Origin of the sequence: Sediminibacterium sp., from assembly GCF_051861365.1 — a bacterium.
Taxonomy (GTDB): Bacteria; Bacteroidota; Bacteroidia; order Chitinophagales; family Chitinophagaceae; genus Sediminibacterium.
On sequence record NZ_JBHYCW010000003.1, the window covers coordinates 1 to 57671 of the forward strand.

General features: G+C 38.1%; 53 protein-coding genes. 34 read left to right on the top strand and 19 right to left on the bottom strand.

Going from position 1 to position 57671, the window contains the following annotated elements:
- Nucleotides 1-70 precede the first annotated feature (70 nt).
- The gene (locus ACTIEV_RS01680) at nucleotides 71-337 is read right to left on the bottom strand and encodes a transposase (protein ID WP_439515944.1); all 267 of its coding nucleotides are present in this window, start codon (nucleotides 335-337) and stop codon (nucleotides 71-73) included.
- A gap of 114 nt (nucleotides 338-451) precedes the next feature.
- Here ACTIEV_RS01680 and ACTIEV_RS01685 point away from each other — a divergent pair, with 114 nt between their 5' ends.
- The 5 genes from ACTIEV_RS01685 to ACTIEV_RS01705 all read left to right on the top strand — a co-directional run bounded on the left by ACTIEV_RS01685 (nucleotide 452) and on the right by ACTIEV_RS01705 (nucleotide 5423).
- Nucleotides 452-862 carry a sensor histidine kinase gene (locus ACTIEV_RS01685; RefSeq protein ID WP_439515945.1) on the top strand — a complete coding sequence of 137 codons (411 nt, stop codon included), beginning with the start codon at nucleotides 452-454 and terminating at the stop codon, nucleotides 860-862.
- Nucleotides 863-864: 2 nt separating this feature from the next.
- The gene (locus ACTIEV_RS01690) at nucleotides 865-1536 is read left to right on the top strand and encodes a response regulator transcription factor (RefSeq protein WP_322197196.1); all 672 of its coding nucleotides are present in this window, start codon (nucleotides 865-867) and stop codon (nucleotides 1534-1536) included.
- Between the two features lie 50 nt (nucleotides 1537-1586).
- A complete protein-coding gene (locus tag ACTIEV_RS01695) occupies nucleotides 1587-2669 on the top strand; it encodes an Ldh family oxidoreductase (RefSeq protein ID WP_322197195.1) in 1083 nt (360 codons plus the stop codon).
- A 118-nt stretch (nucleotides 2670-2787) separates the two neighbouring features.
- On the top strand, nucleotides 2788-4098 hold the full coding sequence (locus ACTIEV_RS01700) for an aspartate kinase (RefSeq protein ID WP_439515946.1): 1311 nt from the start codon (nucleotides 2788-2790) through the stop codon (nucleotides 4096-4098).
- 83 nt (nucleotides 4099-4181) lie between these two features.
- Nucleotides 4182-5423, top strand: a complete 1242-nt coding sequence (locus tag ACTIEV_RS01705; RefSeq protein WP_322197193.1) for a carboxypeptidase-like regulatory domain-containing protein — start codon at nucleotides 4182-4184, stop codon at nucleotides 5421-5423.
- Nucleotides 5424-5535: 112 nt separating this feature from the next.
- Here ACTIEV_RS01705 and bioA read toward each other — a convergent pair whose 3' ends face one another.
- Nucleotides 5536-6804, bottom strand: a complete 1269-nt coding sequence (gene bioA / locus ACTIEV_RS01710; protein WP_322197192.1) for an adenosylmethionine--8-amino-7-oxononanoate transaminase — start codon at nucleotides 6802-6804, stop codon at nucleotides 5536-5538.
- Nucleotides 6805-6925: 121 nt separating this feature from the next.
- Between bioA and ACTIEV_RS01715 the strand changes: the two genes are divergently transcribed.
- The 4 genes from ACTIEV_RS01715 to ACTIEV_RS01730 are packed head-to-tail and all read left to right on the top strand — an operon-like array spanning nucleotide 6926 to nucleotide 10794.
- Complete coding sequence (locus ACTIEV_RS01715; protein ID WP_322197190.1) at nucleotides 6926-7486, top strand: RNA polymerase sigma factor; 561 nt, start codon at nucleotides 6926-6928, stop codon at nucleotides 7484-7486.
- Nucleotides 7476-8858, top strand: a complete 1383-nt coding sequence (locus tag ACTIEV_RS01720) for a hypothetical protein (RefSeq protein WP_322197189.1) — start codon at nucleotides 7476-7478, stop codon at nucleotides 8856-8858. Before ACTIEV_RS01715 ends, ACTIEV_RS01720 begins: the two co-directional genes overlap by 11 nt.
- A gap of 51 nt (nucleotides 8859-8909) precedes the next feature.
- Nucleotides 8910-10166: an LVIVD repeat-containing protein gene (locus tag ACTIEV_RS01725; RefSeq protein ID WP_322197188.1), complete on the top strand. Its 1257-nt coding sequence runs from the start codon at nucleotides 8910-8912 to the stop codon at nucleotides 10164-10166.
- Between the two features lie 19 nt (nucleotides 10167-10185).
- A complete protein-coding gene (locus ACTIEV_RS01730) occupies nucleotides 10186-10794 on the top strand; it encodes a hypothetical protein (protein ID WP_322197187.1) in 609 nt (202 codons plus the stop codon).
- A 184-nt stretch (nucleotides 10795-10978) separates the two neighbouring features.
- Here ACTIEV_RS01730 and queG read toward each other — a convergent pair whose 3' ends face one another.
- Nucleotides 10979-11902 (bottom strand): tRNA epoxyqueuosine(34) reductase QueG, encoded by a 924-nt coding sequence (queG, locus tag ACTIEV_RS01735; RefSeq protein WP_322197186.1) that lies wholly within the window; start codon nucleotides 11900-11902, stop codon nucleotides 10979-10981.
- Between the two features lie 192 nt (nucleotides 11903-12094).
- On the opposite strand from queG, the gene ACTIEV_RS01740 reads away from it, so the two are divergent.
- Nucleotides 12095-14494 carry a hypothetical protein gene (locus ACTIEV_RS01740; protein ID WP_322197185.1) on the top strand — a complete coding sequence of 800 codons (2400 nt, stop codon included), beginning with the start codon at nucleotides 12095-12097 and terminating at the stop codon, nucleotides 14492-14494.
- Between the two features lie 35 nt (nucleotides 14495-14529).
- Here the strand turns inward: ACTIEV_RS01740 and ACTIEV_RS01745 are convergent, their stop codons facing one another.
- Together ACTIEV_RS01745 and ACTIEV_RS01750 are read right to left on the bottom strand one after the other, a co-directional pair.
- On the bottom strand, nucleotides 14530-14874 hold the full coding sequence (locus ACTIEV_RS01745) for a hypothetical protein (RefSeq protein ID WP_322197184.1): 345 nt from the start codon (nucleotides 14872-14874) through the stop codon (nucleotides 14530-14532).
- Nucleotides 14875-14882: 8 nt separating this feature from the next.
- Complete coding sequence (locus ACTIEV_RS01750) at nucleotides 14883-15911, bottom strand: serine hydrolase domain-containing protein (protein ID WP_322197183.1); 1029 nt, start codon at nucleotides 15909-15911, stop codon at nucleotides 14883-14885.
- A 159-nt stretch (nucleotides 15912-16070) separates the two neighbouring features.
- Here ACTIEV_RS01750 and clpB point away from each other — a divergent pair, with 159 nt between their 5' ends.
- The 4 genes from clpB to ACTIEV_RS01770 all read left to right on the top strand — a co-directional run bounded on the left by clpB (nucleotide 16071) and on the right by ACTIEV_RS01770 (nucleotide 20568).
- Entirely contained in the window at nucleotides 16071-18674 is a 2604-nt protein-coding gene (gene clpB / locus ACTIEV_RS01755; protein WP_322197182.1) for an ATP-dependent chaperone ClpB, read from the top strand.
- A gap of 123 nt (nucleotides 18675-18797) precedes the next feature.
- A complete protein-coding gene (locus ACTIEV_RS01760) occupies nucleotides 18798-19310 on the top strand; it encodes a YdeI/OmpD-associated family protein (protein WP_322197181.1) in 513 nt (170 codons plus the stop codon).
- A gap of 68 nt (nucleotides 19311-19378) precedes the next feature.
- Nucleotides 19379-19951, top strand: a complete 573-nt coding sequence (locus ACTIEV_RS01765) for a TetR/AcrR family transcriptional regulator (protein WP_322197180.1) — start codon at nucleotides 19379-19381, stop codon at nucleotides 19949-19951.
- 59 nt (nucleotides 19952-20010) lie between these two features.
- The gene (locus tag ACTIEV_RS01770; RefSeq protein WP_322197179.1) at nucleotides 20011-20568 is read left to right on the top strand and encodes a hypothetical protein; all 558 of its coding nucleotides are present in this window, start codon (nucleotides 20011-20013) and stop codon (nucleotides 20566-20568) included.
- Nucleotides 20569-20696: 128 nt separating this feature from the next.
- Here ACTIEV_RS01770 and ACTIEV_RS01775 read toward each other — a convergent pair whose 3' ends face one another.
- Entirely contained in the window at nucleotides 20697-21467 is a 771-nt protein-coding gene (locus ACTIEV_RS01775; protein ID WP_322197178.1) for an NIPSNAP family protein, read from the bottom strand.
- Nucleotides 21468-21473: 6 nt separating this feature from the next.
- Entirely contained in the window at nucleotides 21474-22772 is a 1299-nt protein-coding gene (locus ACTIEV_RS01780; protein ID WP_322197177.1) for a M20/M25/M40 family metallo-hydrolase, read from the bottom strand.
- A 293-nt stretch (nucleotides 22773-23065) separates the two neighbouring features.
- Here ACTIEV_RS01780 and ACTIEV_RS01785 point away from each other — a divergent pair, with 293 nt between their 5' ends.
- Together ACTIEV_RS01785 and ACTIEV_RS01790 are read left to right on the top strand one after the other, a co-directional pair.
- A complete protein-coding gene (locus ACTIEV_RS01785; protein ID WP_322197176.1) occupies nucleotides 23066-23950 on the top strand; it encodes a DUF4382 domain-containing protein in 885 nt (294 codons plus the stop codon).
- A 126-nt stretch (nucleotides 23951-24076) separates the two neighbouring features.
- The gene (locus tag ACTIEV_RS01790; protein ID WP_322197175.1) at nucleotides 24077-25297 is read left to right on the top strand and encodes a TCR/Tet family MFS transporter; all 1221 of its coding nucleotides are present in this window, start codon (nucleotides 24077-24079) and stop codon (nucleotides 25295-25297) included.
- Here the strand turns inward: ACTIEV_RS01790 and ACTIEV_RS01795 are convergent.
- Nucleotides 25294-25812 carry a RidA family protein gene (locus ACTIEV_RS01795; protein ID WP_322197174.1) on the bottom strand — a complete coding sequence of 173 codons (519 nt, stop codon included), beginning with the start codon at nucleotides 25810-25812 and terminating at the stop codon, nucleotides 25294-25296. The genes ACTIEV_RS01790 and ACTIEV_RS01795 overlap by 4 nt on opposite strands.
- 31 nt (nucleotides 25813-25843) lie before the next feature.
- Nucleotides 25844-27673 (bottom strand): M61 family metallopeptidase, encoded by a 1830-nt coding sequence (locus ACTIEV_RS01800; RefSeq protein WP_439515947.1) that lies wholly within the window; start codon nucleotides 27671-27673, stop codon nucleotides 25844-25846.
- 232 nt (nucleotides 27674-27905) lie between these two features.
- Between ACTIEV_RS01800 and ACTIEV_RS01805 the strand changes: the two genes are divergently transcribed.
- The 10 genes from ACTIEV_RS01805 (at nucleotide 27906) to ACTIEV_RS01850 (ending at nucleotide 39663) form a co-directional block, all read left to right on the top strand.
- On the top strand, nucleotides 27906-28109 hold the full coding sequence (locus tag ACTIEV_RS01805) for a cold-shock protein (protein ID WP_178887176.1): 204 nt from the start codon (nucleotides 27906-27908) through the stop codon (nucleotides 28107-28109).
- Nucleotides 28110-28234: 125 nt separating this feature from the next.
- A complete protein-coding gene (locus ACTIEV_RS01810; protein ID WP_439515948.1) occupies nucleotides 28235-29056 on the top strand; it encodes a purine-nucleoside phosphorylase in 822 nt (273 codons plus the stop codon).
- Between the two features lie 70 nt (nucleotides 29057-29126).
- On the top strand, nucleotides 29127-31172 hold the full coding sequence (locus ACTIEV_RS01815; protein ID WP_439515949.1) for a putative porin: 2046 nt from the start codon (nucleotides 29127-29129) through the stop codon (nucleotides 31170-31172).
- A 56-nt stretch (nucleotides 31173-31228) separates the two neighbouring features.
- A complete protein-coding gene (locus ACTIEV_RS01820; RefSeq protein ID WP_439515950.1) occupies nucleotides 31229-31621 on the top strand; it encodes an HYC_CC_PP family protein in 393 nt (130 codons plus the stop codon).
- Nucleotides 31622-31720: 99 nt separating this feature from the next.
- Nucleotides 31721-32188, top strand: a complete 468-nt coding sequence (locus ACTIEV_RS01825; protein ID WP_439515951.1) for a heavy-metal-associated domain-containing protein — start codon at nucleotides 31721-31723, stop codon at nucleotides 32186-32188.
- Nucleotides 32189-32272: 84 nt separating this feature from the next.
- A complete protein-coding gene (locus tag ACTIEV_RS01830) occupies nucleotides 32273-32782 on the top strand; it encodes a heavy-metal-associated domain-containing protein (protein WP_439515952.1) in 510 nt (169 codons plus the stop codon).
- A 26-nt stretch (nucleotides 32783-32808) separates the two neighbouring features.
- Entirely contained in the window at nucleotides 32809-33621 is an 813-nt protein-coding gene (locus tag ACTIEV_RS01835; RefSeq protein ID WP_439515953.1) for a hypothetical protein, read from the top strand.
- 17 nt (nucleotides 33622-33638) lie between these two features.
- The gene (locus tag ACTIEV_RS01840; RefSeq protein ID WP_439515954.1) at nucleotides 33639-34052 is read left to right on the top strand and encodes a hypothetical protein; all 414 of its coding nucleotides are present in this window, start codon (nucleotides 33639-33641) and stop codon (nucleotides 34050-34052) included.
- Nucleotides 34053-34165: 113 nt separating this feature from the next.
- Nucleotides 34166-38512 carry a CusA/CzcA family heavy metal efflux RND transporter gene (locus ACTIEV_RS01845; RefSeq protein ID WP_439515955.1) on the top strand — a complete coding sequence of 1449 codons (4347 nt, stop codon included), beginning with the start codon at nucleotides 34166-34168 and terminating at the stop codon, nucleotides 38510-38512.
- A gap of 11 nt (nucleotides 38513-38523) precedes the next feature.
- Complete coding sequence (locus ACTIEV_RS01850; protein WP_439515956.1) at nucleotides 38524-39663, top strand: efflux RND transporter periplasmic adaptor subunit; 1140 nt, start codon at nucleotides 38524-38526, stop codon at nucleotides 39661-39663.
- Here the strand turns inward: ACTIEV_RS01850 and ACTIEV_RS01855 are convergent.
- The 4 genes from ACTIEV_RS01855 to ACTIEV_RS01870 form a co-directional block, all read right to left on the bottom strand.
- A complete protein-coding gene (locus ACTIEV_RS01855; RefSeq protein WP_439515957.1) occupies nucleotides 39660-40031 on the bottom strand; it encodes a hypothetical protein in 372 nt (123 codons plus the stop codon). The genes ACTIEV_RS01850 and ACTIEV_RS01855 overlap by 4 nt on opposite strands.
- 48 nt (nucleotides 40032-40079) lie before the next feature.
- A complete protein-coding gene (locus ACTIEV_RS01860) occupies nucleotides 40080-40712 on the bottom strand; it encodes a Pr6Pr family membrane protein (RefSeq protein WP_439515958.1) in 633 nt (210 codons plus the stop codon).
- 102 nt (nucleotides 40713-40814) lie between these two features.
- Nucleotides 40815-41135, bottom strand: coding sequence for a DMT family transporter (locus tag ACTIEV_RS01865; protein WP_439515959.1), 321 nt, complete (start codon nucleotides 41133-41135; stop codon nucleotides 40815-40817).
- Complete coding sequence (locus ACTIEV_RS01870; RefSeq protein WP_439515960.1) at nucleotides 41132-42355, bottom strand: 4-hydroxy-3-methylbut-2-enyl diphosphate reductase; 1224 nt, start codon at nucleotides 42353-42355, stop codon at nucleotides 41132-41134. Before ACTIEV_RS01870 ends, ACTIEV_RS01865 begins: the two co-directional genes overlap by 4 nt.
- A gap of 132 nt (nucleotides 42356-42487) precedes the next feature.
- Here ACTIEV_RS01870 and ACTIEV_RS01875 point away from each other — a divergent pair, with 132 nt between their 5' ends.
- From ACTIEV_RS01875 to ACTIEV_RS01885, 3 genes are all read left to right on the top strand, one after another.
- Nucleotides 42488-43216: a 3-keto-disaccharide hydrolase gene (locus ACTIEV_RS01875; protein WP_439515961.1), complete on the top strand. Its 729-nt coding sequence runs from the start codon at nucleotides 42488-42490 to the stop codon at nucleotides 43214-43216.
- A gap of 144 nt (nucleotides 43217-43360) precedes the next feature.
- Complete coding sequence (abc-f, locus tag ACTIEV_RS01880; protein WP_439515962.1) at nucleotides 43361-45250, top strand: ribosomal protection-like ABC-F family protein; 1890 nt, start codon at nucleotides 43361-43363, stop codon at nucleotides 45248-45250.
- Nucleotides 45251-45269: 19 nt separating this feature from the next.
- The gene (locus ACTIEV_RS01885) at nucleotides 45270-46343 is read left to right on the top strand and encodes a porin (protein WP_322197158.1); all 1074 of its coding nucleotides are present in this window, start codon (nucleotides 45270-45272) and stop codon (nucleotides 46341-46343) included.
- On the opposite strand, the gene ACTIEV_RS01890 is transcribed toward ACTIEV_RS01885, so the two are convergent.
- The 3 genes from ACTIEV_RS01890 to mqnB form a co-directional block, all read right to left on the bottom strand.
- Nucleotides 46338-47438 (bottom strand): DNA alkylation repair protein, encoded by a 1101-nt coding sequence (locus ACTIEV_RS01890; protein WP_322197157.1) that lies wholly within the window; start codon nucleotides 47436-47438, stop codon nucleotides 46338-46340. The genes ACTIEV_RS01885 and ACTIEV_RS01890 overlap by 6 nt on opposite strands.
- Before the next feature lie 56 nt (nucleotides 47439-47494).
- The gene (locus tag ACTIEV_RS01895) at nucleotides 47495-48331 is read right to left on the bottom strand and encodes a 1,4-dihydroxy-6-naphthoate synthase (protein WP_322197156.1); all 837 of its coding nucleotides are present in this window, start codon (nucleotides 48329-48331) and stop codon (nucleotides 47495-47497) included.
- Nucleotides 48332-48436: 105 nt separating this feature from the next.
- On the bottom strand, nucleotides 48437-49105 hold the full coding sequence (gene mqnB, locus ACTIEV_RS01900) for a futalosine hydrolase (RefSeq protein ID WP_322197155.1): 669 nt from the start codon (nucleotides 49103-49105) through the stop codon (nucleotides 48437-48439).
- 172 nt (nucleotides 49106-49277) lie between these two features.
- Here mqnB and ACTIEV_RS01905 point away from each other — a divergent pair, with 172 nt between their 5' ends.
- The 5 genes from ACTIEV_RS01905 (at nucleotide 49278) to fabD (ending at nucleotide 54001) form a co-directional block, all read left to right on the top strand.
- Nucleotides 49278-49685: a 6-pyruvoyl trahydropterin synthase family protein gene (locus tag ACTIEV_RS01905; RefSeq protein ID WP_322197154.1), complete on the top strand. Its 408-nt coding sequence runs from the start codon at nucleotides 49278-49280 to the stop codon at nucleotides 49683-49685.
- A 399-nt stretch (nucleotides 49686-50084) separates the two neighbouring features.
- Nucleotides 50085-50525, top strand: a complete 441-nt coding sequence (locus ACTIEV_RS01910) for a 6-pyruvoyl trahydropterin synthase family protein (RefSeq protein ID WP_439515963.1) — start codon at nucleotides 50085-50087, stop codon at nucleotides 50523-50525.
- Nucleotides 50488-51207, top strand: coding sequence for a GTP cyclohydrolase I FolE (folE, locus tag ACTIEV_RS01915; RefSeq protein ID WP_322197152.1), 720 nt, complete (start codon nucleotides 50488-50490; stop codon nucleotides 51205-51207). The genes ACTIEV_RS01910 and folE overlap by 38 nt, the downstream gene beginning before the upstream one ends.
- A 115-nt stretch (nucleotides 51208-51322) precedes the next feature.
- Nucleotides 51323-53032, top strand: a complete 1710-nt coding sequence (locus tag ACTIEV_RS01920; RefSeq protein WP_322197151.1) for a TPR end-of-group domain-containing protein — start codon at nucleotides 51323-51325, stop codon at nucleotides 53030-53032.
- Between the two features lie 75 nt (nucleotides 53033-53107).
- Nucleotides 53108-54001, top strand: a complete 894-nt coding sequence (gene fabD / locus ACTIEV_RS01925; protein ID WP_322197150.1) for an ACP S-malonyltransferase — start codon at nucleotides 53108-53110, stop codon at nucleotides 53999-54001.
- A gap of 69 nt (nucleotides 54002-54070) precedes the next feature.
- On the opposite strand, the gene ACTIEV_RS01930 is transcribed toward fabD, so the two are convergent.
- The 3 genes from ACTIEV_RS01930 to ACTIEV_RS01940 are packed head-to-tail and all read right to left on the bottom strand — an operon-like array spanning nucleotide 54071 to nucleotide 57637.
- On the bottom strand, nucleotides 54071-54520 hold the full coding sequence (locus ACTIEV_RS01930) for a GNAT family N-acetyltransferase (protein WP_322197149.1): 450 nt from the start codon (nucleotides 54518-54520) through the stop codon (nucleotides 54071-54073).
- 18 nt (nucleotides 54521-54538) lie between these two features.
- Complete coding sequence (locus ACTIEV_RS01935) at nucleotides 54539-56359, bottom strand: serine hydrolase (RefSeq protein WP_322197148.1); 1821 nt, start codon at nucleotides 56357-56359, stop codon at nucleotides 54539-54541.
- 54 nt (nucleotides 56360-56413) lie between these two features.
- The gene (locus ACTIEV_RS01940) at nucleotides 56414-57637 is read right to left on the bottom strand and encodes a trans-sulfuration enzyme family protein (RefSeq protein WP_322197147.1); all 1224 of its coding nucleotides are present in this window, start codon (nucleotides 57635-57637) and stop codon (nucleotides 56414-56416) included.
- Between the last annotated feature and the right edge of the window lie 34 nt (nucleotides 57638-57671).

The following is a 57671-nucleotide window of genomic DNA, read 5'->3' on the forward strand; positions in this document are numbered from 1 at the left end:
CACGCCTTACGGTTACTTAACTGCTCTTCTTCTACCAGATGATGCGCAGTTTCCCGTTTCGCTTCAGGCGTTAAAACTTTTTTGCAATCAGGTTTTTCATGGCTCGGTTCTCAAGGCTCAATTCAGCTACAATCTTTTTGTATTCACTGATCTCGGCTTCCATCTGCTTCATCTTTACAACATCGCTCACTTCCATACCTCCATACTTTGCTTTCCAGTTGTAAAATGTTGCTTCGCTGATTCCCATCTCTCGGGCAATGTCTTTAACAGCAATTCCTGATTCCTGTTTTTTCATGGCAGATACTATCTGCGATTCGGTAAATCTTCCTTTTTTCATGTCTTTCAAAGTTTAAAATTAACAAGCTTTTTCCCGTTAACTCTAACCAAGAATGGACAACTTTTTGGGGGAGCCTACACAGCCAAGAGACTCAGAGAGATATCCAACAATATCATGCCTTATACTTTGCAGAAGAAAGGTTTAGTTACGGCTATTACTGAAATAACTGAGTTGTTGGCCGAGGGCAATGAATTATCTATAGAGTTCAATAATTCACTCAAAGATTTAGCGATCACCAAAGAGAAAGAAATCCATATTTTCCGATTATTCCAGGAAGTGCTGAATAATACAATAAAACACGCGAATGCTTCTGAAATTAGGATTCATTTGTATGAGGAGAAAAATGAATTGAATATCCTGATAAAGGATAATGGCTGTGGATTTGACAAAGAAAAAGTGATGGATCAGGGAAAAGGTTTAGGATTACAAAATATCCTTCGCCGAGCTGGAATATTAAAAGGGAAAGTATATCTTGAAACAATTCCCGGAAGTGGAACAGAATATCATTTCAGAATACCTTTATAGATATGGAACAACTGCCTCGTATTCGTGTTTTGATAGCAGACGATCATGATATTTTCAGAGATGGGCTCTCATTATTACTGTTGAAGGAGCCTGCGATCGAGTTAGTGGGAGATGCCGCCAATGGAAAACAATTGATACAAATGGCAAAAGAGCTCCAGCCGGATATTGTTTTAACAGATTTGAAGATGCCTCAAATGGATGGTATTGAAGCCATCAAAAGAATCAAAGAATTATATCCTGCTATCAAAGCCATTGCACTGTCTTCTTTTGATAGCGATGCAATGGTCATCGATGCTTTGGAAGCCGGTGCGATGGGCTATATCATTAAAAATGCAGATCGGGGAGAAATTATAGATGCCATCAGAATGGTATACACAGGAAGTCCCTACTACTGTAAAACAACATCAGGCCGTCTAGTAAAGCTCATTGCCCGAAGTGAATTCAATCCTTATAAAACAGATACTTCCAAACTTTTCTCTGATAAAGAGAAAGAAATCATCCGACTCATTTGTGAAGAAAAAACCAGCAAAGAAATCGGAGAATTACTCTTCATGAGTTCTCGTACCGTGGAAGGCCACCGAGTAAAGATCTTGGAAAAAATGGATGTAAAAACTACCGCAGGTATTGCTATCTATGCTATTAAGAATGGAATCTATAGCGCGCATCAGGAGTAATATTTTCGTTTCATTTCTTTCCACTGCTTCTCCATTCGTAACTTGCAGCCATGGATCAGGTATATACTTATGAATCGTTGTATGCATTTACCAAAGCAGTATTCATCAAAATGGGCTGTTCTGATATGGATGCCACTACTGCAGCCACTGTTTTGGTATCCGCAGACCTGCGCGGTATTGATAGTCATGGTGTAGCCCGACTCAGTGGCTATGTTCGATTGTGGGAAGTGAACAGGATCAATGCAACCCCAAATATTCAAGTGGTTCATGAAACACCGTCAACTGCTGTAGTAGATGGGGATGCCGGTTTAGGTCTGGTAGTAGCTCCTTTTGCAATGCAGATCGCTATTGAAAAAGCCAAACAAGTAGGTACTGGATGGGTAAGTGTTCGCAATACCAATCACTTCGGTATTGCAGGTTATCATGCGATGATGGCATTGGGGCATCAAATGATTGGAATGGCCATGACCAATGCAAGTGCCTTGGTAGCCCCTACTTTTTCCATTGAAAGAATGTTGGGTACCAACCCTATCGCAGTAGCTATTCCTGCAGGAGAACAACCTCCTTTTGTAGCAGACATGGCCACTACCACAGCCGCAAACGGCAAATTGGAAATACTGCAAAGAAAAAATGCAGAAGCACCGTTGGGTTGGGTACAGGATAAAGAAGGTCAAGCATCTACTGATGCCAATATTTTAAAGAAAGAAGGTGCCCTACTTCCATTGGGTAGCGATCGCGAGCATGGAAGTCATAAAGGCTATGCATTAGGTGCCATCGTTGATATTTTTTCCGCAGTACTCAGTGGAGGAAGCTATGGTCCTTGGGCCCCACCTTTTCCTGCATATGTGCCCATGCCCGAAAATATGCCGGGGAAAGGTCTCGGACATTTTTTTGGCGCGATGCGCGTAGACGCTTTTCGTCCAGCAGAGGAGTTTACAACGCATATGGATAATTGGATCACTCGTTTTCGTAATGCAAAGCCTGCGCCCGGACAAGACCGTGTGTTGATACCCGGAGATCCGGAAAGGGAATATGAAAAAGAGCGCATGGAAAAGGGAGTACCCATTGTGGCGAGTGTAGTAGAGGATTTGAAAGCAGTGGGAGAAAAATTCGGTATCGAATGGATGGCCTAACCCGCTGATCTAGCTAACAACTGTTCTTTAAAATCCCTGAGAACTTAACGTCTCAATAATTTACCTTTGCACCTCATTAACCAATAAAAAACGGGGGAGGGGGAATCTTATGAAAGTAATGAAGTTCGGCGGTACCAGCGTAGGTAAGCCGGAACGTATGCATCAGGTATCACAATTAATTACCAAAGATGCGACACCGAAAATAGTAGTGCTCAGTGCACTTAGTGGAACTACCAATGCTTTAGTGGAAATCAGTAACAGTTTATCTCAGGGTGATAGACAGGCAGCTAAACAAAAAATCGATCAATTAGAAGCACATTATCGACAGTTTGTGCTGGATCTCCTAAAAACAGATACTGTTCGCGCTAAAGCCAATGCAGTCATTGCCGAACATTTTGAATTCCTTAATATCATTTTGCGTATTTCTTTTAGTGAAGCGCTGAATAAAGATATTCTGGCACAGGGTGAATTGATGAGTACCAAATTATTCAGTTGCTACCTTGAGGAACAAGGAATCGATCATATGTTGTTACCCGCTCTTGAATTCATGACCATTGATGCCAATGAAGAGCCACAGTTGGGGAGTATCAAAGTTAAATTGAGTCAGCAACTACAACTTCATAAAGACAAAAAATTATTCATTACCCAAGGCTATATCTGTCGCAACTCAAAAGGGGAGGTCGATAATCTGAAAAGAGGTGGTAGTGATTATACCGCTTCTCTTGTAGCTGCGGCTATTCATGCCAGTGTATGTGAAATCTGGACTGATATTGATGGTATGCATAACAATGACCCGCGTATCGTTAATAAAACGATAGCCATTGAACAATTAAGTTTTGATGAAGCAGCGGAGTTGGCATATTTCGGTGCAAAAATTTTACACCCTACTTGTATCTGGCCGGCACAGCAAGAGAATGTTCCTGTGAAATTGTTGAATACCATGCAGCCGGATGCTCCCGGAACCGTCATCACCAAAGAAGCAGGTAGTGTAGGTGTGAAAGCAGTAGCAGCAAAAGATGGGATCATCGCCATCAAGATCAAGAGCAGTCGAATGCTGTTGGCTTATGGATTTTTAAGAAAAGTGTTTGAAGTATTTGAGAAATACCGTACTTCTATTGATATGATCACTACTTCTGAGGTAGCGGTATCTGTTACCATTGATACGGATACGGCACTCAGTAGTATCGTAAAAGAACTAGAGCCATTCGGAACAGTAGAAGTAGAGAAAGATCAAACCATTGTTTCTATTGTAGGAAATGAAATAGCTCAAACGGATGCTGTATTACAAAAACTATTTAATGCAATTCAGGAAATACCGGTTACGATGGTGAGTTATGGAGGAAGTACGCATAATGTCTCTTTACTGGTTCCTAGTGAGCATAAAACAAAAACATTACAACTCCTCAATATTGGATTGTTTGGCCTGTGATCAATGTTAAAAGAGGTTAATATTTAAGCCATCCGTCTGGTCGGATGGCTTTTTTCATTGAAATTGTTACTTCAAATCATGGCATGAGAATCATATTGACACTGATCATCCTTATTGCAAGTCTTCATCTTTCCTTTGCTCAGCAAGCATTGAGAGGAAAAGTCATCGCCAGTGATTCTAAACAACCCATTCATTTGGCCAATGTCTTTTTAAGTAATACATCTATTGGAACTGTTACGAATGCAGAAGGTGTATTTGTTTTAGACAGATTTCCGCAAGGTCGTTTTGATGTAGTAATATCTTGTATTGGTTATGAAACCTATGTAACCACTATTCAATATGCGCAATTACCTGCTTTTATTGAAGTGGTATTAAAGCCTAAAGTGAATATCCTACAAGAAGTAGTTGTAGAACCATATGAAAAAAATGGATGGGAACGATATGGAAAATTCTTTATAGAAAATTTTATAGGTACATCTGCTTTAGCTACAGATTGTAAACTTAAAAATCCGGAGACCATTCGTTTTCGTTATAATAAAAAAGAAAATATTCTTCGCGCATTTGCTGATGAGCCAATTATACTGGAGAACAGAGCACTGGGGTATATTTTACGCTATGATTTAAAAGTATTTGAGTATAACTATGGTACAAGAATATTTTATTTTCAAGGGTATCCTTTGTTCGAGGATATTGAAACAGATCGCAAAAGATTACTGAATCGTTGGGAAAGAAACCGCGCAGAAGCATATTATGGTTCTATGATGCACTTTATGCGATCGCTATTTAGAAACCAATTGATTGAAGAGGGATTTGAAATAAGAAAGCTGATTAAGATTAGTGAAGAAGAAAAGAAAAGAGTCAGAAATATCTATAATTCCAGAACCTATATCAATAGTAATGGTAATATTGTTGTAAACGATAGCTTGTTGGGTAATGGAAATAAAGACAGCTCAGATTATTACCGAAAAGTAATACGACAACCTGAGAAAATGGCAATATTGATCAATCAGCTTTTACCTGGCGATAGTATTGCATTTGCCATAGATAGCTTTACCGCCGGATTGTATTTTGATGATCATCTGCAAGTGATCTACAAATACAAACAAGCTCCAGATGAGTACGTACGAATGAATTCCTTATCTGTTCAACCGAAAACACCTGTTGTATCAGATATTGTCCTCCCTAAAAAAAATGCCATCTCCGTATTAGCCAATGGTAGTTATTTCGAAGGTCTGGATCTGATCACATCCGGTTACTGGGGTTGGTGGGAAAAATTGGCAACGATGTTGCCATTTGATTATAAGCCACCGAAAAAGAGGGAGTAAGCTAACAGTTTATAGTTGACAGTTGACAGTAAATCATGGACTATATATTTTATATACTCATAATTAATGTAAAGTAATTAGCAAGAATTACTTTACTTCTTCCTGTCAACTATCAACTCAACCCCCAACCCGAAAGAAGAAACTTATACACTTTCTCCAATTCCTCTTCTTCAATACAATAAGGCGGCATGATGTAAACTGTATTTCCTAGTGGACGAATGTACATGCCTGCATCCAATGCTTTTTTTGTGATGACTGAACTTACCTGATTTAGGTATTCTTTTTTGCCCTGGTCTATTTCAAATGCAAGAATAGTACCCAAGCTGCGAATATCTTTAATTGGTAATTCAGTTGTACGTAATTGATCTGCAAATGAAATATTCGCCGCACTGATTTTTTCAATTTGTAATAAACATTCTTCTTTTTGTAACAAATCCAAACTTGCTAATGCCGCCGTACATGCTAGGGGATTAGCGGTAAAAGAGTGACCATGAAAAAATGTTTTCATCGCATCATCATCTACATAAGCCTGATAGATACGATCTGTACAAGCTGTTACGCCTAGTGCCATCGTTCCTCCTGTAAGACCCTTGCTCAAACAAATAATATCCGGTTTCTTATTCATGTAGTCACTGGCAAAAAACTTTCCTGTTCTTCCAAATCCTGTCATTACTTCATCTGCAATACAAATGATATCATTGAGCTTAGCCGTATTCAACAGTTCATTCAGCAGGTAAGGATCGTACATGTTCATACCTCCAGCACCTTGAACCAACGGCTCATAAATAAAAGCAGCTGTTTCTTCCGCATGCTGTTGCATGATGGTTTTTAATTCACTGATATTTTCTTGTGTAGGTGTATCGAGAAAAACAACATCAAAAAGAAGTTCATGAAAAGCCAATGTAAAAACACTTCGATCACTTACACTCATGGCTCCGAAAGTATCTCCATGATAACTGTTTTTGAAAGCGATGAGCTTGTTTCTTTGTTTCTGATCCTGATTCCACCAGTACTGAATAGCCATTTTCAATGCTACTTCTGTAGAGGTAGACCCATTGTCACTATAAAATATTCTTGAAAAATTTCCCGGTAAAATTGTCAGTAGTCGTTCTGCCAGTTCCACGGCCGGCCGGTGTGTAAATCCGGCAAAGATTACCTGTTCTAATTCCAAAGCCTGCTGGTATAATTTTTCTGCGATATATGGGTGTGCATGTCCATGTAAATTTACCCACCAGCTACTGATAGCGTCAATATAGCTATTCCCTTGTTCGTCAAACAATAAGGATCCTTTACCCTTGACAATAGCGATGGGATCGGCCATATTTTTTTGTCGGGTAAAAGGGTGCCAAATAGAATTTTTATCCCGTATTGCAATACTCATACGGCAAATGTAGGATGTAAATGGTAGTTGTTTTGGCATCGAATATGGTAGTTTTGCCACCATTTTTTACCCATATGCAACGCAAGTACCATTAACCGGGTCAACCCCCTGAATATACTGCATGTTAGACGAACAGAAATTGGTAAAAGACTGCCTGAGGCAACATCCGGCTGCACAAAAGCTGCTGTATGACACATTTGCTGAGCAAATGCTGGGTACCTGTTTCCGTTATACCAAGAGTATGAATGATGCAGAAGAAGTACTGCAACAAGGTTTTATCAAAGTGTTTCAAAACCTGCATCAGTTTCGTTCAGAAGGTGATCTGGGCGCATGGATTAGAAGGATTATGGTGAATACGGCGATCAATTATTTGAAGCGCAAACCACAATATCAATTGGATCTTGGTTTTGAAGACAGTCATTTGCATCCTGTAGACAATCACCAGCCGGATTTGAAAATACAGATGAAAGATCTTTTAAATCTCATCAGGCAATTACCCGCCGGTTATCAAACCATTTTTAATCTCTATGCAGTAGAAGGATATTCACATGTGGAGATCGCTAAAATATTAGGGATCAGTGAAGGTACCAGTCGATCACAGTATGCTCGAGCCAGGGCATTATTGATTAGCTGGTTGGAAAAATATTCTGTTAACGGAAAAAAAGATCGATATGCCCAATAAATCTTTTGAAGAACAAGTGAGGGAAGAACTTTCTGGTTTGCGCATCAAACCCAATGATGTAGTATGGCAGTCTGTTGCCGCAAGCCTGCAGCAAAAAAGAAGACGTCGTTGGGCAATTTGGCTGCTTACACTTTTAATAGGGTTATCTAGCGCCTCATTTTGGTTATTGATAGCAAGCAAAGAAGAGACATCTAAAAGCCTACAATCTTCTCAGCTAAAAACTAAGCAAGGCATCATTCAGAATACAGAAGCCGCTAAGATCAACCCGTCAACAAAAACTTCTTCACCATTACCGGAATCATTAATACCCATTACAAACAGAACTACGCACCAAAAAAACAACCAAGCAGATGAGACTGTAATACCTACGGATCTTCTGGTATCTACAAAAACAACAAATAAAAACGAACTTGTATCGGTTAGTTCCCAAGAGATAGCTTCTTCTACTTTATCAATGAATGCGAACACTGAACAAGCAGATTTGCCTATTACGCATTCAAAAAATGATAGCGTATTGATCATCCCTGAAATTATTGGCATCAGTGAAACAGCTACTATTGGTCTCTTGCAATATGATACAATAGCTGTTATAGCCCAAGAAACGCTGACCCATTCAAAGAAAGTTTCTCAATGGAATTGGAAAGCTGAATTACTCATCGGGAAAAGTGGTATCCGTAACTCATTAGGCTCCCTTTTTGAAGGTAGTAGTAATGCTGCATACAATAACTTCATAGGCTCAGGATTGTCAACAACGGCATCTCCCGGTTCTGGTCCTATCAATTTGATCAGACCCAAAGTGCAGGATCATTTTTCATTTGGTACGTCTGTTGAAATGAGTAAAACGATCGGTAAAAAGAAAAAGAATAGCTTGGGTATTCAGGTTGGATATCAGTTGTATCAAACAAAATATAGAATTGGTGGTATTAATTCGGGAACATTACAATTTAGTAATGTGAATCGATCGAATGAATCCAATGTGTATTATGGGGTAAGAGATAGTGTAAATTATATCGCCTCTTATCATTTCATTCGATTAGGTCTTCAATGGTATCGTTCATTGAAATGGTTGAAACAAACAGAGCTTAGATGGTATGCAGGTGTTGGTGCCAATCTTATGGTAAGTAGTAATGGTCTTCATGTAGGCATTACCAATAATAATATCTATTACTTTAAAAACAGATCCTTACTACGCAATATGCAATTTGATGCGGTCACAGGTCTAGAAATTGGCATAGGAAAGCAGAAACGTTTATTTGTTGGTCCACAAATACATTATATGCTGAGTAATGTATCAAAACAAAATGGATTTAACCAGCACTTGTATCGTCCTTCTATTAAAATGTCTTTATTGCTTTCTAAAAGCAAAAAATAAGGTGCAACAGTTCTGTAAAGTGGGGTGTCAGTATGCTACAAATCTTCTTGTATGCAAACGAAATACTTACTGCTGCTACTTCTTCCATTTACAGTTGCTTCTTGCATGAAAGATACTGTTAAAGAATCTTACAGTTTTTTTAGACCGGTGTATCAAACAAAAGATCAAGTTAAAGCCGGTATCAAGAACGCACCTTCTGTTGAGATTGAAAAACCCGGTAAGATTATTTTAAAAGATCACTATCTCTTTTTGAATGATGTAGATAAAGGTGTTCACATCATCGATATTGCCGATCCTGCAAACCCTAAAAAAATATCATTTATTAGCATTCCGGGTTGTGTAGACATGGCTATTAATGGGAACTATCTCTATGCAGATTGTTATACTGATCTGGTAACCATTGATATTGCCAACCCTCTTCAGGTAACAGTTAAACAATTTTTGAACGGTGTTTTCCCACATCGCTACTACGGAGCTTTTTTTGCAGATACGGGCTTGGTGATCCAAAAATGGATACGTGTTGATACAACCATATCTTATCCCTATTCCAGTGGCTCACGCAATTATTTTTTTGAACGCACCGGTTTGTTCACGTTGAGTTCTCGTGGGGGCTTTTCCGCTTCTTCTTTCTCAGGAACAGCCTCTGTTGCTATTGCAGGTTCTACAGCAAGATTTGGGTTACAGCAAAACAGAATGTACACGGTAAGTCATGATGATTTGAAAGTATTCAATATAGCAAAGGCCGACGCACCAGCTTATGTGAATAAGGTTGATCTTATTCAAGGTAATATTGAAACCATTTTTCCTTATAAAAATAATTTATTCATTGGTGCCCAAGGTGGAATGTCTATTTATAGTGCATCCAATCCTGATCAGCCTTCACTACTTGGACAATTTACCCATGTTAGGTCTTGTGATCCTGTAGTAGCAGATGATACACATGCATATGTTACTTTAAGTGGTGGATCATTCTGTGGCGGTTTTAGTAATCAGTTGGATATAGTAGATATCAAAAATCTTTTTAGTCCGAAATTGTTGAAGACCTATCCGTTAAAATCTCCGAAAGGACTCTCAAAAGATGGAAATACATTATTGATTTGTGATGGTACAGATGGATTAAAACTATTTAATGTAGCAGATCCGTCTAATGTTACACATATCAAAACCGTGAGTGGGTTTGATCCCCATGATGTTATTGCCATACAAGGGTATGCCATTGCTGTTGCATCTGATGGAATTTTCCTGATTGATTATCGTCAACCTATAAATGCCGAGATCATTGGGAAAATTGAAGTCAAAAAAAATTAATCATATTAATTAGCGAGAAATGAAAAATATATTCATTGCAGCCATTTGTTTTTTGTCAACTCATCTTCAGGCGCAAACAGGTAAAATAAAAAAAATGACTTCCTATCTTATGCCTCAGATAGCTTTAATCGATGGGTCTAGCGGCACAAGTACACAAATTCAACTGGCTGGCGGATTGGTAAAAAATAATTGGCATTTTGGATTGGGGGCGGGTATTGATTATTATGAAATGAGAAGTGTGCCATTATTTACAGATGTGCGTTATCACTTTGGAAAAGAGCAAAAAGTATTTACCTATGCTAATGTTGGGTATAATTTCTCTTGGGTACAAGATACACGTGATCCCCGCTTTATACTACCACCTTCCTCGAATGCAGTAAAACAAACTGATGGATTGTATACTGATATTGGAATTGGATATACTATAAAAATTGGTAAGCGAAACTCCTTATTGATGAGTACAGGTTTTTCGGTAAAGCAAATGGGGGAAGAATACCATCCATTGCCTTTTTCTAGTTGGGTATGGCCATCAAGTACGCCATGGATTAGTTCTGAATCAACAACAGTAAGAAAATTTGATTATACATTTAAAAGAGTGTGTTTCAAAGTAGCATATCGCTTATGGTAAATGATTTAGAAAATGATGGTACGCAGATTTTTCCCATCTGAATCTTCGAAGGAGTTCTACGAACCTTTGGATATGATGAGTTATAATATGCGCGAATAAAATCAGCGTCAATCATGAAGATCATGACAATCTGCGTTCCATAATACAATATGATAAATGTATTTGGGTATCAAATAATGACACATCAATGATCGCTTTTCAGAAACGATAAATTCCTTTGAATTCCTTTGAATTTGCTACGTTTCAATGGGGAATGACGAAATATGTTTTGAAATGCTTCTTCAGTCAGAAGTTCCCATTCATGACTACTTAAATTCAAAATTTCAGGCAATGGACTAAACGCAGGCTCATGATGCGGTTTACTGAATCGATTCCAGGGGCAAACATCCTGACAGGTATCACAGCCAAACATCCAATTATCAAATTTCCCTTTCATCTCATCCGGTATCAATGTGTCTTTAAGTTCTATGGTGAAATAACTGATGCATTTGCTTCCATCAATGACTTTATTATCTAAAATGGCTTCTGTTGGACAAGCGTCTATACATTTTTTGCAAGTACCGCAATAGTCTTTTGCAAAAGGGTCATCATAATCCAGTTCTATATCAACGATTAAAGTGGCAATAAAGAAAAAGGATCCGGCTTGTTTGGTGATCAGGTTTCCATTTTTACCGATCCAACCGGCACCGCTTCTCGTGGCCCAGCTTCTTTCCAATACGGGAGCTGAGTCTACAAAACCACGTCCCTGAATTTCGCCTACTGAAACCTTGAGTTCATCCAATAACTGTTTGAGTTCTGAGCGGATGACTTCATGATAATCTTCTCCCCAGGCATATTTAGAAATCTTTGGAGTAGTGGGTTGTTGCTGTTCAGAAGGGAAATAATTTTTTAGTAGTGTGATCACTGATTTCGCTCCCGGTACCAACTTCGTAGGATCAATCCTGAGATCAAAATATCGCTCCATATACGACATAGATCCGTGCATATGACGGTTCAGCCATTGCTCTAATCTGCGGGCATCTTCATCTAATGGAAGAGCTTTTGCGATGCCGCAATAATCAAAACCATTGCGGGATGCCAGATTTTTTAAGAGTTGGGTTGTTTTCACAGTGTCAATCAATCGATCTGATCAAATGTACTAAGGATTTAATCAGGAATACGATATCAATATTTGATTGTCTGAATTTTAATTTTCTTGAGTTTCTTGATCCGCATCCCATCGAATTTAACATTCACCCACCTATAACAGAAAAATCAAACACTAATTTTATGCTTTATCTTACACCACAAAATGATTGGAATGAAGCATTTTTATTTTCTCGTTGGATTATTTTTTTTGAGCATGGTACCCGGTAAAGTGGTTGCACAGGAAATAGACTCTATTATGGATGCATATGCCAATATTTTTCCAAAAGAGAAAATGCATATTCATTTTGACAAGCAATTGTATAATAAAGAAGAGACCATCTGGTATAAATTATACCTGTTGGCAGAATATATACCAAGTCCGTTAAGTAAGAATGTTTATGTTAATTGGTATGATACAGAAGGTAAAATGTTGCGTCAGACTGTTGCTCCTTTGTTTCAGGCAACTGCCAAAGGGTCTTTTGATATTCCTACCGACTACAAAGGTGAATTTGTAAGAGTAAAAGCCTATACCAGCTGGATGTTGAATGATGATACCAGTTTCATTTACCAGCGGGATATTCCCATCAATAAAGGTATTCCTGTTGCTAAAACGAAACCCATACGTAAAACCCGACTAGAGTTATTTCCGGAGGGTGGCAATTTGGTATATGGGATCGATGAAAAGATAGCTTTTAAAGCCTCAGATCAACAGGGGCGTCCGGTAATGGTGAAAGCCCAGCTCATGAATCAAAAAAATCAAGTACTGGATACCTTGCGTGTGAAGCATGATGGTATGGGTTTCTTTTTTCTGAAACCTGTACCGGAAGATCAATATAGAGTTGATTGGATAGATGAATATGGTATGAAAGGAAGTACGCAGTTAACGGGTATACAAAAAGAGGGATTATCGCTCAGTATTACCGGAACTAATGATAAGGCTTTAATACAAGTAGAAAGAACTGCAACAGTTGCTGAAAACATGAAGCAATTGTTTCTATTGGTTCATATGAATGAACGTCCTGTGTACAAACTGCGATTGAATATGACTGCTAAGACCGTGATCAATACTGCGGTCCCCATTGAAGAATTGCAGACAGGAATTCTTCAATTTTCTTTATTTACCAATGATTGGATACCCTTAGAAGAAAGGATTTTATTTGTGAACAATCGGATGCATGAGTATAATTCTAAGATCAATCCAGGTATTGTAAGTCTTGAAAAGAGAGGTAAAAACATACTGGAAATATTGGTATCTGATACTGCGGCTGCTAATATGTCTATTTCAATAACAGATGCCGAATTATCCGGTGAGGAACAGCATACAATATTCTCTGATTTTCTCATCAGCCATCAGCTCAGGGGTTATATCCATAATCCGGCATATTATTTAAAAAGCGATGCAGATACCATTACTTCCAGATTAGATCTTGTAATGCTTACCAATGGGTGGAGACGTTTTGATTGGGATAAATTGAAAGCAGCTACGCAACCTGTACTAAAGTATGCACCTGAGACAGAATTCATAAAACTAAAAGGAAAAGTATACGGGATGGAATCAGGAAGAGTTAATGGTCCTGAATTATTAAATGTAATTGTCAAAGGAAAGGACAGTAGTTCTAGTATCTATTTTATCCCTATTCAAAAAGATGGTTCTTTTGATGAACCATTATCTATTTTCTTTGATACAGCACGTGTTTACTACAATTTCAATGATAAAAATAAAACAGGTTTTGTTGGACAGGTACAATTGGGAAATGGTTTATTGAAGAAAGAACCGGGTAGTACTATTCGAATGGAGCAAATGCCTGTATTTCAGGTGTGGTCGGATAGTATTGGGCTGGCAAGGATGAATTTATTCTTACAGGAACAAGAGAAATTGCGTAGAAGCATGGCAACAGCTACATTACAAGAGGTAGTAGTAAAGGCGAAAGTCAAAGATCCCACTCAGATTTTGGATGAAAAATATGCGAGTGGGCTTTTCTCCGGTGGAGATGCTTACAGTTTTGATTTAGCCAATGACAATATGCCCGGTGCCTTGAATGTTCTTAGTTATTTACAAGGTAAGGTTGCAGGTTTACAAATTTCTGGTAGTGGTGCTCAAATGTCGATGAGTTGGCGAGGAGGTACCCCATCTTTGTATTTGAATGAAATGATCACAAATGTTGATATGGTGCAGAGTATTCCTATTACTGATATCGCTTACATTAAAGTGATGCGCCCTCCCTTCTTCGGATCAGGAGGTGGGGGTGCAGATGGAGCGATTGCTATTTATACAAAGAAAGGTGGGGATGTGCAACGAAACGATCCCAATAAAAAAGGGATGGAAAGTACGATACTTGCAGGCTATTCCAAGTTTAAAGAGTTTTATAATCCTGTTTATACCAAAGAACCTACTTACGAAGCAGATACCAGAAGTACACTCTATTGGAATCCTTATATTCTTACCAATAAAAAAACACCTCGTTTTCGGATTGAGTTTTATAATAATGATTTCTCTAAAAAATTATTAGTGGTGTTGGAAGGCATCAATTCAGAAGGCAGAATGACAAGAACGGTGAGGTATCTCGAATAACTTTTAACTTGCACAGGGCTTAAGCCCTGTGCAAGCTAAAAATCTTCTTCCAAATGTAAAATATGAAAAAACCTGTGTGCTAAAGGTGCCAGCACAATTCCGATATTTGTAATAAATGCTACTCCACTAAATATGGCATAGAAAGAAGAGAACCATTTTCCACCTATTGTTTCAATCTCCACTACAGGTCCCATACCAGATAAAATCATAGACGCATTGTGAAAAGCATCCAGCCATTCAATATCGGCTGTATAATGATAGCCTAATACCCCTGTTAATAAACAAATTGCCAATACACTCAATGCGAATACAAGATTCTTAACCACTCTTCTATAGAAAAGCGGTTTGGATGCAAGTGGCTCTCGTTTATTTTCATACATAGATTGGGTCATTTACATGTAGAAGGAAGAATTCCATCAATGATATCCTTCATAGTAAGATACAATTGTTTTTTCTCTTCTCCGAGTGATCCTTTAGTAAAAAATATACATGCATAACCCCTGCATCGATCAATCATTGGCCATGTGCCGAATAATCCTGGAGAAGTCATAGAAGTACCTTTCCCATTCTCATCTGTGGTCATGATCCATTGTCCAAACCCATATTGAAAACCTTCTGCAGCTTTGGGTGCATATTTAATCATATTCGTGGTTGTATAAACTGTTTCCATCTGCTCAATAGCTTTCTCACTCAAGATTCTTTTACCGTTATGAACTCCTTTATTTAAAATCATGGCTAGAAAAGTCATATAATCTCCCGCACTTGATTGTGCACCACCTGATGGGTTTACTGCATTGAAACTGGCAAAGCTAGTATTACGCATTTGCAAAGGTCTTGTGATCTTTTCTGCCATGAGTTGCTCAAAGCTTCTTTTGGTAACGATTTCAAGAACTTTGGCCGCGATATTTAAACCAATATTACTGTATCTGAACTCCAATCCGGGATTGGAAATGATTTCTCTGGTAGATGCAAAATCATTGATCTCTTCCTCCAAGTTGGAATATTTTTTTCGATTCAACATCTCTTTCAGATTACGGATAGGATCGGATTCTATTCCTGTTAAATGAGCTAAACAATCCTTGATCGTAATATAACCTTTTGAATACTTGGTGAATATGGGAAGATATTTACTGACCTTATCATCTAAGGCAATTCTCCCTTCATCTACATATACCATTACCAATGCAGCTGTCAACCATTTACTGGCACTGGCAATAGGTGCCTGTACCTTCGCATTAAAATCTGTACCAATGGCTTTCTGATAAATCACTTTACCATCTTTATAAATCATCGCCACAATATGTCCCGCCAGTTCTTTTTTAGAAGCCTCTAGTTTACTATCTAAAGCACTAAAATCATATTGGGCATGTGCAAACTGTAAGAATAGCATAAAACACAGTGCTAGACTGACTTTCATGCAGGAATAATAAGATTTTACAGACATAATTTCAGAATTTCATGGTTTTATTCGCTAAAAAAAATAGTAGAACAGTTTTTGTGTACAAATTAGGAATTCATTTGTGAAGGCAGATCAAATTTCTTCCAAATACCATTTAATTATAACAAATACACGCATATGAACGTTAACAACTATACTATAAAGGCTCAGGAAACTATTCAAGCTGCTCAACAGCTGGCTTTCAATGCCAATCACTCGTCTATCGAAACGGAACATTTACTAAAAGCATTGATCGCCGATAAAGAAAGCCCAATTGCTTTTTTATTAAAAAAAAATAATGTCGCCATTACGCTTTTAGAAACAAAGCTGGAAGAAGCGTTTGCACGGTTACCCAAAAATCAATCAGGAGAACCTGCACAAACCATCAGCCGTGATCTCAATACCGTTTTTTTGAAAGCAAATGCGCTGTTAAAAGAATTCGGCGATGAATTCATTAGCCCAGAACATTTGATGTTGGCTTTACTTCAGATCAATGATAATACAGCTAAAACACTTAAAGATGCGGGTCTTACTGAAAAAGGTTTGAAAATAGCGATTAAAGACTTGCGCAAAGGTGAGAGTATTCAATCACAAACACAGGAAACACAATTCAATGTGTTGAATAAATATGCCCGTAATCTGAATGAGGCGGCAAGACAAGGAAAATTAGATCCTGTGATTGGGCGCGATGAAGAAATCAGAAGAACACTGCATATCTTATCACGTAGAAGTAAAAACAATCCAATTTTAGTAGGTGAGCCCGGCGTGGGTAAGACTGCTATAGCGGAAGGGCTGGCGATGAGGATCATCAATGGTGATGTACCCGAAAATTTAAAGTCTAAGATCATCTTTACATTGGATATGGGGCAGTTGATCGCCGGTGCTAAATACAAAGGAGAATTTGAAGAAAGATTAAAAGGGGTTGTCAAAGAAGTGGCAGCGAGTGATGGAGAGATTATATTGTTTATTGATGAAATCCATACATTGGTTGGAGCAGGGGGCGGAGAAGGAGCAATGGATGCTGCCAATATCTTAAAACCAGCACTAGCTCGTGGAGAGTTGAGAGCCATAGGAGCCACTACTTTAAATGAATACCAGAAATATTTTGAGAAGGATAAAGCATTGGAACGTCGTTTCCAAAAAGTGATGATTGAAGAACCCGGTATTGAAGATGCTATTTCTATTCTTCGTGGGTTAAAAGATCGTTACGAAACACACCACCATGTTCGTATTAAGGATGAAGCGATCATAGCAGCTGTAGAATTATCCAATCGTTATATCACGGATCGTTTTCTTCCTGATAAAGCCATTGATCTTATCGATGAAAGTGCAGCCAAACTTCGACTGGAAATGAATTCCATGCCCGAGGAGTTGGACACACTTGAAAGACAAATTCGTCAACTAGAGATTGAACGAGAGGCCATTAAGCGAGAAGATGATGAAGAAAAACTAAAAGAACTCAATATTGAAATTAGTAACCTGAGTGTACAAAGAGATACCCTTAAAGCTAAGTGGAAAAATGAAAAAGAGATCGTAGATAAAATTCAACAAGCAAAAGCAGGTATTGAAACCTTGAAACTGGAAGCAGAGCAAGCAGAAAGAAATGGAGACTATGGTAAAGTAGCAGAAATACGTTATGGTAAGATCAAAGAACAGGAAGCGGTGATTACTGATTATACGGAACAACTGAATCAACTAGGTGAACAAGGTCGACGATTAATGAAAGAAGAAGTAGATGCAGAAGATATTGCGGAGAATATTGCAAAAGCTACCGGTATTCCCGTGGCTAAGATGATGCAAAGTGAAAGAGAAAAATTATTGCACCTTGAAGAGGAGTTACATCAACGTGTAGTTGGACAAGAGGAAGCGATAACTGCAGTAGCCGATGCGGTAAGAAGAAGTAGGGCTGGATTGCAGGATCCGCGTAAACCTATTGGATCATTTATATTTCTAGGTACTACCGGTGTCGGTAAAACAGAATTGGCAAAAGCATTGGCAGCCTATTTATTTGATGATGAACACCTGATGACAAGAATTGATATGAGTGAGTATCAAGAGAAACATACGGTATCACGATTGGTAGGTGCTCCTCCGGGTTATGTGGGATATGATGAAGGTGGACAATTAACGGAAGCTGTAAGACGAAAACCTTATAGTGTAGTGTTGCTGGATGAGATTGAGAAAGCGCATCCGGATGTTTGGAATGTATTGTTGCAGGTATTGGATGATGGACATTTAACAGATAATAAAGGAAGAACCGTGAATTTCAAAAATACCATCATCATCATGACTAGTAATATCGGGAGTCATCTGATACAAGATGCTTTTGATGCTGTTCAAGAGGAAAATATTGCAGAGGCAACTGAACGCGCTAAACATGAGGTTATGGATCTGTTGCGTAAAACAATTAGACCCGAATTTTTGAATCGTGTGGATGAGATCATTATGTTTAGTCCATTGATGAAGAAGCAAATCATGGGTATTGTGAAAATACAGTTGGATGGATTAAAGAAGATGGTTGCTGAAACCGGAATTCGATTAGAGTTTAGCGAGTATTTATTAGAATTTTTGAGTGAACAAGGATATGACCCTCAAATGGGAGCAAGACCATTGAAACGGTTGATACAAAAACAGATCGTTAATGCACTGAGTAAAAAAATCCTAGCAGGCGAGATTGATAAATCACAAAAAGTATTGATTGATGCATTTGATGGGGTAGTGGTATTTAGAAATGAGGACTAATGAAAAGAGGCTATATCAAAGTATTGATACAGCCTCTTTTTTTTACCATGGACTATCGACTATTGACTATTTGCCGTAACCCATCAATCTAATTACCAGCTTCTTTTGTATTTTGTAAGTGCTATGACCCGCTTCACAACCTCACTTCAACAATTTGACGAGAAAGGCGAGAAATCCGGATGGACATATATTCTTATTCCCCAAGATATTGCCGAAGTCTTAACTCAGGGAAGTCGCAAGACCTTTCGTGTGAAAGGAAAAATCGATGCACATGCCATCAAAGCTGTTGCGGTGATGCCAATGGGTGATGGATCTTTTATTCTGCCGGTCAATGCTCAAATGCGCAAAGCCATCGGTAAACGAAAGGGGGCCATGGTCAATGTTTCATTAGGAGTAGACCATGCGCAGCCCGAAGTACCTCCTGTTTTAGCTGTTTGTTTGGCAGATGAACCAAAAGCAAAAGCATTCTTTGAGCAGTTGCCTCTATCCCAGCGGAATTATTACAGTAAATGGGTGGTGGCGGTGAAATCAGCCTCATTACAAGCCGAGCGAATTGCGCAAGTGATTGATGCCCTGTATCTTGGGTATAATTTCGTAAGTTTCATGCAACACCTAAAGGAAAAGAAACAACAATAAGCTTTCACCGTTCATCATTTTTATAGACAAAAACTTACTATTTAGTCAGTTATTCTTAACTTTAGTTCATGGCTGCCAGACATACAGATACTCGCGAAGAGATCGTTCGCATTGGAACCCAGTTGATCAAGAGTCATGGATATAATGCATTTAGTTATGCAGATATATCAGAACAATTACAGATCAAAAATGCGGCGGTTCATTATCATTTCAGGGGTAAGGAAGACTTACTGGCAGAAGTACTGGATCAATACATTGATCAGTATCAATTGTTGAAGAAGCAGTTGGTTCAATTGAATGCCAGTGCAACATTTGCAATGGAAAAATTCATTGAACGATATTCTATTTTGGTGGATGCTAACAGTATATGTATCATCGGTTCTATTGCATCAGATTACAATACCTTACCTGAATCTGTAAAAGAAAAAGTACATCAACTTGTGACGATGGTCTTGAAAATGGTAGAGGAAACCCTAGCATCGGGCAAACGTTCGGGGGAATTTCAGTTCAGTGAAACAGCTAAAACCCAAACATTACTCGTTATGACGAATCTTGCTGCAGGCGTTCAATTGGCTAGAATCACCGGGAAAAAAGATTATGATACAATAAAGCGGGCGATCATTCGTCAACTTAAAGGATAAATTTTTTTATATTCAAAACTTACTTATTAGTAAGTAATTAATAAACTAAAATCAAAACCATGAAAAAAGCATCCGTTTACATCGCTATCCTATTTGGCATGTTACCGTTGTTCATGTCTGCACAAACAGATACCAAAGGATCAGTTGTCACTGCTTCTAATGAAGTACTGGAAGGAACCATCAAAGACCAGTTACAGAAAAAAGGGAATATTTTATTCACCAATGCTTCCGGTAGTAAGAAATTGTATTCACCGGCTGATCTGTCAGAATTTTCGATCAATGGGATCCGATACGTTTCTTACGCAAATGATTTTTATAAAGTAGTTACAAGCGGTAATAAAGCGCTACTCTATATCCGCGTTACTGATAACAGTGGTAAACTTTTATACAATGGTGCTGAAATGGTAACTGTATCTACCGCAGAAGGAAAATCAGGAGACTATTATCTTCAGTTAAAAAAAGATGATAAACTGAATTGGTTATCAAAAAAGAACTTTAATGATGTGATCACGAATGCATGTGCTGATTGCAGTACTGTGATCAACAATATTAAATCGGGACAATTTGATTACACCCAGTTAACCAAACTGATCGAACAATACAATAATTGCCAATAAAAATGAAAGGATGAGGAAGTCTCAAAAGTAAAAAGAAGGCTTTGAGAATCGCCTAAATGAAAACTTTCTCCATCAGGTACCCGAATAAAAAGAGGCTGTATCGGACTTTTGATACAGCCTCATCTTATTTAAAGATCAGAATACGGTGTGGGTGTTAAAAACACAATATCAATTTTACTGACTGTATTTTGATATTCAGGCATAGAAGAGAGTCTTTTCCATTCCGAATCTACAACAAAACTTTTCCAATGCTCGTTCCGGTCATTCATATTTTCAAAACTGGTCATGTACATCAGATTGGGCATTCGAGTACCGCTCAATACTTCACCATAAAAAACGGCATTAAAGTTCAACCGCTTGAATAGTTTGATCTCGCCTCCTTCATTGAACATCTCAACTTTCTTCCGATAGATTTTTTCTGAAGCTGATTCATAGCTTCTCAATTCATAGACCCGCATGGGAGCAGGATTTTTTAAAGTAGGGGTAGCTAAATAAGGCATATCAGTAAATGCCCGTAATACAATTGTTTCAAAGCGTTCGTAGGTTGGATGATCATGTTTAGTCTGTATATATTCGGCACCATCTCCCTGAAATCTAGCATCACCCATCATGCGATCCTCAAGTTGATAAAAATGATCTGTCGAAGGAGCCGGAATCAACAGGTATAACTTTTTCATCACTGCAGTATCATTGGTGATGGGCTTGAATACTCCAATTTTAGTAATACCATATCTTTTGGCAGCAGGCTTCCAAGCTTTTTCAATAAATGTTTCTGTTCTGATTAATTGGTCATCATTTTTGCAGTGGTACACTCTGATCAGATAAAAGTCTCTTTTCGATTGTGTATAGCCTGTAAAAGTTAATAAGATCAAATAAATCAATATCCATTTCTTATTCATATGTAATTATTGAGTTTGTGTGAGACGATAAATTAATATTGCAGCACGTTGTATTAAAAGCGGTAGATCGTTGAGATTGATGGTCTCGCCAACAGCATGCGCCCCTTTGCCAGAAGCACCCAATCCATCAATACAGTCTACATATTTTGCTACATAAGAAATATCTCCGGCACCCCTTGAACCAGGGTCGCCGGCATTAGCCGGTCCTAAGCCCATATCTCGCGAAACCTTATCCACCCATAATCTCAATATATTATTGCCTTTGGTAGGTTCCATGGCCGGAATACCATCTGTGAATGAAATTTTAGCCTTTGTGCCGTTTAAATTTTCTTTTGAAACAATCGCTCGCATTTTTTCACGGGCATTTTCTCTTTGTTGCTCGGTTAAAAAACGAAGGTCACCTTCTACAACTACTGCAGGTGAAATAATATTGGTCTTGCCCAATACAGATGCTTTTATTTGTTTGTGATCATATTGCATTTCTGATCCACCTGCAATGATACCGGGATTGAAAGTCAGGTATTTTTCATTGGATAAATTTTCTCGAAATGCATTCAAAATACGCGCTGATTCAAAAATGGCTCCATAACCCGAACCTTGACCAAAAACACCGGCTGAATGCCCGGTTTTTGCGTTTACTTCTAATTTCCAACTGCTAAAACCACGTCTACCAATAGCAATTGTATTCCTACCTTGTGCCGTTTCAAATCCAAGAGCCACATCAGCAGCTTTTGCTCTTTCGATAAAATCGGCGCGACTAATACTGGTAGGTTTACCTGACTCTTCTTCATCCCCGGTAAAATAGACTACAATAGAAGTATTTTCTAATAAACCCAAAGATTCCAATGCCTGTAATGCCATGACCACCACCACATCACCCCCCTTCATATCATTTACACCTTGTCCTGTAGCTGTTGAATCATTGATTTTGGTATAGGGTGTAAAAGGCATATCCGGTTCAAAAACGGTATCCAGATGTCCGATAATGAAGATTTTTTTTCCTTTGTTTCCTTTTCTGGAAGCTACCAAGTGTCCGGCTCTTTTTAATGAATCGGGTAATAGTACCCATTCAGTTTGTAAGCCGGCTTTTTTTAATTCCCTGCTAAAAACTTCACCTGTTTTTTTGACACCGGGAATATTAAATGTGCCACTATTAATATTAACCGTCTCTTCTAATAATTTTTCAGCGCTTATCCGGTTTGATTTTACCCAATTGATGATCTTGATTTCTGTATCGGAAAGTCCTTGCGAAAAAATTTTTTGAATCAGAAGCAACGCAATAACTAAAGCTGGTATCTTTTTCATGTAACTCATTTGATGAAGACCAAGTTAATGAGTTTTTCGCTATCTAATAAAGGAATTCGGTCATATGCTTGATTAGATAGCGTTGTTACAAGCCGGTGATAAGCCGACTTATTTATCCAAAACTTTTATTGAGAAAAATGATGCCAGTCGGTAAATAGACGTCTTATGTCAACACTTAGCTATAAAATATCCTTTAACAAAACCTTAGTACACATTAGGCATTCTTTTTGTCTCTAATCAAAAAAAGATAAAAAAGTGCCGATGATTGAATGCTACGCTAAAAACAAGCACACATGAAAACAAAACAAGCATTACTCGGAACCCTGATGTTATTTGCCATTGCATTTACCATCACATCTTGTCAAAAATCTGAATCTGCGCAAGCGCCCGCAGGAAAACAAAATCTTAGTTTGTATATGACCGATGGTCCTGGTTTTTTTGATCAGGTATTCGTAGACATCAAAGCTGTTAAGGTATTGGTAGATACAACAAAAGATACTCGTAAAAATGATACCTGTAATTGGGATCGCTTAGGTGCTTATATTGGGTCTACATTAGGAAATAGAAAAGATTCAGGTCTAGTATGGACAAATCTAAATATTCGTGCAGGTGTATATGATATTTTGAATTTGCGTAATGGAGTTGATACGCTATTAGCAGCTACAGATATTCCTAAGGGTGCTATCCGTTTAATTAGAATTGAGATTGGAACACAAAACTCAGTGGTAAAGGATAGTGTAACTTATCCGCTTTACTGGCCGGAGAATAAGCCCAATTATATCCTGATTAAATTGAAAGGAAATGAATGTGAAGAGTACCTGCCCGGTAGAATACGTTTATGGCTTGACTTTGATATCAGCAGATCTGTAATAGTCGTAAACAATAATAAGTTTTACCTGAAACCCATCTTCCACATCTTTATTGAGAAAAAAACAGCGAGTGTTTCCGGTAAAGTAAAACCTGAGGATGCAAAAGCAGTATTGACACTGTTTAATAGTACCGATACAGCTTATGCCTTGCCGAATAAAAACGGGGAATTTAAAATGAGGGGATTAAAAGACGGTACTTACTCCTTATACATTAATGCTTCGAATAATTATAAGGACACTACCATTAATAATATTAAAGTTGAAGCACCTAAGAATACTCATATAGGTGTGATCGAACTCAAGAAGTAGGTTTTCAAGAGCAAGGGTTAAGGGGAGCTTTCGGGCTCCTCTTTTTTTATGCCCAAATCCCAGTTATTTGCTCAATCTTCACAGGAATACGGCAACTTTGCAAAGGCCCTTTTCAAATGAGCAAGTATGCAAAACCGTAAAGCTGCAATTGGATTTATTTTTATCACGCTGTTGATTGATGTAACCGGACTGGGACTTATTATCCCGGTAATGCCAAAATTGATTGAAGATCTTTTACAAACTTCAGATATTAGTAAGGCTTCTCAGTATGGTGGGTGGCTTACTTTTGCTTATGCATTTGTACAATTTCTTTTTGCACCCGTTTTGGGTAATCTAAGTGATAAATACGGTCGTCGACCTGTATTACTTCTATCACTATTAGGATTTGGAATTGATTATCTTTTTCTTTCATTTGCTCCTTCTATCGGATGGTTATTTATTGGAAGAATTATCGCCGGAATTACAGGCGCCAGTTTTACAACTGCTTCAGCTTATATCGCTGATATTAGTACCCCTGAAAATCGTGCACAGAACTTCGGGATGATAGGCGCTGCTTTTGGACTAGGCTTTATCCTCGGACCTATGATTGGAGGGTTATTGGGTGAGTTAGGTGCTCGTGTCCCGTTTTTTGTTGCCGCTGGTTTAGCATTACTGAACTGTGCCTATGGCTATTTTGTTTTGCCTGAATCTTTATCAAAAGAAAACAGGAGAAATTTTGAATGGAGAAGAGCCAATCCGGTCGGATCTTTATTACAGCTAAAAAAATATCCTGCAGTAGCGGGATTGATCATCTCCATGGTCCTGATTTATATTGCCGGACATGCTGTGCAAAGTAATTGGAGCTTTTTTAATATTGAACGTTTCGGATGGAGTCCTAAAATGATCGGTATCTCTTTAGGGATTGTGGGATTATTGGTGGGCGGCGTACAAGGTGGACTCGTTCGTGTCATCAATCCGCGAATTGGCAATGAGAAAAGTGTTTATGTGGGATTGGGATTATATGCACTTGGTTTATTACTATTTGCATTTGCTACCGAAGGATGGATGATGTTTGTTTTTTTAATTCCTTATTGTTTGGGTGGTATTGCAGGTCCGGCCTTGCAATCTATTATATCAGGTCATGTTCCACCCAATGAACAAGGGGAATTACAAGGAGCACTGACCAGTTTAATGAGTGCTACTTCTATCATTGGGCCACCCTTAATGACAAATCTCTTTGCATATTTTACACATAAAGAAGCGCCCGTTTATTTTCCGGGCGCCGCATTCTTTTTAGGTGCTGTATTAATGATGGCAAGTACTTATTACGCTTATAAAGCTTTGCACACAAAAAAAATAACTGATTAATTTTCAACTTCAACAATCATTTCAATTTCAACGGCCATATTCATTGGTAGTGATGCTATACCCACTGCACTTCTAGCATGTTTACCTTTATCGCCAAATATGGCTACCATCAAATCTGAAAAACCATTAATCACTTTTGGTTGATCGGTGAACTGCTCAGTGCTATTAACCATTCCCAATACTTTTACGATTCTTTTTACTTTCGAAAGATCCCCAACAGCAGCCTTAAGTGTTGACAATAAATTGATACCAGTCAACTTAGCTGCATTATAACCTTCTTCTATGGAAAGTTCTTTTCCCAACTTACCGGTAGTATACTTGCCATCTGCATTGGCAGGTCCATGGCCGGATAGGAAAATGAGATTACCGGTACGTACAAACTTAACATAGTTGGCAATAGGATTGGTTGGAGCTGGTAAGACAATACCCAACGATTGCAATTTTTGTTCCGGTGTTTGTGCAAATGTTGTGGTTATGAAACAGTAGCCAATAAACAGCAATAATACTTTTCTCATTTGTACTTTGATTAATGAAGCGACTATTAAATTACAAGTTTGTTTTCGAAGTGAACCAACTATCTCTGATCTTTTTCATGTCGTTAGTAATGGTTTGTCCTGTAGTACTTATATCTACTATCGATAAGCTACTATTTTCCTTCAGCGTCAAAGATGTTGTTTTCTCCTTACCGCGGTGTTTATAAGTAACTTTAACGATATCTCCCGGCTTTTTATTTAGCATATAGTTGTTGACATCTGCCGGGGTTTTCATTGGAGTTTCATCAATTTGCAGAATCTCGTCATTGATATCTAAACCTGCTTCATAAGCAGCCGTTCCTCTGGTAGTGGTTGAGGCGATCACAAGTTTGCTATCTCTTTCATTGGTTTTGAGATTCAGTCCTGACACTGCTTTTCCTTCGTTTGATTTTTTAACGATGTATCCTGCTTTCGCTAGTAATGCTGCATAATTGATGGGTTCATGTCCGGTAATATATTTTTTGAAAAATTTATCGGCAAAAATTGGATTGCTGATAGCCGCCAAATTTTGTTGCATGGTAGAAAGTGTATAGGGTATTTCCTGTTTACCATGATTCTTCCACATTACTTTCATATAGTCATCTAGCGTTTTACCAAATTCAGTCTGCAACTCTAAATCCAGTGCCAGTGCAATAGCGGCACCATAAGTATAGTAGGAGGTAAACATATTTCCATAGTTATTTTTATCGATGGACACAGATGCATCAACAAATACAGCATGATTACTTGCATCAACGGGAGAATAATAAACAGCACCCGGGGAGTTTGTTTTTGTGTTCACAAGCGAATTGACTGTTCCGATAAAACGTTGAGGTGAGTTGATTCCGGCTCTGGCTAATAATAACTCACCATAATACTGCGTAAATCCCTCAGCAAACCATAGCTCATGGCTCATATTACTTTTCTCAAAATTGAAGGGCTCTAATGTTTTTGGTCTGATACGCTCCACATTCCAGTTATGAAAAAATTCATGTGATGTAACGCCATACAGAAACGCAGGATTGAAAGTAGCAGTGGGCTGAGAGATCATAGTCGAATTTCTGTGTTCCATTCCATCTCCTTGTACATAGCTGTTAGCGCTCATGATAAAAGTATATCGACCGGTTTCATAAACCGGGTATTCTCCAAAAACTGCTTTTGCTTCTGCTACAATTTTTTTGGTTTTTTCTGTCAGTTCATCAACCTGCTCATTGCTGGCATCGGCTTCCAAGGCAATACGAATGGTATAAGACTTGCCATCTGCATTGGATACTTTCCATTCACGAATAATGAGGTCACCTATTTTAGTAGGACTATCCATAAAGTATTGCAGTCCGGGTGCAGTAAAAGTATGAGGACGATCCGTGGGAAATAATTGTGTTGCTACGATGCCTTTATTTTCTGCCGGGAGATCAAAACTGATTTCAATCGGTACTCGATCATATCCTTTGATCCACATAAAAGCTGCCGGCATATTGAAGTGAATACTTTCAGGATCAATACCCGCATAAGTACCATCTGCATGATTCGCAAATAAAGTATAAGTAACAGTAATAGCGCCTTTATGATCCGATACCTCAAATACATCTCCATCTATTCGTTGGATCGTTAGTTTATTTCCCTGTAAATCTGAAGCTATAACATCGTATACATTTTTACCAAATTCATGTGTTGCATATCTGCCAGGGGAAGAACGGCTCATTTTGAAGACAGCCGTTTTTTGTGCAATACCTGTTACAGTCAAACTAATTTTTGCTTCATGATGTACTGCATTCGGGAAAGCAACTTTATAGCTGATTTTTTGCGCAATGCCATCGAACATGCCGGCAATTAGTAAAAGGGATACAATGAATTTTTGTAGCATATAGATGTATTTGAATACTCGCTAAGTTAAATGACTCATTCGATTTAACAGATCATTCTCAAAAGAGAAGGATGAATGGTAAAAAGCTGCTATGTACTGATTGTTAGTGTATTAGATTGCTTTTATTGCTATCAAAAATGGAATCATCAGTCGTTGAAGACTTCATTTAATTGGTGGGGCAGTTTTTTAGGCGTACATTTGCACTCTTAATTTACAATTTACAAATTTACAAATGGACACACAAATTCAGGGAACTGTAAAGTTCTTCAACGAGGAAAAAGGTTTTGGTTTTATTAAGCATGATAACTCCAGCAAAGAAACTTTCGTACATGCTAACGGTCTGATCGATCAGATCGAAGCAAACGATAAAGTTATCTTCGACGTGCAAGAAGGTCGTAAAGGACCTAACGCCGTTAATGTTAAGCGTATCAACTAATTCAAGTATACATCTTAACCTTATGAACCATCCCGCCTAAAGCGGGATGGTTTTTTTATGTATCTACCCGTAGAATGCACGTATGCTTATAGCTTTGGTTATATTTGCTCCTTAAATTAATAGCTATGTCATTGGTGATGCAACAGTTGCAAGAAACAAGTGCTTTTATTCGTGAAAAAGTCTCAGGTAGCGCTAGTATAGGAATTATTCTGGGGAGTGGGTTGGGTAATCTGGCCAATGAAATCATCCCGGAATTTGAAATCGCTTATCATGATATTCCACACTTTCCTGTGAGTACAGTTGAAGGTCACAAGGGTAAACTCATTTTTGGAGAGCTGGGTGGTAAGAAAGTGTGGGTGATGGGTGGTCGTTTTCATTTTTATGAAGGATATACTCCCATGCAGGTAGCTTACCCTGTAAGGGTGATGCGTATGTTAGGTGTAGACACTTTATTACTATCCAATGCAGCCGGAGGTGTGAATCCTGCATTTCATGTTGGGGATTTAATGATTATTAAAGACCATATCAGCTTTTTTACCGTAAATCCGTTATTGGGTAAAAATGAAGATGCGATCGGTACACGTTTCCCTGATATGAGTGAGCCCTATAACAAAGCATTGATCCATATTGTCAAAGAAATAGCTCGTAAGAATAATATCCATGTGCATGAAGGCGTATACACGGGGGTAACGGGTCCAACATTTGAAACAAGAGCGGAATATAAATTAATAAATGTGTTAGGAGGTGATGCTGTTGGTATGAGTACTGTACAAGAAACTATTACAGCGGTTCATTGCGGCATGAAGGTTTTTGCCATGAGTGTCATTACTGACCTGGGTATTCGTGAGGAAGAAAATACCATTACTCATGAAGAGGTATTGCAAGCGGCTACCGATGCAGAACCAAAACTAACCTTGCTGTTCAGAGAGCTGATCCAAACACTATGATTGATTTATTTGATAGTTTTAACTTACCTGCAAGCAGGCTTTACCCTTATTTTGCAGTAGATTCTACCACATGCGTTTAGTGAAAAGACCTTTTTTTGGTTTACTTTTTTTACTCATGAGCTATATGCTGCATGCGCAGACTGGTACTCTTCGTACACGTAATTTGGGTAATCAATCATCTACACAGGGTAATGCTATTGCGTATGACCGTAATGGTAGACCTATGCGCAATTCAGGAGGTAATGACTCTTTGAAGACGCGTAATAGTTTGGCCGACTCTATCACGATCTTCTATCGTTATTTTGATTCTACACGTAACAGAACGATTGATTCCTCTATCAATGACTTTTATACGCGATTTCCATTACCATATCAATACCAGTCTTTAGGGAATTACGGAACTGCTGCACAGTCGCTTTTATTTACACCTTTTATGCAGGCTGGTTTTGATGCCGGATTTCATGCGTTTGATATTTACCAATTTACCATTCAGCAGACAAAGTTTTATCAGACTACTCGTCCATATACAGAATTGTCTTATTTGCTGGGTAGCAAAGCAGAGCAATTGATCAATGTGCTGCATACACAGAATCGAAAAGACAATTTCAATTTTTCATTGGAATACCGTTTCAGTAATGCACCCGGCAACGTGAAAAATCAAAATGCTAGTCATAATAATTTCAGGTTCACGTCTCAGTATAAATCTCCGAATAGAAAATATGGACTCTACTTTATTTTCCTTTCCAATAAAGCAGCATCTTCTGAGAATGGAGGTTTGCAGAATGTAAAAAGACTAGATAGTTTATCCTTGAATGATCCTTATGAACTGGAAACAAGGCTTGGTAGGTCAGGTGCAGCCAGTCGAAATCCTTTTAATACTGCAGTAAGTACAGGCAATATCTATAAAGAGTCTACACTATTCATCAGACATTTTTATGATTTTGGTAAAAAGGATTCTTTAGTTACTGATTCTACTACCTATAAGATCTTTTATCCAAGATTTCGTTTGGAACATACGCTACGGTATTCAACCAATAGTTATCAGTTCATAGATAATGCAGTTGATTCTTTGCGATATGAACAATATTTTAATCGTAAGGTACCTGATAGAGTAAATATTGGTTACAACGACCGTTGGACTAGTATTATCAATCAGTTCAGCATGCTAACATTTCCTGATAAGAATAACCAAAGCCAGTTTATAAAAGCAGGAATTGCATTACAGAATCTAAGTGGTCGGTTTGATTCTATATTTCGGAAGAGCACTTATAATATATATGCCTTGGGTGAATATCGTAATCGCACAAAGAATCAGGTCTGGGATATTGAAGCAAGGGGTGAACTGTATTTGAATGGATGGAATGCCGGTGATTATGAAGCTTGGATCAGTATGAAAAGACTATTAGGGAAGAAATTGGGATACTTGAATGTAGGTTTTCACAATGTAAATCGATCTCCATCATTCATTTTTGATCCGCTTAGTCGCTTTCCCATAGATAACCGTACCAATTTCGGCAAAGAAAATATAGTACGTCTTTTTGCGAATTATGAGAACCCCAAAAATGGGTTAAAAATTTCCGGGAACTATTATGTGGTGAATAACTACACTTATTTCGATAGTTTTTTTCATACAAAACAAGAAGCTACATTATTCAATGTGTTTCATGTAAGTCTGGAGAAGAAATTCAAATTATCTCGCTATTGGAATTGGTATACTGAAGTACATGTTCAACAAAAGACCGGTCAGGCTCCGGTTAATATCCCTTCATTACTCACACGAAATCGGATTGCATTTGAAGGTAATTTTTTTACCAATCTTTTTTTATCAACAGGATTGGAAATTCGTTATTACACCCCATATAAGGCAGATGGCTATTCTCCTTTTATAGGACGTTATTTTTACCAGAATACGGAAACCATCTCAAATCGTCCGGATATCAATTTATTCCTGCATTTCAGAATAAAGAGCTTTAAAGGCTTTGTTCGGTTTGAAAACCTGAATACACTCAATACTAGTAAAGGCTTCGAATTCAGTAAGTTGAATATGGTTTCATCCGTTTATCCATCTTTAGGACTCTGGACCAGGGTAGGCATTTGGTGGAACTTTATCAACTAGTCATTTAACAAAAAAATAGCCGATATTCATCGCTTCTTACTTAATTTTGTCATGTAATGAAACGCGTACTCGTATCCATAATTGCATTGATCTATTTCACTGTTAGCAGTGGAATGGTAATGAGTGTACATTATTGTATGGGTGAAGTCAGCAATATCCAGGTCAATCAAGTTCCTGAAGAGCGTTGTATTTGCGGAATGTCCAAAAAAGAAACTTCATCAAAAGGCTGTTGCAATACAGAATTTACGATGGTGAAGTTGGCCGATACCCACAAAGCTTCTTCTGCCTCTTATGATATACAAACCCCGGTAGCTTTAGTATCTCGCTCCTTGAGTCAACTGGAAGCTCCTTTATACAATACCAGTATAAAAATCTATACAGATATACATGGTCCGCCATTATTATCTGAACAAGATACATACCTTCTTAACTGTGTTTTCAGAATCTGATACCATTTCCTGTAATGGACTTTTATGCTAGTCAGTGATTAGCATACTCTTTTTATTTTATTGATTATTTCAGATTCCAATCATTTAAATTTTATTATCATGAAAACACAATCTATTTTTTTAAGCATATTATTTTCTTTCATTTCAATTTTTGCTATTGCACAAACCAAATCTCCGGCTGTAAAATCAGAGGAGATCAAAGTTTGGGGTAACTGTGGTATGTGTAAGTCTACCATTGAAAAAGCAGCTAAATCAGGTGGTGCCACTTTTGCGTTGTGGAATGAAGACACCAAAATCCTCAAAGTAAAGTATGCTGCTGCTAAAACATCGAATGCAAAAATTCAGGAGAAGATAGCTGCTGCAGGCTACGACACCAAGGATCTAACTGCTAATAATGATGCTTATAACAATCTTCATGAGTGCTGTAAATATGAACGTAAAGGCAATACAGAAACAGTAAAGCATGATAAGGCTTGTTGCAGTGATAAAGAATGTAAGTCAGATAAAGATTGCTGCACCGACAAATGTGCAAAAGACAGCAAAGATTGTTGCGCTAAAACCAAATAATCGAAACACATAATTTTTATCATGAGCGGATATGTCACTATGAAAAGTAGTGGCATATCCTTGCTACCATAAACATCATTTTATATGAAAAAGATTTTATTCTTATTATTTATATCTTTTGGATTACTTGCGAATGCCCAGTTCACAAAAGCAAACCTGCGTGCGAGTGGGCTTACTTGTGCTATGTGCTCTAAAGCAGTCTATAAGTCTTTATCTTCTATTGCTTTTGTAGAAAAAATAAATGTAGACATTCAAAAGTCAACATATGAGATCGTTTTCAAAACGGGCATGGGTGTTGATTTTGATGCATTAAGTCGCGCTGTTGTGGATGCGGGATTTTCTGTTGCACAATTACAAGTTACATCAGTATTCAATGGGGTAAAAGCAAAAAAGGGATCCCAGATTGAAGTAGATGGTAAGATGATTCAATTCATCAATGGAAATGATCAGTTATTAAATGGTGAAAAAACTTTTAGCATCGTCGATAAAAATTTTGTTTCTGCCAAAGAGTTTAAAAAATACAGTGCTTCTGCAGGTAAAACCTATGTGTCTGGTTTTGCAGAAGGAAAGCGTGTATATCATGCTGTTCTCTAATTGATTTTACAATTTTAAATTCTTTTATGAAGCAAATATTAATTGTAGCAGGACTGTTATTGTCTATTTACTTACCTGCACAAGAGCTGTATGTGTTTACAGAGCCTGCTAGTAATATGCCGGCAAAATCTATCGGAGTAAAGCAATCCGGAAAATGGTTGAATAATGCCATGTCTGGTAGAACTGAAAGCAGGCATACTTCAGAAATCATGTTTGGAGTCAATAAAAATTTGATGGTTCATGCCGCTGTTACCTTGTCTGACATGTATAGCAAAAATGTGCGAGTAGAAAGTTATCGGACATATGCTAAATATCGTTTTTTAACGATTGATGGTATGTACAGTCATTTCAGACTGGCAGCTTTCGCTGAAGCATCCAAAAGTCGGAATCGCTCACCTTATGATGAATTGAGTTTGGAGGGCGATCAAAGTGGAGTTCAGGCTGGGATCATTGCAACACAATTACTTCATAAACTGGCCATCTCAACAACCTTGAGTATGACGGAATCTCTGCAGGAAGGTAGAAATGCACCCGGACCTAAACTGGTTCCTTATCGTGCATTCAATTATTCTTTGTCAGCAGGATATTTATTGTTCCCTAAGAAGTATACCAGTTATGAACAAACCAATCTTAACCTGTATATAGAGTTGTTAGGTCAGCGTACCTATGATAAGAAGCGCTATTTTGTTGATCTCGCACCGGCAGCACAATTGATCTTTAACAGTCAAGCCAAATTGAACCTGGGTTATCGTTTTCAGTTAGGTGGCGATATGATGCGAATGGCAGATAAAAGCTGGATGTTGAGTTTTGAGTGGCTTTTCCTGAATGCTTTTAAATAGTCTGAAAAACCTATACAATGGCTATCGGATTTATGTACCTTTATTCGGTGCGTAAAACGGTAGCCATATTATTTACTGCCATCTATCTATTAGGAGCAACAGAAGCCAGTCAACTTTTAAAGTTACCGGTTTTGGTTCAGCATTATTATGAACATAAAGCAGGTAATGCTTCTGTAACGCTCTTTACTTTTCTTCAAATGCATTACTTGGGTAATGATAATGATGATACTGATAACCTCAGAGATGAGGCTTTACCATTCAAGACGATGGACGATTGCTGTGTAATCGCTTCCAATAGTTTACCTCCTCAGAAATTACAGATTATCCATATCGATTTCAATGAAGTGGAACAAGAGTTTACTTTATTGAATGATCCATCCCGATTTTTTATCTCTCCGGAAGATATCTTTCAACCTCCCCGGATCTCTTAAATATTAGAAGACATAGTATTAGAACAGGGGATACCATTTGCCGTTTACCGATAGCAAAATAGATCTCATAGAGATAAGTGTATCTTAATTGATCAGAAGTTAAAATCAAGCGCATGTTAAATGCCATTATTCATTTCTCAATCAGGAATAAGCTGATAGTAGGTTTGATGGTGCTGGCACTCATGATAGTGGGTGTTATCGAGACCACCAAACTGCCTATTGATGCGGTTCCGGATATTACCAATAATCAGGTATTGGTCATTACTACCGCTCCTAGTTTAGGAGCACCGGATGTAGAGCGATTCATCACAGTGCCTATAGAACAGGCAACACGCAATGTGCCGGGTATCGTAGAACAAAGAAGTTTTTCCAGATTTGGATTGAGCCTGGTAACCATTGTATTCAATGAACAAACCGATGTGTATTGGGCAAGAACCCAAATTAGTGAACGATTGGCTCAGGTGCGTCAACAAATTCCGGAAGGAATGGGGGTGCCCGAGTTGGGTCCTGTAAGCACAGGATTGGGAGAAATCTTTCAATATGTAGTTAGACCCAAACCGGGTTATGAACAAAAATTCTCTCAAACAGAATTAAGAACCATTCAAGATTGGATCATCAGAAAACAGCTATTAGCAACAGAAGGTATTGCTGATGTGAGCAGCTTTGGTGGACAATTAAAGCAATACGAAGTCTCTGTCCGAACAGATAAGCTTCGAAGTTTGGGGGTGTCTATTAGTGATGTATATGATGCATTACAAAATAATAATCAAAATACCGGCGGTGCCTATATTGAAAAAGGGCCTACTGTTTTATTTATTCGTACCGAAGGGTTGGCTAAAACGATTGAAGACATTCAACAGATTGTTATCAAAAGATCCAATGGTATTCCGGTATTGATAAGAGATGTAGCCGAGGTGAAATTTGGCGCTGCAACACGTTATGGTGCATTGGCTTATAATACAGATGGGGAAGTTGCAGGTGCGGTGGTAATGATGTTGAAAGGGGAAAATAGTAATAAAGTCATTAGGAATATCAAAGAAAAGATCAAACAAATAGAATCATCACTCCCGGAGGGTGTGATGATTGATCCTTTTCTCGATCGAACGAAAATGGTGAATAATGCCATTGGTACGGTAGAGACCAATTTACTGGAAGGTGCATTGATTGTTGTGTTTGTATTGGTGTTGTTTCTGGGAAATTTCAGAGCAGGCTTTATTGTAGCAACCGTTATTCCGCTCTCGATGTTGTTTGCAATCATTATGATGAATGCATTTGGGGTTAGTGGTAATCTGATGAGCTTGGGGGCACTTGATTTTGGACTCCTTGTGGATGGTGCAGTGATTATTGTAGAAGCCGTCATGCATAAAATGTCGAAGTTGAATGGGGTAGCGATGGGAACCAAGTTGAGTCGAGAACAGATGGATAGAAGTGTGGAAGAATCCAGTGGTAAAATGATGAATGCAGCTGTATTCGGACAAATCATTATCCTGATTGTCTATCTCCCCATTCTTTCTCTACAGGGAATTGAAGGAAAGATGTTCAAACCGATGGCACAAACGGTTTCATTTGCTATACTGGGGGCATTCATTTTATCGCTTACCTATGTTCCTATGATGAGCGCTTTCTTTTTAAGCAGAAAGCAAGGTCATAAAGAAAATATTTCTGATCGGATGATGCAAAGTTTACAACAATGGTATAAACCGCTATTGCATAAATCCATGAAAGCGCCCGGTATTATTATTGGTTCGGCAGTGGTATTGTTTGCAGCAGCAGTTGTAGTGCTATCCTCATTAGGTGGTGAATTCATACCCAAGTTGGAAGAAGGTGATTTTGCTGTAGAAACAAGGGTGCTTACAGGATCTTCACTTACGACCACTTTGCAGGAGAGTCAGAAAGCAGTGAAGATTTTATTAAAAGAGTTTCCTGAAGTGGAGAAGATCGTCACCAAAGTTGGAACGGGAGAAATTCCATCAGATCCCATGCCTATCGAATCTGCCGATATGATCATTGTATTGAAAGATAAAAAAGAATGGACAAGTGCTAAAACCTTTGATGAACTGGCGGAGAAAATGGGAGAAAGGGTCGCATCGGTTCCCGGTGTAACTACAGGTTTCCAATATCCCGTACAAATGCGTTTTAATGAGTTGATGACCGGGGCAAGACAGGATGTGGTTTGTAAAATTTTTGGGGATGATCTGGATAGTTTGGCCAGATATGCAGCTGCGGTAGGAGATGTAATCGGAACAGTAGAAGGAGCCAAAGATCTTTTTGTTGAAACAGTAACAGGTATTCCTCAGCTTGTGATATCTTATAACAGAGAAGCCATTGCTCGATACGGTGCGACGATTACAGATGTGAATCGGTCTGTGCAGGCGGCTTATGCGGGCAGTGTTGCCGGACAAATTTTCGAAAATGACAGGCGATTTGATTTGGTGATTCGCTTAAATGAATCGCAGCGTAACAATGTAGAGGAGCTTGGTGATTTGTTGGTAGAACTGCCATCCGGACAGCAAGTGCCACTTAATGTACTTGCTCGTGTAGCTATTGAGGAAGGCCCCTATCAAATACAACGTGAAGATGCACAAAGACGGATCACTATTGGTTTTAATGTTAGGGGGAGAGATGTACAGTCAATTGTGGAGGAGCTGCAAGCCAAAGTAAAAAAGCAAGTTCAATTACCTGCAGGCTATTATGCTACCTATGGAGGTCAGTTTGAAAATCTGCAACAAGCCACCAAACGATTGGCCATAGCGGTGCCTGCGGCTTTATTACTCATTTTTGTGATGTTGTTTTTTGCATTCAGGAAGTTCAAATACTGTTTGTTGATTTTTTCAGCTATTCCATTATCGGCTATTGGAGGGGTATTTGCATTGTGGATTCGTGATATGCCTTTTAGTATTTCTGCAGGAATCGGATTTATCGCATTGTTTGGAGTTGCTGTATTGAATGGAATTGTTTTGATCACAGAAATGAATCGGTTAAAAGCAGAAGATAATTCCTCATCCATACCGGAAGTGATAGCTCAAGCAACAGAAACGAGATTAAGACCTGTTCTTATGACAGCTGCTGTTGCATCACTTGGATTTTTACCAATGGCATTGAGTAACGGCGCAGGAGCGGAAGTGCAAAGACCATTAGCAACGGTTGTAATTGGGGGATTATTATCTGCCACACTACTCACACTTTTTGTATTGCCTTCCTTGTATCTTTTATTTGAAAAGAAAAAGATTCAAATACCTATGAAACCTTTACTTGTTATTGTAATGATGTTGTCGACATGGTCTTTACAGGCGCAACCGATGAAACTCGAAAAATTGTTAGCATTGGTGAAAGAAAAGTCGCCCATCTTGAAAGTGGGTCAACTTCAGGAAAAATATTATACTGCACTGAAAGGAACTGCCAAGGATATTCCCAAAACACAGTTGATCACGGAATTGGGTAATTACAACAGCTTCAATTTTGATTCTCGTGTTTCGATTTTACAGCCTTTTTCAGCAGGTATGGTATATCGAAAACAAGAGTTGGTATTAAATAGCTATTTGAATACTGCTGAAGCGAATACGGTCATACAACAACAGGTATTGGAAAAAATGATCCGTCAATTATACCTGGAATTACAATACCTGATGGCAAAGAAAAAAATACTAGAACGTGCCGATAGTGTTTATGGAAGCTTTCAAAGAGTAGCCCAGCTTCGTTTTGAAAAGGGAGAATCCAATTTGTTAGAGAAAACGACATTGGATAATCAAGTGATGCAAAATCGACAAATATTGTTGATGAATCTATCGGATACTAAAGCCATTCAATTGGAAATCGCTCTTTTATTACAAGATACCATCTCTATTGTTCCGGCTGAAGAGCTTGTAACGGATCAACAGTTATATGATACAGCCTTGTTACAACAACATCCTGAACTTCAATATTACAAAGCTCAGGAGCAACAGGCAGAGGCTGAAACCCAGCTGGCTAAAGCAAAACTGAAACCAGAATGGCTGATTGGGTATAATAACCAGTCATTAATGGGATGGATGGAATATAAAAACAGATCGGAACGTTTCTTTACAGCGGGAGATCGCTTTTCTTCAGTGACTTTGGGAATGTCTATTCCTTTTTTCAATAAAGCACAAAAAGCAAAGGTAGAAGCAGCGAATGTTCAGGAAAAGGTGAATCGGGCAAATACAGATATTGCTGCATTGCGTTTAAAGACTCAATTGCAACAGGCATTACAGCATAGAGATAAGTTTAATTCATCCTTGACTTATTTTAAAAACAGTGCCTTGCCACAATCCAATATCATTATACAGACTGCCAATCTAAACTACAAAAACGGGCAGATCAGTTATATTGAATGGGCTACATTGGTGAATCAGGCTTTAGGTATTCAAATGCAATATGCCGATACACAAAGAGATCATCAGTTGAATGAAATTCAGCTGGATTATTTATTACAAAAGAATTGACAAGCTATTATATGAAAAAATATATGCTAAGTATCGCTATGGTGGTATTACTATCATGCGGAACAAAAGAAGAGGCTGCAACTGAGGTTGTAAAAGAAGAAAAGCAGGAGACTATGGTAGAACTCAATGCAGAGCAACTAAAAAATGCCGGCATTACTATTGGCTATCCTGCTGAAATGGATATGCATAGTACCATCAAAGTGAATGGTGTTGTTGATGTGCCTCCACAAGGTATGGTTTCTGTGAGTTTTCCACTAGGTGGCTATTTGAAAAGTTCTCATCTACTTCCGGGAATGGGAGTAAAAAAAGGGGAAGTCATAGCCATACTGGAAGATCAGAGTTACGTGCAGTTACAGCAGGATTACTTAATGGCAAAAGCAAAAATGGAATTTCTCAATACTGATCTTTCTCGTCAAAAAGAGCTGAGTGAACAAGATGCGGCAAGTAAGAAAACCTATCAACAAGCATCATCTGATTTTAAGATTCAACAGGTATTGATACGATCTTTAGAAGAGAAGCTAAAGATCGTAGGTATCGATCCGGAGAAATTATCAGTCAATACTATTACGCGAACCATTAGTTTAAGATCTCCTATCAATGGATATGTCACAAAAGTGAATGTAAACATTGGGAAGTACGTGAATCCGGCAGATGTATTGTTTGAGTTGGTAGATCCCGATGATATTCATGCAGCGCTTACTGTTTTTGAAAAAGATATCATGCAGATCAAAAAAGGAATGCGCGCAAGTGTTACGCTTGCGGATAAACCCGGAAAAAAATATGAAGTGGATGTTATTCTGGTAACCAGAAATGTAGATGAGAATAGAGGTGGGTTGGTACATTGTCATTTTGAAAATGCCAATCATGAGTTGTTGCCGGGTATGTTCTTGAATGGAAGTTTTGAATTGGATAATAAGAAAGCCATCGTTGTTCCGGAATCAGCAGTTGTTCGTTATCAAAGTAAGCCTTACATTTTTATAGCAAAAGACTCCAGTCGATTTGAAATGATGGAGGTGGAGATAGGTATTGTTGATCGGCAAATGGTTGAGTTGAAGACCAAGGAAAATATCGATTGGAGACAACAAAAAGTAGTACTCAAGAATGCCTATAGTTTATTGGGTAAGTTGAAAAATAAAATGGAAGACGATTAATGGTGTTGACTCAATAGATATTTCCATGGGATGACAAAGGGGAGCATCAAAACCCATACAACAAAAAATACAGCCATACCTCCCGGGTATGGCTTGTTGTTTTGTATGGCGGGTAAGCAAACAAATAGTAGCCAACAAGATTTATAGATCAGTTGTAATAATAAAACCGCTGAAAATTGAATCGGATAAAAGAAACCGAATATGGATAAGATTGCAATTGATAACCAAAGTGCTCCGGTTAGTGGTATCACCGGAGTGACTGAATAAGCATCTGAAAATACAGTTCTAGCTGCATATGATGGGAGGAATAGGGAGGATATGCCAATCCATCCTGCTACCATGATGTTTGCCAAATATATAAGACGCATACAAGAATAGTAACAACTATCTCGCAAACTGGTTTAGAAGCGTATAAATTAATTAGATGCTGTTCTTTTTTTACTAATGGCGATCATGAGAAGGAATAATCCATAAAATACAGCACCTACACCCAAACAATTCATCAAAGTTTGTTGGTATCCTAATTTAATGACATTGACAAAAGGGTAGGGATAGGTATGTGTAATAGTGCCTCTAATTAATGTGTAAATAAGGTATGCAAGCGGATAATATAACCATGGCAATGCATCGCTCCATTCAAGTTTTTTTCTGTCTGTAAAAAATAACCAATAAATAAGAAAATATACAGGAATAAAACTGTGTAATAACTCATCTGCAACCATGCCCCATCCGGTAACAGGCCAGATACCTCTTAATAATACATTATAAATAATGCCTACCACTACAATATAAACAGTGATTGCTGTGGTGGTACTGAATTTTTTAAAGAACAGTCCTATTTTTGTTAAAGGGAATAGCCATAAGTATGTAAAATAAATGGCTACAAGACTATTGGTAAGTATGGTAAAATAGCTGAAGAAACGAATAATAGTATGAAGAATAGAAACTTCTCTTGCATTCAAGGTAACCCATAGCTGTAAGCCAACAGCTAAAATGCTAATGAGGCTACCAAACATGTAGATGCCACTATTAGATTTTTTTTCTTTCATGTACGCATAAGTTATTACTAAATATACGTTTTTGAAAGAAATGAATACTTATTTGAGGAATAGCGTATGCGGTATCACTAAAAATATCTAACAGATTAATGACTAACAATCTTTAGTCCAACGATAGAAGCAATCAATGTGGTGATGAAAAAAAAGTCTCCAAAAATCTGCAGGTTCTTTAAAGAAGAGAATACCTATGATAACAGTTCCAACCGCTCCAATACCTGTCCATACGGCATAAGCTGTACCGATAGGCAATTCTTGTGTGGCTTTTATAAGCAATAACATACTGATCGTTAAACAAACTAAAAAGCCACTATACCAGCCAATGGCAGTCATGCCCATGCTAAGTCTGGCCTTACCCAAACAAGCGGCAAACCCCACTTCAAATAAACCTGCTATGACAAGGATGATCCAACTCATGCATTTATATAATTTTCCAGTTGTTCTTCAACTTGATAAAACCCGACCAATTTTCGAATAACGGCTTCAACAACTGCATCCGGACAACTGGCTCCACTGGTCATTAAAACACGAAGCGGTTTCTTTTCAGGTAGATAGTTATGTATGGATATTAATTCCTTTGTTCTCCAATTGCGGTGCAGAATTTCTCGTTGATCAATCAATTTATCTGCGGCATCAATAAAATAAGTTGTCAGCTTTTCTTCACACAGTTCTACTAAGTGGGAAGAGTTGCTGCTATTATATCCACCAATCACAATGGCAATATCAGCCTCTGTATCTGCAAGCATGCCTGTTACTGCGGTCTGATTGTCGTTAGTAGCATAACAAAGAGTGTCTCTGGTATCTGCAAAACGATCTGCTATATTACCGGCAGTTAATTGGTAATGACGAATGAACACACTTTTTAAATAATCGGATATAGCTTGGGTATCAGTGGCGAGTTGCGTTGTTTGGTTAACGACTCCTATCTTTTGTAAATCTTTTGTAATATCAAATCCTTCCGAATAGCGGCCTTTGAACTCATGGTAAAATTCGGTAGAGGGTTTTTCACCCGTAATATATTTCGCCAGTTCAATGGTTTCTGCCATATCATTGACCACTACTGTAGGGGTATGGTAAGAAGCATGCGAAAAAGTGGCTCTGGTTTCTTCATGTTGTGGTTTGCCATGCACCACAATACTGTACCCTTTCTTGGCGATCTGCTCACTTCGGTTCCATACTTTTTCAACAAATGGACAAGTCGTATTGTATTTTTCAGTGGGTATTCCTTTTGCTTCTAAAATGGCTTCTATTTCGAGTGTGGTTCCAAATGCGGGAATGATGACCACATCATCTTTGGTAAGCGTATCGAAAGAGATCAGCTCTTGTCCCTTGGTGTCTTGCAAAAATTGAACACCTTTTGATAGAAGGTCTGCATTTACTTGTGGGTTATGAATCATTTCACTCAATAAAAAAATTCTCTTACCCGGATTTTCATCAATGGTTCTGAAAGCAATTTCAATAGCATTTTCAACACCATAACAAAACCCAAAATGACGTGCTAAATAGATTTGCAAGTCACCAAGATCTAATAATGTAGGGGAGAAATCTTTTTTTAATTTATCCTGCTCTTTTCTTCTCTGCTTAATGTTCCCAATCAAAGGGCTCCGGTATTCACCGGGTACATTGAACTGCTTCATGTAGCAAAGATAGGGATAGCAAATGGCTGATAGTCCATAGTTAATGGTAATCTTCTATGGACTATTTGCTATCGACTGATGAGTTTAAACAAATTCTCCCTATCTTCCAATCACCAAAACTAACAGTTGCGCATGTCAAACCATATGTTTTTACAGGCCTGTCTTATCGTGAGCGGAGGTGTCATAATCGGTGCCACGCCCAAAGAGAAAACCATCTTTACTGCCATCACGAGATCTGTTCAACGAAATCAAAAAAACTGGATCCATTTGTTCAATGGTACTTCCTTAAAAGGATGGAGGACTTTCCAAAATAAACCTTCTGATTCATGGTTGGTACAAGAAGGTGTCTTGTATTGTAAAGGTAACCAAGCACCCAATCAACAACGAGCTGACCTGATTACTGAAGAACAATTTGAGAATTTCGAATTGTCATTAGAGTGGAAAATTGCTGCCGGTGCTAACAGTGGGATTTTATATCTGGTATCTGAAAAATATCCGGCAACCCATCATAGCGGTCCTGAATACCAATTAATAGATGATATAGGTTATCCTGCCCAACTGGAAGATTGGCAAAAAACGGGAGCCAATTATGCGATGAATGTTCCTGCTTCAGATGCTACTAAACCTGCCGGTGAATGGAATAGTACCCGAATCATTGTAAACCAAGGTCATGTTGAACATTGGCTAAATGGAAAAAAGGTTGTTGCCTATCAATTATGGGACGAAAATTGGCAACAAAACAAAGCCAATGGCAAATGGAAAGATATGGATAGCTACGGCAGCGTAAAATCCGGTCATATCGCACTACAAGACCATGGCGGGGAAGCATGGTTTAGAGAGATTAAGATTAGAAGGATATAGGTTAAGTCAAAAGTGAAAGGTGAAAGGTGAAAAGGAAAGCTTATTTCCTGCAATGGACAATTGACTATTGACCATGGTCCATAGTCCATGGTAAGAGCATCATTTCACCTTTCACCATCCTCCCCCTTTCACTATCTTTGCCCCATGCATTATGTTTCTGTTGAAGGTCTCACGAAGAGTTATGGTATTAATCCCTTATTCAATAATATCTCTTTCCATATCAATGAGGGCGATAAAATTGCCCTGATCGCTCGGAATGGGGTCGGTAAATCAACTTTATTACGCATTCTTGCCGGACAAGAAACGGCTGATGAGGGTAAGTGCTGGATCAATAAAGAAGTGACCGTTGCTTTATTTGAACAAGAGCCAGAATTTGATGAAGCAAAATCGGTTCTTGAAAATATTTTTCATTTAGAGCATCCCATTATTACAGCGATACGTGCTTATGAAGCAGCCGCTGAATCAGAAGATGGTCATTTGATCGCAGACGCTATTACTAAAATGGATGAATTAGGTGCTTGGGATTTTGAAGCAAAGGTAAAACAGATATTAGGTAAGCTGAATATTCATCATTTGCAAAATCCGGTGAAAGACCTGAGTGGTGGACAACGTAAAAGAGTAGCGTTGGCTAAAACATTGATCGATATTGGGTTTGAGCATAAACATACTTTGTTGATGATGGATGAGCCAACCAATCACTTGGATGTTGAAATGATTGAATGGTTGGAACATTATCTCAATGGAGAAAATATTACTTTGTTATTGGTAACCCACGACAGGTATTTTTTAGATGCAGTTTGTGATGAGATATGGGAGCTGGAACGCGAAAACATGTATGTCTACAAAGGTGATTATGAAAACTACATGGAAAAAAAAGCGGCAAGATTAGAAAGTGAACAAGCTAGTATCGACAAAGCTCGTAATCAATATCGAAAGGAACTCGAGTGGATGCGCAAACAGCCGAAAGCGAGAACTACAAAGAGCAAGAGCCGCCAAGATAATTTTTATGAAGTAGAAGCCCGTGCGAAACAAAAGATAGAAGATGCCAAACTGCAACTGGAAGTCAAAATGAGCAGGTTGGGTGGCAAAGTAATAGAGATGAAGAAGGTATATAAATCGTATGGAGACCTTCCGATCTTAAAAGGATTCGATTATACTTTTACAAAAGGAGAGCGGATCGGCGTCATTGGTAAAAATGGAGTGGGTAAATCTACTTTCCTCAATATGTTGCAATTAATTGAACCTGCTGATAGCGGTAAAATAAATATTGGGGAAACAGTCATCTTTGGTAATTTTTCTCAACAAGGTCTGCAGATAAAAGACAACCTGCGTGTGATTGAATATGTCAAAACTTTTGCTGAGAGTTTTCCTTTAGCTAAGGGAGGTAGTTTAAGTGCTGCACAGTTTTTAGAATTATTTTTGTTTCCACCCGATAAACAATACACTTATCTATCTTCTTTAAGTGGGGGCGAAAAAAAGCGACTGCAATTACTCACTATATTATTTCGTAACCCTAATTTTTTAATTCTGGATGAGCCTACGAATGATCTGGATCTTCCTACATTGGCAGTGTTAGAAAATTTTCTGAGTGAATACCAGGGCTGCGTTTTGATTGTATCGCATGATCGTTATTTCATGGATCGATTGGTGGATCATTTATTTGTATTTGAAGGAAATGGAGAAGTGCGTGATTTCCCCGGTAACTATACGCAATATCGGATATGGATGAAGGAGGAGGAAGAAAGAGAGCAATTGACAGCTGACAGTAGACCGTTGAAAGTGGAAAGACCCGAAGTGAAAAATGAAACAGTAACTTCAAAGAAGAAAATGAGCTTTAAGGAGAAGCGTGAATTTGAGGTGTTGGAAAAAGAATTACCAGCACTTGAGGCAGAGAAACTAAAAATTACTGAACAGATGAGTCAGGGAGCGCTTTCCTTTGATGAAATTTCAAAACTCAGTGAAAGAATGATAGCCATCACGCAAGAGCTAGAGGAAAAAGAGTTGCGATGGCTTGAACTTAGTGAGATGGTTTAAATTGAGCCCATTCCATAACATGTATCGATTCTTGATCATACTATTGTTGGTATCTGTTCATGTAGCGGCACAACAAGACAGCACAAAGAACAAATTTGAGTGGGATACTTATGCAGAAGCTTATTATAGTCATGATTTTGGTAAACCTGCGGATCAACAAAAAATCCCTTTTCTATATTCTTACAATAGGCACCAAAAGCTATCATTGAATCTTATCGTGGGCAGAGTGTCTTATACCGCTAAACGATTTCGAAGTGTTGTGGCTTTGGCTGCAGGCACCTATATGGATGATAATTTGCAAGCAGAAGATGCTGTTCTAGGACAAGTTTTTGAGGCTTATGTTGGATTCAAACTTAGCAAGCACAAAGAATGGTGGTTGGACATGGGAATTCTACCCTCTCATATAGGATTTGAAAGCGCTATTGGAGCAGATCAATTAACCTTGACGAGAAGCATGATGGCCGATAATTCTCCATACTATGAGTCAGGATTCAGACTATCTTATAACAGTGCTAATCAAAAGTGGTTTTTAGGGTTGTTATGTGTAAATGGATGGCAAAGAAGTATCAGAGTAGGTCAGTCATTTCAACCAGCTTTTGGTCATCAACTCACGTATAAGCCCAATCATACTTTGAGCATTAACAGTAGTTCTTTTATTGGGAATGATAGACATCCTGATTTTAGAAGGATGCGTTATTTTCATAATCTCTATGCTAATTGGCAATTGAATAAAAATTGGCTAGTGACTGCAGGTTTTGATATCGGTTGGGAGCAACAAACAAAAGGGTCTTCAAAAATGTACCATTGGTATTCTCCGGTTTTGATATTGGGCTATCAAATTATTGATCATCATCGACTGGCTATGCGGGCAGAATATTACCAAGACATCCACAAAGTCATCATTTCATCTCCTTCATCTGTTGCATTCAAAACTTTCGGGTATTCAATCAATTACGATTATAAGTTTAGCCCATCTATGATGTTCCGTATTGAGGCAAGATCATTTAGCTCGGCGCAACCCGTATTTCCCACAGAAGCCGGCTTGAAATCAGATAATTTTTTTATGACCAGTTCAGTCAGTATCCGTTTATAGTAGTTCAAAAGAAAGCGCGTTACTTTCTGATCCGTTAATGATTATTGATACTTTTTGTTTGCCTTTATAAAAAGCTCTTGTTGTAATGATTTTGAAGCTTTGTCTTCTGGTGATTTCCCATTTTTCTCTCGTAGCCATTTCACGCTCACTAATCTTAAACACTTTCTTAGACAAGCTGCCGTTGTTTCTTAAGTAATGAATAGCATATTCCAAACGGACAGTAACTTTCTTTTTTCCGTTGTTGGTAATGCAAGCTTCAAATTCAAGATGGTCTCCAATCTTAACCTTTTTATTTTTAATAATGAAGCGGTCGATTGTTAAGTTGTCAGCATTTAGTTGATAGTATTTTAAAACTTCCGGATGTCCGGCTTTTAATAAGGATCTTAATCCATGTTTGATGATGGCATTGGTTTCCGGACTTTGGTTTTTCCATTTTTTAGCAATGGTAATCGCTATCTCAGGATTATCTTTTGAAATATCATTGAGGTTATTGGCTACACTTCTTCTCACCACTTCACAACTATCATTTTTCAGATTTTCAAGGATCGTTAAAATGGGTGTGGGATCTTTTTTCAACGTAGGTAAAGCCATGGCCCAGGGTAAACGAGGTCTACAGCCTTCTGTAGCTAGTCTGCGTACATGACGGCTTGTATGAGTAGACCACTTCAACATTTGCGGAATCATTTTTGCTTCATAGCGAACTATAAAATGCCTGACTGCAAATTCACAACTAATAAATTGGGTTACTTGCTCCATAGCCATTACAGATTCTTTGTAATGATCTAATCCATACAGATAAATATATTCTGGTAAGAAAAGGTATTCAATACTGCTTGCAACAGGTCCATCTTTTTTGATCGCTTCTATTAGTTCAATTAAAAGAGGCGCCGCTTTTGAATAGTCTTTTGGTAAGAAATGATGTAACACATGAGCTGTATGTTCCATTCTTTCTTTTAGCTCATATTCTTTAAACGCGGATATAAATATCTTATTCAGAAAAGATTTTTTATCAAAACCGGGAATACTTTTTTTTAATGGAATGGATAGCTGGTTATAAAAAGACTGTGAATACAGGTCTTTCAGTAAAGTACTCATGAACTAAATTTTACGGAAAGATGAGAGAAACTAACAATAAAATAAATAAAAAAGTATCAACGGTCAGATAAGAAAATGGGAGATATTGCTTTGTTTACAAAATCAGGCTGTGCAATATGCATCAAGGTAGTAACGGCTTGTTTTCCGGGAGTGCCCAAATCGATCGAAAACTCATTTACATAAAGATCAATGTGCTGTCGCATCACAGCTTCACTCATTTCCTGTGCATGTGCTCTAACATAATTGGATACTTCCGGATAATGTGCAAATGCATACTCCACACTTTTTCTAATCAGCTCATTGACTTGTAAAGCAATACTATCTATTATTCTGTGATGCGCTACAATACCCCCAAGTGGTATTGGTACTCCTGTTTGTTTTTCCCAGTAATCACCCAAATCCAATATTTTATGTAGTCCTTTCTGTTGATAAGTGAATCTGTTTTCATGGATGATGACGCCAGCGTCAACTTTTCCGCATATAACCAGTTCTTCAATTTCATGAAATACATGAAAGCTTTTTTCTTGGGCAAAAGGGAACGCCATTGAAAAAAGTAAGTGTGCGGTGGTATTGACACCCGGTATTGCAATTTTCGCATGGCTAACTTGTTCTATTGTAAGTGTCGGATCCTTTGTTATTAATAAAGGTCCTACTCCTTTACCTAGTGCGCCGCCACTGTTTAAAACTGTATACTGCTGTAAAACCAAAGGCAGTACACCATAGCTTATTTTCGATATATCTAATTTTCCCTCGATGGCCCATAGGTTCAAGGTTTGTACGTCTTCCATTACTACATCAAATGAAATACCACCCGTATCAATTTTACTATTGACCAGTGCATCAAAAATAAAAGTATCATTCGGACAAGGGGAGAAGCCGAGGGTGAGTGTCATGGGGCAAAGTTAGTTGATAGGTGATAGATAACAGTTGACTGTTGATAGTTGACAGTAAGAAATTTATTCACTAAACTGTCAACTATCAACTGTCATCTGTCAACTCTATTTTATCTTATACAACCTATCCACATACTTCACCAACACTTCATTCAATGCTTCAATCGCTTCTTTCATTTTCCAGTGGGCTTTGTTGCGTTCGCCTATGTAATTGGAGATGGCTCTGATTTGGATAAATGGAATATTGGCTTCCCGACAAATAAAATGTAAAGCTGCACCTTCCATAGATTCTACAACAGCACCATATTTCTTTTTGAGTTGTTCAATTCTGCTTGGTTGGGTGCTGATTTGGTTCACCGTAATGCCAGTTAGTTCAGGAAGCTTTAGTAGGTTATAGGTGCTAAGCCAGGGATTGGGTAATTTTCTTTTTTCAAATGGATGATAATTGCTTTTTTCCAGTTTCAAATCAAATAGATCTTTCCATTTACCGTCTTCCTCAACACCCACATCACCCAAAATTTCTTCTTTTACCACCACTACTTTCCCGAGGGGCATGTTGGAGTCAAAGCAACCTGCAATGCCTGCTTGTATAATCAGATCGGGCTTTTCTTCAGATACCAGACGGGTCAATGAAACAGCACTTGCCAGCATCCCAACACCGGATTGATGAAACCTTACTTTCAGTCGCTGACTTTCGCCCGTATAGAGTGTATTCATATTTACAAAAACGGGCATCCATTCTCCGATAGTTGCGGCTGTAATGATAATTCGCATGAAAACTGTTTAATAGATATAGTAGTATAAAAATACTAAGGATTGCATTGAGTTGATCATTTGATTTTAGGGTTTGCTATTTGTAAATCAATGATTTATGCATTTGTAGGTCAGTACATGCAAGGAGTTACAAGTCAACTTCATTACCTTTGCCGAAATTTTCGGAGCTAGCATGGTCTATTTAACGCGACAAGAACATTTTAACGCTGCCCATAAACTATACAATCCACGTTGGTCGAAAGAGCGGAATGAGGAGGTTTTTGGTGTATGTGCCAATGAGAATTGGCATGGACACAATTATGATTTATATGTAACGATCAAAGGCAATCCTGATCCGGATACGGGGTTCTTGTATGATGTTAAAAAGCTCAGTAAACTCATTAAAGAGCATGTAATTGATAAGCTGGATCATAAAAACCTCAATCTGGATGTGGATTTTATGAAAGACCAGCTTTGCAGTACCGAAAACCTCGCCATTGCAATATGGCAACAACTACAGCCGCATCTTCCACAACAGGTTCAGCTTCACTGTATTAAGTTGTATGAGACGCCTAGGATTTATGTTGAGTATTTTGGCTGATAGATCATGGCTTATGGTATATGGGTTTTGTTGAGTAAAGTGGCATCCTAGCCTGTGGATGCACTGGGGCTTATTTATCTGTTTACACTTTCTTGCTCTATTTCTAAACAAAATAACATCTATGCTGTTATTATATCCGTATGTACCTTTGTATTCAGGATGTCGAACATACCTGAATCATAGGTAGGATATAAAATTGGACCATGGTCCATGGACAAGAAGACATTCAAGCTCTGTTACCAATGTATAGGCTCTCGAACTGTCAGGCCACTTGATCAGCACACTTCTGAAACAGTGCCAGACCATTGATAACTGAATCACTTGATAATTAAATGTAAATGAACACCTGGGTTATTGCCGTTGAAGTGTGCGACGCAACGGAAGATGAACAGGTATCTGATGCCGGTTTCAAAATGGCATAAAATAATGGAGAATAAAGTAGCGGTATACAGGAAGGAACATTTTAATGCGGCACATCGTTTGCACAATTCAAATTGGTCTGTAGAAAAGAACAAGGAAGTGTTTGGTTTGTGTAATAATGCCAACTTTCATGGACACAATTATGAACTAATTGTAAAAGTGAGTGGTGTTCCGAACCCTGAGACGGGTTATGTGTTGGACATGAAAGTGCTGAGTGATCTTATTAAAGAAGAAGTATTAAACAAATTCGATCATAAAAATTTAAATCTGGATACAGTTGAGTTTGCAACACTCAATCCTACTGCAGAAAATATTGCCGTAGTTATTTACAATTTGTTGCGTGCTAGGCTGGATAAGGAATTGGACTTAAAAATCAGGTTGTATGAAACAGAACGAAACTTTGTTGAATATCCGGCTTAACGGAGAACAAATTGAATTGAGTGATATGCATATAGATGATATGGGAGATGATCATATCAGTACATCGGTAGAGACGCCGATGAGAGCTGATGCTTTTGAAAAAACAGATGAACAGAAAATCGCTGAGATTGAAGCACATTTTCGTGCCATCATGGAAACCCTAGGACTGGATTTGACGGATGATAGCTTGAAGGGAACACCTCGTCGTGTAGCAAAAATGTATGTGAAAGAAATCTTTCAGGGATTGAATCCCGCCAATAAACCGGCCATTGCATTGTTTGATAACAAGTATAAGTACAATGAGATGTTGGTCGAAAAGAATATTTCTTTCTACAGCAACTGTGAACACCATTTTGTACCCATCATTGGTAAAGCGCATGTTGCTTATATCAGCAATGGCAAAGTGATTGGATTAAGTAAGCTCAACCGATTGGTAGAATATTTTGCAAAACGTCCGCAAGTGCAGGAAAGATTAACCATGCAAATCGGAAAAGAGTTGCAGAAGGATCTGGGTACAGAAGATGTTGCGATTGTAATTGACGCAAAACACCTTTGTGTCGCCAGTCGGGGAGTGGAAGATGATACTTCTTCAACCATCACCGCCTTTTATGGTGGAAAATTCAAGGAAGAAAAGACAAAGCAAGAATTTTTGAAATATCTGGAATTGAAAACAGAGTTTTAATTAAAAAGAGATGGAGTAAGAAAGCAGCGAAAGCTGCTTTTTTTGTTTAAAATACCCTCAAATAGGTACTTTTTTCGTTTGAATAAGCGATACTTTTATCCTAAAATCTCAGGTTATGATACGCATAACAGTAAGACTCTTTTCGATAACTGTTTTTTTATTGGGTTCCTATTTGGCTATTGGACAAACATCTGCCGACTATAATAAACAAGCAAGAACGGCTAACGAAAAGGGTGACAATGATGGCATCATCAATGCTGCAACTTTATCATTGAATGTTGCTTTGAATGGAGAAGCATATTGGTGGAGGGCAATTGGATATAAGAATAAAAAGAACTATACCTTGGCAATCAGTGATGCTACTAAGGCAATGTCTTATTATACGAATGACAATTCATCAACAGGGAGGCTTTACGAGCTGAGAGCGAATGCTTATTATGAATTAGGTGATTATGATTATGCGGTTGACGACATGGAAAAGATGAGAGATAATTACGGCTTTTCGAAAAATAAAACCTTCCTAGAAAAGCTAGTTTTAGGTTATGTACAACTTCAAGAATTTGACAATGCCGTTTCAACTTACTCTGATATCATTAAACTTACAACGAGTTATATAGAGCTGTCTGATTTATATTTCAAAAGAGCCCTTGTAAAGAATAAAGATCTTTCTTATACGATCAAAGAAATTATGGATGATTTAGATGTATCCATAACAAAAAACAGACAAAATATTGAAGCCCTTTATGAACGGGGGGTAATGCACCTTGATAATAAGCGTTATGCGCTTTGTAAAACGGATATGTTGGAAGTTGTTAGGGTGCTCGATGGTAAAGCAAAAAATACTAATGATACACTAATGCTGGCTTCCAGTCATCTTGTACTTGGAGCTATTTATTATGACAATAAAAATTATGATGAAGCCAAAGCTAGCTATGTAAAGACGTTAAAATATAATAACAAAAGTGGCTTTGCTTTTTGGAATTTGGGGAGAATTAGATCTGAAATTGATAAAGACTATGAGGCCGCTACTGCAGATTATAAAAAAGCTATTACGTTGCTCACAACAAATACTGATAGGGTAAACTGTTATATAGATTACTATTTACACGAAAGAAGATATTTAAAATTTAATAAAGCAATGGAGGTAATTGATGCTGCAATAATCATTTCTCCAAATGATGCCACTCTTTATTGGGATAAAGCCTATCTATATAAACTCAAAAATGATAAGACGGAGGCTTTAAGAAATTATAATAAAGCCTTTTCAATCGGACTGAAAGATTCAACACAAAGAGCAGGGTTTTATCTGGAGAGAGGTCAGTTTAAACTTTCGAACAACGATCCTCAAGGCGCTTTATTGGATATACAAAATTCAATTGCATTAAGACCGGGATATAATAATTACAAAGCATTAGGAGATGTATTTAAAATAGGCATGAAACAAACTGAGCTGGCAAATGGGAATTATCAAAAAGCCATGAGTTATACGATTTCAGGTACACAAAAAAAAGATACATCATCTAACTATGCTTATGCAGCAGCAGCTATGGGTGATAAAGTAACAGCTGAACGTTTTATTAAAAAAATGATCATTGATGCGAGTGCTAAAATTGGTGCTTTAGCAGACGAGTACCATAATGCAGCATGTATTTATACTACCCTAGGTAATTTTTCGAAAGCATTTGAATATCTGGAACTTTCATTACAGGCGGGTTACAACAGTTTTGAACATATGTTGCATGATGCAGATCTTGAACCATTGTACAAATTACCTGAATATAAAAACTTACTTGTCAAGTATAAAGTTCCGGTACCGGTATATTAAGTGTAGCTTTCTATAAAAATAAATTTGGGATATCATCAGGATTAGGTTTTTTTGCGTTTAGTTAAAATAAGGATTATGAACAAGCATGCTTATATATTTCCGGGTCAGGGCTCACAGTTCAGTGGAATGGGGAAAAACCTGTATGAGTCCAACGCATCAGCAAAAAGGTTATTTGAAAATGCCAATGATATCCTTGGTTTCCGTATCAGTGATATCATGTTCAATGGTACTGATGAGGAATTGAAGCAAACCAATGTTACACAACCTGCAGTTTTTTTACATTCTGTTGTTGCGTACAGAACCATTGAAGCGCCAACGCCTCACATGGTAGCAGGTCATTCATTGGGTGAGTTCTCGGCTTTAGTGGCTAATCAAACACTGAGTTTTGAAGATGCTTTACAACTGGTAAGTATACGAGCGAAAGCAATGCAGAAAGCCTGTGAATTGGTTCCATCCACGATGGCAGCTGTACTAGCTTTAGAGGATGCTAAAGTAGAAGAGATCTGCGCAGCAGTTCAGGCAGAAACCGGAGAAGTGGTAGTAGCAGCAAACTATAATTGCCCCGGACAATTGGTTATCAGTGGTTCTGTAAAAGGAATTGAAATTGCTTGTGAAAGAATGAAAGCAGCCGGTGCCAAACGAGCATTGGTTTTACCGGTGGGTGGTGCTTTTCATAGTCCACTCATGGCTCCTGCCAGAGAGGAATTGGCGGCAGCTATTGAAGCTACTACCTTTCATCAGCCTATTTGTCCTGTTTATCAGAATGTAGCAGCAGCAGGTATTACCCAACCCGAACTCATCAAACAAAACCTTATTGATCAATTAACCGGTGCCGTTAAATGGACACAAAGTGTTCAAGCCATGGTAGCAGATGGCGCCACTAACTTCACAGAAGCAGGTCCGGGTAAAGTATTACAAGGGTTGGTGCAGAAAATTTATAAGGAAGCAGTGGTGGAAGGAGTGAGCTAAGGATAAGTTGATAGTTGACAGAAATTTTTTTTCTCTTCTGTCAACTGTCAACTAACATCTGTCAACTCTCTAAATGTCCAAGGTCCCATTCACCCATTCAGGATCCAAAGTTGCGTTGTACTTTTTATAAAAATTAATGGCAGGTTCATTCCAATCCAATACTTGCCAAACCATTCGCTTGAATCCTTTTTCTTTTGCTTCTTCTATCAAACGGTCAAACAGTAGTTTTCCGGCACCTTGTCCACGTAGTCTTTCTGTCACGAGAAAATCTTCCAGATATAAACATTGTCCTTTCCAGGTACTATAACGAATATAATACAATGCGAAGCCTTCCACTTTTCCATCAAATTCGGCTACAAATGCCCACCATACAGGGTTTTCACCAAAACCACTTGTTTCAAAATGTTCAAGTGTAACCGTTACTTCTTCTGGAGCTTTTTCATATAAAGCCAATTCATGAATCAACTCTAGTAGTCTAGCGCAATCTCTTCTTTCTGCTCTTCTGATCTGAATATTCATACTCAATCGATAAATGCTTTATTTTTTTCTTTTTGCAACAAAGTTCCCATTCGGTTGCTGAAATGTGAGTTGTGACACATCAGTTCCATTCACATCAAATGCCACAAAGTATCCGTTTAAAATTTTAATGGCAAATCTGTTGTTTTCTATGGCTGATAATTCATATTCCGGTTGACCAGGTATCAATGCGAACAGTGTATTATTTTTCACAGATATTTTCACAACTGCACTTCCAAGTTCATACTCTCCTACAAATTTCTGGAGTTCATCAGCAGAAGTTTTAACGGTTCTTGGTGTTTTTTTGAACGATAGATGATCAATTGTTGGTTCAAGTTTTAGAGAAAGTGAATTGATATCACCTGATCCATTCATAAAGAACTGAAAACGTAACTGACTTTTTTCTGTTGTATCCGGTTTACCACTCTTCCCAACATTATAAGGTTGGAATACATCGTAGTGAAAATGTTTCAGCCATGCAGGATCATTGTCATAAATATGTACAAACAATGAATCATTTTGCTCTATTACTTCCAAGCTTCCATAGCCTGGATGAGTATAGATTCCTTCATATCCTTTGAGTGTGTGTGAAGGCTTTGTGTTTTTTTGTTGATTGGAGCTGACAGTTTTTTCGGCAGCTTTATCAGCTTCTTTGGCTTTTTTATTTGCTTCAAGAATATCCTTGTTCCAATCAAAGAAAGGGAGTTTCAATAAACGGTCTGCCATCATATTACGTACAATAGCAGTAACAGAGGATGCATTTTGATTCGTTAAAACAATGATTCCGATACTGTCAGTTGGGAAGAAACTGGTGCTGGCAGAGAATCCATCAATGTTGCCGCCATGTTCTACTCGATAATGCCCTTTATACGATGAGAGTGACCAACCCATTCCATAGCTTGAAAAAAATACATCAGGTCTGTCTTTTGTTGGTATTCCGGGTCCAGATACCATTTGAGCAGACATCGCATTACTAATATAACCAGCTGGTATGATCTCTTTTCCTTGATAATTACCTCTGTTGATCCAAGTGATTACCCATTTGGCCATTTCATTCACACTGCTATTGATGCTGCCCGCAGGTCCCATTGCCCCAATATTGTAATAGTCAAGCTTGTCAATGATACTATCTTTTTTTAAGCCATATCCAATAGCAGCATCTTCGTCTTTCATAAATTCATCAATGGTCAAATTGCTTCTTGTCATTCCCAACGGTTGAAAAATTCTGGATTTGATATTTTCTTCCCAGCTTTTACCGGTTATTTTTTCTGCGATCATTCCCTGAGTCAAGAACATAAAATTGTTGTATTGCCATCTTTCGCGAATACCAAATGTTGGCTGCTGGTATCGTATTCTTTGTAAGAGACTATCCCTTGATTTTGTTTTGAACAGGTACCATGAAAAATCATGTCTTGGCAATCCTGTGCGGTGACTCATCATATCACGGATGCTAATATGTTTATCCATGTCTTCATTGTAAAACTTCAAACCAGGTAAATACTTTATAGCAGGCTCATCAAAATCTATTTTATGATCTTTTTGAAGAATGCCTAATAATGAGGAGGTAAAGGCTTTGGTACAGCTTCCAATAGCAAAAAGCGTATTGGGTGTTACCGGTAATTTTTTCTCATAATCACGATAACCAAATCCTTTGGTATAAATGATTTTGTCTTTTTCTACAACGGCAACTGCAAACCCAGCTGCTAACTGATCTTTTAAAACACGCTCAAAAATGGTATCCAAACCTGTAAAACGATCTTGCTGAACAGCAGGTAGGGTCTTCTTTTGTGCATAGGTAACAGAGGTGAAAACTGTTACGGCCACCAATAGAAATTTTCTCATATGGTTGTTTTTAAAGATTATCAGTCTCAGAACTACAATTTTTATTACAATAATTTATTGTAATGCTTGATCCAGATCACGAATAATATCTTCTATATTTTCAATGCCAACACTCAAACGAATCAAGCCATCTGTAATGCCATATTTAAGTCTTTCTTCTCTTGGAATTCCAAAATGACTCATACTGGCCGGGTGAGATACCAATGTATCTACGGTGCCCAATGAAATAGCTCGTACGCACATTTGTAATTGGTTGATGAATTGTTTGCCTGCATCAAGTCCGCCTTTTAATTCAAAGCTCATCACTGCTCCGGGCAATCTCATTTGTTTTTTACAGAGCTCGTGATCCGGATGCGAAGAAAGACCGGTAAAATTTACTTGAGCAATTGCCGGGTGTTTTTCCAGAAAAGCTGCAACAGCCTGCGCATTGGCACAATGTCTTTCCATTCTGATCTCCAGTGTTTTCATTCCCTGTGCCAATAAAAAAGCATCGAAAGGATTACTGTTACCACCCAGTAATACATGCCATTTCCAAACAGAAGTTCTCATTTTTTCTAGATCCTTACCTAAAAGCACTCCACCAATAGCAGTGCCATGTCCATTCAAAAATTTAGTAGTGGAGTGAAATACATAATCAACTCCAAATTTGAAAGGCTGTTGTAAGTAAGGAGTAGCGAAAGTATTGTCAACACTAACGATTACATTTTTAGTCTTGGCAATTTTTGTCACAGCAGCAATATCTACACATTGTATAGTAGGATTAGCCGGTGTTTCAATATGTACAAGTTTGATCTGTGGATGTTGTTGTAAAGCTTCTGACACAAGATTCAAACTCCGCATATCTACAATGATCACTTCAATACCGGTAGCTGCTAATACTTTGGTCATCAATTCTTGTGTACCACCATATAATGAATAGTGCGATAATATTGCGTCTCCGGCCTTTAAATTACTTAGAAATAATGTAGACATCGCTGCTTGTCCGCTCGAGTGCAGTAGTGCTTTTAACTGCAAAGGCTGTCCATTATCATCTTTCAAACCAAAGGCTTCCAGTGCTGCAATGGTTTCTTCTGCAGCTGTAAAAGTGGGATTACCCCAGCGACTATATACCCGGGTCTTATCAGTACCTGCAAAACGATCCATGCCGTCTTCTGCTGTATCAAACGTAAATGTAGAGGTAGCAAAAATGGGTGTCAGGTGTGCATCTTCGGCATTTTTATGTCCCGCAGCATGCATGGCCGTTGAACTGATTCCTTTTAATAAAAATTTTTCAGACATTCTTTGTAAATTGAAGGGATAATAAATTCTGTAC

Bases quoted from the DNA above. Each gene is read 5' to 3' on its own strand.
- ACTIEV_RS01680 (WP_439515944.1), bottom strand. From the start codon at position 337: ATGAAAAAAGGAAGATTTACCGAATCGCAGATAGTATCTGCCATGAAA.
- ACTIEV_RS01685 (WP_439515945.1), top strand. From the start codon at position 452: ATGCCTTATACTTTGCAGAAGAAAGGTTTAGTTACGGCTATTACTGAA.
- ACTIEV_RS01690 (WP_322197196.1), top strand. From the start codon at position 865: ATGGAACAACTGCCTCGTATTCGTGTTTTGATAGCAGACGATCATGAT.
- ACTIEV_RS01695 (WP_322197195.1), top strand. From the start codon at position 1,587: ATGGATCAGGTATATACTTATGAATCGTTGTATGCATTTACCAAAGCA.
- ACTIEV_RS01700 (WP_439515946.1), top strand. From the start codon at position 2,788: ATGAAGTTCGGCGGTACCAGCGTAGGTAAGCCGGAACGTATGCATCAG.
- ACTIEV_RS01705 (WP_322197193.1), top strand. From the start codon at position 4,182: ATGAGAATCATATTGACACTGATCATCCTTATTGCAAGTCTTCATCTT.
- bioA (WP_322197192.1), bottom strand. From the start codon at position 6,804: ATGAGTATTGCAATACGGGATAAAAATTCTATTTGGCACCCTTTTACC.
- ACTIEV_RS01715 (WP_322197190.1), top strand. From the start codon at position 6,926: ATGTTAGACGAACAGAAATTGGTAAAAGACTGCCTGAGGCAACATCCG.
- ACTIEV_RS01720 (WP_322197189.1), top strand. From the start codon at position 7,476: ATGCCCAATAAATCTTTTGAAGAACAAGTGAGGGAAGAACTTTCTGGT.
- ACTIEV_RS01725 (WP_322197188.1), top strand. From the start codon at position 8,910: ATGCAAACGAAATACTTACTGCTGCTACTTCTTCCATTTACAGTTGCT.
- ACTIEV_RS01730 (WP_322197187.1), top strand. From the start codon at position 10,186: ATGAAAAATATATTCATTGCAGCCATTTGTTTTTTGTCAACTCATCTT.
- ACTIEV_RS01740 (WP_322197185.1), top strand. From the start codon at position 12,095: ATGAAGCATTTTTATTTTCTCGTTGGATTATTTTTTTTGAGCATGGTA.
- ACTIEV_RS01745 (WP_322197184.1), bottom strand. From the start codon at position 14,874: ATGTATGAAAATAAACGAGAGCCACTTGCATCCAAACCGCTTTTCTAT.
- ACTIEV_RS01750 (WP_322197183.1), bottom strand. From the start codon at position 15,911: ATGAAAGTCAGTCTAGCACTGTGTTTTATGCTATTCTTACAGTTTGCA.
- clpB (WP_322197182.1), top strand. From the start codon at position 16,071: ATGAACGTTAACAACTATACTATAAAGGCTCAGGAAACTATTCAAGCT.
- ACTIEV_RS01760 (WP_322197181.1), top strand. From the start codon at position 18,798: ATGACCCGCTTCACAACCTCACTTCAACAATTTGACGAGAAAGGCGAG.
- ACTIEV_RS01765 (WP_322197180.1), top strand. From the start codon at position 19,379: ATGGCTGCCAGACATACAGATACTCGCGAAGAGATCGTTCGCATTGGA.
- ACTIEV_RS01770 (WP_322197179.1), top strand. From the start codon at position 20,011: ATGAAAAAAGCATCCGTTTACATCGCTATCCTATTTGGCATGTTACCG.
- ACTIEV_RS01775 (WP_322197178.1), bottom strand. From the start codon at position 21,467: ATGAATAAGAAATGGATATTGATTTATTTGATCTTATTAACTTTTACA.
- ACTIEV_RS01780 (WP_322197177.1), bottom strand. From the start codon at position 22,772: ATGAAAAAGATACCAGCTTTAGTTATTGCGTTGCTTCTGATTCAAAAA.
- ACTIEV_RS01785 (WP_322197176.1), top strand. From the start codon at position 23,066: ATGAAAACAAAACAAGCATTACTCGGAACCCTGATGTTATTTGCCATT.
- ACTIEV_RS01790 (WP_322197175.1), top strand. From the start codon at position 24,077: ATGCAAAACCGTAAAGCTGCAATTGGATTTATTTTTATCACGCTGTTG.
- ACTIEV_RS01795 (WP_322197174.1), bottom strand. From the start codon at position 25,812: ATGAGAAAAGTATTATTGCTGTTTATTGGCTACTGTTTCATAACCACA.
- ACTIEV_RS01800 (WP_439515947.1), bottom strand. From the start codon at position 27,673: ATGCTACAAAAATTCATTGTATCCCTTTTACTAATTGCCGGCATGTTC.
- ACTIEV_RS01805 (WP_178887176.1), top strand. From the start codon at position 27,906: ATGGACACACAAATTCAGGGAACTGTAAAGTTCTTCAACGAGGAAAAA.
- ACTIEV_RS01810 (WP_439515948.1), top strand. From the start codon at position 28,235: ATGTCATTGGTGATGCAACAGTTGCAAGAAACAAGTGCTTTTATTCGT.
- ACTIEV_RS01815 (WP_439515949.1), top strand. From the start codon at position 29,127: ATGCGTTTAGTGAAAAGACCTTTTTTTGGTTTACTTTTTTTACTCATG.
- ACTIEV_RS01820 (WP_439515950.1), top strand. From the start codon at position 31,229: ATGAAACGCGTACTCGTATCCATAATTGCATTGATCTATTTCACTGTT.
- ACTIEV_RS01825 (WP_439515951.1), top strand. From the start codon at position 31,721: ATGAAAACACAATCTATTTTTTTAAGCATATTATTTTCTTTCATTTCA.
- ACTIEV_RS01830 (WP_439515952.1), top strand. From the start codon at position 32,273: ATGAAAAAGATTTTATTCTTATTATTTATATCTTTTGGATTACTTGCG.
- ACTIEV_RS01835 (WP_439515953.1), top strand. From the start codon at position 32,809: ATGAAGCAAATATTAATTGTAGCAGGACTGTTATTGTCTATTTACTTA.
- ACTIEV_RS01840 (WP_439515954.1), top strand. From the start codon at position 33,639: ATGGCTATCGGATTTATGTACCTTTATTCGGTGCGTAAAACGGTAGCC.
- ACTIEV_RS01845 (WP_439515955.1), top strand. From the start codon at position 34,166: ATGTTAAATGCCATTATTCATTTCTCAATCAGGAATAAGCTGATAGTA.
- ACTIEV_RS01850 (WP_439515956.1), top strand. From the start codon at position 38,524: ATGAAAAAATATATGCTAAGTATCGCTATGGTGGTATTACTATCATGC.
- ACTIEV_RS01855 (WP_439515957.1), bottom strand. From the start codon at position 40,031: ATGCGTCTTATATATTTGGCAAACATCATGGTAGCAGGATGGATTGGC.
- ACTIEV_RS01860 (WP_439515958.1), bottom strand. From the start codon at position 40,712: ATGAAAGAAAAAAAATCTAATAGTGGCATCTACATGTTTGGTAGCCTC.
- ACTIEV_RS01865 (WP_439515959.1), bottom strand. From the start codon at position 41,135: ATGAGTTGGATCATCCTTGTCATAGCAGGTTTATTTGAAGTGGGGTTT.
- ACTIEV_RS01870 (WP_439515960.1), bottom strand. From the start codon at position 42,355: ATGAAGCAGTTCAATGTACCCGGTGAATACCGGAGCCCTTTGATTGGG.
- ACTIEV_RS01875 (WP_439515961.1), top strand. From the start codon at position 42,488: ATGTCAAACCATATGTTTTTACAGGCCTGTCTTATCGTGAGCGGAGGT.
- abc-f (WP_439515962.1), top strand. From the start codon at position 43,361: ATGCATTATGTTTCTGTTGAAGGTCTCACGAAGAGTTATGGTATTAAT.
- ACTIEV_RS01885 (WP_322197158.1), top strand. From the start codon at position 45,270: ATGTATCGATTCTTGATCATACTATTGTTGGTATCTGTTCATGTAGCG.
- ACTIEV_RS01890 (WP_322197157.1), bottom strand. From the start codon at position 47,438: ATGAGTACTTTACTGAAAGACCTGTATTCACAGTCTTTTTATAACCAG.
- ACTIEV_RS01895 (WP_322197156.1), bottom strand. From the start codon at position 48,331: ATGACACTCACCCTCGGCTTCTCCCCTTGTCCGAATGATACTTTTATT.
- mqnB (WP_322197155.1), bottom strand. From the start codon at position 49,105: ATGCGAATTATCATTACAGCCGCAACTATCGGAGAATGGATGCCCGTT.
- ACTIEV_RS01905 (WP_322197154.1), top strand. From the start codon at position 49,278: ATGGTCTATTTAACGCGACAAGAACATTTTAACGCTGCCCATAAACTA.
- ACTIEV_RS01910 (WP_439515963.1), top strand. From the start codon at position 50,085: ATGCCGGTTTCAAAATGGCATAAAATAATGGAGAATAAAGTAGCGGTA.
- folE (WP_322197152.1), top strand. From the start codon at position 50,488: ATGAAACAGAACGAAACTTTGTTGAATATCCGGCTTAACGGAGAACAA.
- ACTIEV_RS01920 (WP_322197151.1), top strand. From the start codon at position 51,323: ATGATACGCATAACAGTAAGACTCTTTTCGATAACTGTTTTTTTATTG.
- fabD (WP_322197150.1), top strand. From the start codon at position 53,108: ATGAACAAGCATGCTTATATATTTCCGGGTCAGGGCTCACAGTTCAGT.
- ACTIEV_RS01930 (WP_322197149.1), bottom strand. From the start codon at position 54,520: ATGAATATTCAGATCAGAAGAGCAGAAAGAAGAGATTGCGCTAGACTA.
- ACTIEV_RS01935 (WP_322197148.1), bottom strand. From the start codon at position 56,359: ATGAGAAAATTTCTATTGGTGGCCGTAACAGTTTTCACCTCTGTTACC.
- ACTIEV_RS01940 (WP_322197147.1), bottom strand. From the start codon at position 57,637: ATGTCTGAAAAATTTTTATTAAAAGGAATCAGTTCAACGGCCATGCAT.